Annotated in this window: 52 protein-coding genes, 1 tRNA gene and 5 pseudogenes (1 of these 58 running past the window's edge); 20 read left to right on the top strand and 38 right to left on the bottom strand. The window is 39.5% G+C overall.

Translation table 11 applies throughout. From position 1 onward, the window contains the following. Both IC572_RS02335 and IC572_RS02330 read right to left on the bottom strand, forming a co-directional pair. Positions 1 to 641 carry the 5' portion of a spermidine synthase gene (locus IC572_RS02335; RefSeq protein WP_187854939.1) on the bottom strand. It extends 148 nt beyond the left edge of the window, so 641 of the gene's 789 nt are visible here — the first part of the coding sequence; it begins with the start codon at positions 639 to 641; its stop codon lies off the left edge, out of view. A gap of 86 nt (positions 642 to 727) precedes the next feature. Continuing rightward, entirely contained in the window at positions 728 to 1,612 is an 885-nt protein-coding gene (locus IC572_RS02330; RefSeq protein ID WP_187854938.1) for a hypothetical protein, read from the bottom strand. A 76-nt stretch (positions 1,613 to 1,688) separates the two neighbouring features. On the opposite strand from IC572_RS02330, the gene der reads away from it, so the two are divergent. The 9 genes from der to IC572_RS02285 all read left to right on the top strand — a co-directional run bounded on the left by der (position 1,689) and on the right by IC572_RS02285 (position 10,199). Next, positions 1,689 to 3,074 (top strand): ribosome biogenesis GTPase Der, encoded by a 1,386-nt coding sequence (gene der, locus IC572_RS02325; protein WP_187854937.1) that lies wholly within the window; start codon positions 1,689 to 1,691, stop codon positions 3,072 to 3,074. 140 nt (positions 3,075 to 3,214) lie between these two features. Next, positions 3,215 to 3,499, top strand: coding sequence for an HU family DNA-binding protein (locus IC572_RS02320; protein WP_001029080.1), 285 nt, complete (start codon positions 3,215 to 3,217; stop codon positions 3,497 to 3,499). A gap of 56 nt (positions 3,500 to 3,555) precedes the next feature. After that, positions 3,556 to 3,632 (top strand) — tRNA-Arg (locus IC572_RS02315). Between the two features lie 548 nt (positions 3,633 to 4,180). Next, positions 4,181 to 4,786: an LPP20 family lipoprotein gene (locus tag IC572_RS02310; RefSeq protein WP_001236594.1), complete on the top strand. Its 606-nt coding sequence runs from the start codon at positions 4,181 to 4,183 to the stop codon at positions 4,784 to 4,786. 19 nt (positions 4,787 to 4,805) lie between these two features. Beyond that, the gene (locus IC572_RS02305; RefSeq protein WP_187854936.1) at positions 4,806 to 5,423 is read left to right on the top strand and encodes an HP0838 family lipoprotein; all 618 of its coding nucleotides are present in this window, start codon (positions 4,806 to 4,808) and stop codon (positions 5,421 to 5,423) included. Then, a complete protein-coding gene (locus tag IC572_RS02300) occupies positions 5,420 to 7,183 on the top strand; it encodes an OmpP1/FadL family transporter (protein ID WP_187854935.1) in 1,764 nt (587 codons plus the stop codon). The genes IC572_RS02305 and IC572_RS02300 overlap by 4 nt, the downstream gene beginning before the upstream one ends. 21 nt (positions 7,184 to 7,204) lie before the next feature. Then, the gene (pseB, locus tag IC572_RS02295; protein ID WP_025453876.1) at positions 7,205 to 8,188 is read left to right on the top strand and encodes a UDP-N-acetylglucosamine 4,6-dehydratase (inverting); all 984 of its coding nucleotides are present in this window, start codon (positions 7,205 to 7,207) and stop codon (positions 8,186 to 8,188) included. Continuing rightward, entirely contained in the window at positions 8,185 to 9,462 is a 1,278-nt protein-coding gene (gene coaBC / locus IC572_RS02290; RefSeq protein ID WP_187854934.1) for a bifunctional phosphopantothenoylcysteine decarboxylase/phosphopantothenate--cysteine ligase CoaBC, read from the top strand. The genes pseB and coaBC overlap by 4 nt, the downstream gene beginning before the upstream one ends. Then, positions 9,462 to 10,199 (top strand): hypothetical protein, encoded by a 738-nt coding sequence (locus IC572_RS02285; RefSeq protein ID WP_187854933.1) that lies wholly within the window; start codon positions 9,462 to 9,464, stop codon positions 10,197 to 10,199. The genes coaBC and IC572_RS02285 overlap by 1 nt, the downstream gene beginning before the upstream one ends. A gap of 108 nt (positions 10,200 to 10,307) precedes the next feature. Here the strand turns inward: IC572_RS02285 and thiE are convergent, their stop codons facing one another. From thiE to IC572_RS07715, 4 genes and pseudogenes are all read right to left on the bottom strand, one after another. After that, positions 10,308 to 10,961, bottom strand: coding sequence for a thiamine phosphate synthase (gene thiE / locus IC572_RS02280; protein WP_187854932.1), 654 nt, complete (start codon positions 10,959 to 10,961; stop codon positions 10,308 to 10,310). Beyond that, entirely contained in the window at positions 10,954 to 11,763 is an 810-nt protein-coding gene (gene thiD, locus IC572_RS02275) for a bifunctional hydroxymethylpyrimidine kinase/phosphomethylpyrimidine kinase (RefSeq protein ID WP_187854931.1), read from the bottom strand. Before thiD ends, thiE begins: the two co-directional genes overlap by 8 nt. After that, on the bottom strand, positions 11,760 to 12,539 hold the full coding sequence (gene thiM, locus IC572_RS02270; protein ID WP_187854930.1) for a hydroxyethylthiazole kinase: 780 nt from the start codon (positions 12,537 to 12,539) through the stop codon (positions 11,760 to 11,762). The genes thiD and thiM overlap by 4 nt, the downstream gene beginning before the upstream one ends. Positions 12,540 to 12,716: 177 nt before the next feature. Next, positions 12,717 to 12,806, bottom strand: a pseudogene (locus IC572_RS07715) (type I restriction endonuclease); the annotation flags it as partial. A gap of 24 nt (positions 12,807 to 12,830) precedes the next feature. Here IC572_RS07715 and IC572_RS02265 point away from each other — a divergent pair. Next, entirely contained in the window at positions 12,831 to 13,514 is a 684-nt protein-coding gene (locus tag IC572_RS02265; protein WP_187854929.1) for a phosphatase PAP2 family protein, read from the top strand. Between the two features lie 229 nt (positions 13,515 to 13,743). Here the strand turns inward: IC572_RS02265 and IC572_RS02260 are convergent, their stop codons facing one another. Both IC572_RS02260 and IC572_RS02255 read right to left on the bottom strand, forming a co-directional pair. Next, complete coding sequence (locus IC572_RS02260) at positions 13,744 to 14,703, bottom strand: COG2958 family protein (protein ID WP_187854928.1); 960 nt, start codon at positions 14,701 to 14,703, stop codon at positions 13,744 to 13,746. After that, entirely contained in the window at positions 14,700 to 16,301 is a 1,602-nt protein-coding gene (locus IC572_RS02255; RefSeq protein ID WP_187854927.1) for an ABC-F family ATP-binding cassette domain-containing protein, read from the bottom strand. Before IC572_RS02255 ends, IC572_RS02260 begins: the two co-directional genes overlap by 4 nt. Before the next feature lie 201 nt (positions 16,302 to 16,502). On the opposite strand from IC572_RS02255, the gene IC572_RS02250 reads away from it, so the two are divergent. The 3 genes and pseudogenes from IC572_RS02250 (at position 16,503) to IC572_RS02240 (ending at position 20,260) form a co-directional block, all read left to right on the top strand. Further along, on the top strand, positions 16,503 to 17,480 hold the full coding sequence (locus tag IC572_RS02250; protein WP_187854926.1) for a GMP reductase: 978 nt from the start codon (positions 16,503 to 16,505) through the stop codon (positions 17,478 to 17,480). A 183-nt stretch (positions 17,481 to 17,663) separates the two neighbouring features. Then, positions 17,664 to 19,211 carry an MBOAT family peptidoglycan O-acetyltransferase PatA gene (gene patA / locus IC572_RS02245; protein ID WP_187854925.1) on the top strand — a complete coding sequence of 516 codons (1,548 nt, stop codon included), beginning with the start codon at positions 17,664 to 17,666 and terminating at the stop codon, positions 19,209 to 19,211. 9 nt (positions 19,212 to 19,220) lie between these two features. After that, positions 19,221 to 20,260 (top strand): annotated as a pseudogene (locus IC572_RS02240) (hypothetical protein). A 2-nt stretch (positions 20,261 to 20,262) separates the two neighbouring features. Here IC572_RS02240 and gmhA read toward each other — a convergent pair. The 15 genes and pseudogenes from gmhA to cdh all read right to left on the bottom strand — a co-directional run bounded on the left by gmhA (position 20,263) and on the right by cdh (position 33,608). Beyond that, positions 20,263 to 20,841, bottom strand: coding sequence for a D-sedoheptulose 7-phosphate isomerase (gene gmhA / locus IC572_RS02235; RefSeq protein ID WP_187854924.1), 579 nt, complete (start codon positions 20,839 to 20,841; stop codon positions 20,263 to 20,265). Then, entirely contained in the window at positions 20,834 to 22,219 is a 1,386-nt protein-coding gene (gene rfaE1 / locus IC572_RS02230; protein WP_187854923.1) for a D-glycero-beta-D-manno-heptose-7-phosphate kinase, read from the bottom strand. The genes gmhA and rfaE1 overlap by 8 nt, the downstream gene beginning before the upstream one ends. Next, a complete protein-coding gene (rfaD, locus tag IC572_RS02225; RefSeq protein ID WP_187854922.1) occupies positions 22,216 to 23,208 on the bottom strand; it encodes an ADP-glyceromanno-heptose 6-epimerase in 993 nt (330 codons plus the stop codon). Before rfaD ends, rfaE1 begins: the two co-directional genes overlap by 4 nt. A gap of 8 nt (positions 23,209 to 23,216) precedes the next feature. After that, positions 23,217 to 23,738: a D-glycero-beta-D-manno-heptose 1,7-bisphosphate 7-phosphatase gene (gene gmhB, locus IC572_RS02220; RefSeq protein WP_187854921.1), complete on the bottom strand. Its 522-nt coding sequence runs from the start codon at positions 23,736 to 23,738 to the stop codon at positions 23,217 to 23,219. Next, complete coding sequence (locus IC572_RS02215; protein WP_187854920.1) at positions 23,728 to 24,468, bottom strand: sulfite exporter TauE/SafE family protein; 741 nt, start codon at positions 24,466 to 24,468, stop codon at positions 23,728 to 23,730. Before IC572_RS02215 ends, gmhB begins: the two co-directional genes overlap by 11 nt. Continuing rightward, entirely contained in the window at positions 24,459 to 25,130 is a 672-nt protein-coding gene (locus tag IC572_RS02210) for a type III pantothenate kinase (protein WP_187854919.1), read from the bottom strand. The genes IC572_RS02215 and IC572_RS02210 overlap by 10 nt, the downstream gene beginning before the upstream one ends. Positions 25,131 to 25,134: 4 nt before the next feature. Next, positions 25,135 to 26,802: a plasminogen-binding protein PgbB gene (pgbB, locus tag IC572_RS02205; protein ID WP_187854918.1), complete on the bottom strand. Its 1,668-nt coding sequence runs from the start codon at positions 26,800 to 26,802 to the stop codon at positions 25,135 to 25,137. 4 nt (positions 26,803 to 26,806) lie between these two features. Then, entirely contained in the window at positions 26,807 to 27,463 is a 657-nt protein-coding gene (locus IC572_RS02200) for a hypothetical protein (protein ID WP_187854917.1), read from the bottom strand. Next, entirely contained in the window at positions 27,460 to 27,897 is a 438-nt protein-coding gene (dut, locus tag IC572_RS02195; protein WP_000694141.1) for a dUTP diphosphatase, read from the bottom strand. The genes IC572_RS02200 and dut overlap by 4 nt, the downstream gene beginning before the upstream one ends. Next, positions 27,887 to 28,381 (bottom strand): transcription elongation factor GreA, encoded by a 495-nt coding sequence (gene greA / locus IC572_RS02190; protein ID WP_001031343.1) that lies wholly within the window; start codon positions 28,379 to 28,381, stop codon positions 27,887 to 27,889. The genes dut and greA overlap by 11 nt, the downstream gene beginning before the upstream one ends. Positions 28,382 to 28,421: 40 nt before the next feature. Further along, positions 28,422 to 29,504, bottom strand: a complete 1,083-nt coding sequence (lpxB, locus tag IC572_RS02185; RefSeq protein WP_187854916.1) for a lipid-A-disaccharide synthase — start codon at positions 29,502 to 29,504, stop codon at positions 28,422 to 28,424. Continuing rightward, complete coding sequence (mua, locus tag IC572_RS02180) at positions 29,504 to 29,965, bottom strand: nickel-binding protein Mua (RefSeq protein WP_187854915.1); 462 nt, start codon at positions 29,963 to 29,965, stop codon at positions 29,504 to 29,506. The genes lpxB and mua overlap by 1 nt, the downstream gene beginning before the upstream one ends. A gap of 6 nt (positions 29,966 to 29,971) precedes the next feature. Then, entirely contained in the window at positions 29,972 to 30,325 is a 354-nt protein-coding gene (hypA, locus tag IC572_RS02175) for a hydrogenase/urease nickel incorporation protein HypA (RefSeq protein WP_000545287.1), read from the bottom strand. A gap of 58 nt (positions 30,326 to 30,383) precedes the next feature. Next, entirely contained in the window at positions 30,384 to 32,540 is a 2,157-nt protein-coding gene (gene flgE, locus IC572_RS02170) for a flagellar hook protein FlgE (protein ID WP_000946402.1), read from the bottom strand. A gap of 174 nt (positions 32,541 to 32,714) precedes the next feature. Continuing rightward, positions 32,715 to 33,608 (bottom strand): annotated as a pseudogene (cdh, locus tag IC572_RS02165) (CDP-diacylglycerol diphosphatase). Positions 33,609 to 33,798: 190 nt separating this feature from the next. On the opposite strand from cdh, the gene IC572_RS02160 reads away from it, so the two are divergent. After that, positions 33,799 to 34,128 carry a zinc ribbon domain-containing protein YjdM gene (locus IC572_RS02160; protein ID WP_187854914.1) on the top strand — a complete coding sequence of 110 codons (330 nt, stop codon included), beginning with the start codon at positions 33,799 to 33,801 and terminating at the stop codon, positions 34,126 to 34,128. A gap of 52 nt (positions 34,129 to 34,180) precedes the next feature. Here the strand turns inward: IC572_RS02160 and IC572_RS02155 are convergent, their stop codons facing one another. The 3 genes from IC572_RS02155 to IC572_RS02145 all read right to left on the bottom strand — a co-directional run bounded on the left by IC572_RS02155 (position 34,181) and on the right by IC572_RS02145 (position 37,021). Further along, entirely contained in the window at positions 34,181 to 34,396 is a 216-nt protein-coding gene (locus IC572_RS02155; RefSeq protein ID WP_001206518.1) for a hypothetical protein, read from the bottom strand. 84 nt (positions 34,397 to 34,480) lie between these two features. Then, positions 34,481 to 35,359, bottom strand: a complete 879-nt coding sequence (locus IC572_RS02150) for a twin-arginine translocation signal domain-containing protein (protein ID WP_187854913.1) — start codon at positions 35,357 to 35,359, stop codon at positions 34,481 to 34,483. A gap of 144 nt (positions 35,360 to 35,503) precedes the next feature. Then, positions 35,504 to 37,021: a catalase gene (locus IC572_RS02145; RefSeq protein ID WP_187854912.1), complete on the bottom strand. Its 1,518-nt coding sequence runs from the start codon at positions 37,019 to 37,021 to the stop codon at positions 35,504 to 35,506. A 320-nt stretch (positions 37,022 to 37,341) separates the two neighbouring features. Here IC572_RS02145 and IC572_RS02140 point away from each other — a divergent pair, with 320 nt between their 5' ends. Continuing rightward, positions 37,342 to 39,717 (top strand): TonB-dependent receptor, encoded by a 2,376-nt coding sequence (locus IC572_RS02140; RefSeq protein ID WP_187854911.1) that lies wholly within the window; start codon positions 37,342 to 37,344, stop codon positions 39,715 to 39,717. Here the strand turns inward: IC572_RS02140 and ruvC are convergent, their stop codons facing one another. Next, positions 39,718 to 40,191, bottom strand: a complete 474-nt coding sequence (gene ruvC / locus IC572_RS02135; RefSeq protein ID WP_001221173.1) for a crossover junction endodeoxyribonuclease RuvC — start codon at positions 40,189 to 40,191, stop codon at positions 39,718 to 39,720. A 132-nt stretch (positions 40,192 to 40,323) separates the two neighbouring features. On the opposite strand from ruvC, the gene IC572_RS02130 reads away from it, so the two are divergent. Next, positions 40,324 to 41,055, top strand: a complete 732-nt coding sequence (locus tag IC572_RS02130; protein ID WP_000646774.1) for an NYN domain-containing protein — start codon at positions 40,324 to 40,326, stop codon at positions 41,053 to 41,055. A 743-nt stretch (positions 41,056 to 41,798) separates the two neighbouring features. On the opposite strand, the gene IC572_RS02125 is transcribed toward IC572_RS02130, so the two are convergent. The 4 genes and pseudogenes from IC572_RS02125 to IC572_RS02110 form a co-directional block, all read right to left on the bottom strand. Beyond that, complete coding sequence (locus IC572_RS02125) at positions 41,799 to 42,113, bottom strand: DUF3519 domain-containing protein (protein WP_187854910.1); 315 nt, start codon at positions 42,111 to 42,113, stop codon at positions 41,799 to 41,801. A gap of 207 nt (positions 42,114 to 42,320) precedes the next feature. Further along, positions 42,321 to 43,076: pseudogene (locus IC572_RS02120) on the bottom strand (DUF3519 domain-containing protein); the annotation flags it as partial. A gap of 57 nt (positions 43,077 to 43,133) precedes the next feature. Next, entirely contained in the window at positions 43,134 to 43,685 is a 552-nt protein-coding gene (ruvA, locus tag IC572_RS02115) for a Holliday junction branch migration protein RuvA (RefSeq protein WP_000635106.1), read from the bottom strand. A gap of 25 nt (positions 43,686 to 43,710) precedes the next feature. After that, complete coding sequence (locus tag IC572_RS02110; protein ID WP_187854908.1) at positions 43,711 to 45,555, bottom strand: FapA family protein; 1,845 nt, start codon at positions 45,553 to 45,555, stop codon at positions 43,711 to 43,713. Between the two features lie 93 nt (positions 45,556 to 45,648). On the opposite strand from IC572_RS02110, the gene murJ reads away from it, so the two are divergent. The 3 genes from murJ (at position 45,649) to IC572_RS02095 (ending at position 52,671) form a co-directional block, all read left to right on the top strand. Continuing rightward, positions 45,649 to 47,109, top strand: a complete 1,461-nt coding sequence (gene murJ, locus IC572_RS02105; protein WP_187854907.1) for a murein biosynthesis integral membrane protein MurJ — start codon at positions 45,649 to 45,651, stop codon at positions 47,107 to 47,109. Continuing rightward, on the top strand, positions 47,110 to 48,507 hold the full coding sequence (gene cysS / locus IC572_RS02100) for a cysteine--tRNA ligase (RefSeq protein ID WP_187854906.1): 1,398 nt from the start codon (positions 47,110 to 47,112) through the stop codon (positions 48,505 to 48,507). 222 nt (positions 48,508 to 48,729) lie between these two features. Further along, positions 48,730 to 52,671 carry a vacuolating cytotoxin autotransporter gene (locus tag IC572_RS02095; protein WP_187854905.1) on the top strand — a complete coding sequence of 1,314 codons (3,942 nt, stop codon included), beginning with the start codon at positions 48,730 to 48,732 and terminating at the stop codon, positions 52,669 to 52,671. Positions 52,672 to 52,731: 60 nt separating this feature from the next. Here IC572_RS02095 and IC572_RS02090 read toward each other — a convergent pair whose 3' ends face one another. From IC572_RS02090 to IC572_RS02080, 3 genes are read right to left on the bottom strand one after another with little or no spacing between them, the layout of a single operon-like run. Then, positions 52,732 to 53,499: an ABC transporter ATP-binding protein gene (locus IC572_RS02090; protein ID WP_000242349.1), complete on the bottom strand. Its 768-nt coding sequence runs from the start codon at positions 53,497 to 53,499 to the stop codon at positions 52,732 to 52,734. Then, entirely contained in the window at positions 53,499 to 54,479 is a 981-nt protein-coding gene (locus tag IC572_RS02085) for a FecCD family ABC transporter permease (RefSeq protein ID WP_000921436.1), read from the bottom strand. The genes IC572_RS02090 and IC572_RS02085 overlap by 1 nt, the downstream gene beginning before the upstream one ends. After that, the gene (locus IC572_RS02080) at positions 54,472 to 55,335 is read right to left on the bottom strand and encodes an SDR family oxidoreductase (protein WP_187854904.1); all 864 of its coding nucleotides are present in this window, start codon (positions 55,333 to 55,335) and stop codon (positions 54,472 to 54,474) included. The genes IC572_RS02085 and IC572_RS02080 overlap by 8 nt, the downstream gene beginning before the upstream one ends. A gap of 139 nt (positions 55,336 to 55,474) precedes the next feature. Between IC572_RS02080 and IC572_RS02075 the strand changes: the two genes are divergently transcribed. Next, positions 55,475 to 55,999, top strand: coding sequence for an acyl-CoA thioesterase (locus IC572_RS02075; RefSeq protein ID WP_001135603.1), 525 nt, complete (start codon positions 55,475 to 55,477; stop codon positions 55,997 to 55,999). A 106-nt stretch (positions 56,000 to 56,105) separates the two neighbouring features. On the opposite strand, the pseudogene IC572_RS02070 reads toward IC572_RS02075, so the two are convergent. From IC572_RS02070 to IC572_RS02055, 4 genes and pseudogenes are all read right to left on the bottom strand, one after another. Continuing rightward, positions 56,106 to 56,378 (bottom strand): annotated as a pseudogene (locus IC572_RS02070) (HP0892 family type II toxin-antitoxin system mRNA interferase toxin). Continuing rightward, positions 56,365 to 56,676, bottom strand: a complete 312-nt coding sequence (locus IC572_RS02065; protein ID WP_187854903.1) for a type II toxin-antitoxin system antitoxin — start codon at positions 56,674 to 56,676, stop codon at positions 56,365 to 56,367. Before IC572_RS02065 ends, IC572_RS02070 begins: the two are co-directional and overlap by 14 nt. Positions 56,677 to 56,754: 78 nt before the next feature. Further along, positions 56,755 to 57,021, bottom strand: a complete 267-nt coding sequence (locus IC572_RS02060) for a type II toxin-antitoxin system RelE/ParE family toxin (RefSeq protein ID WP_000912775.1) — start codon at positions 57,019 to 57,021, stop codon at positions 56,755 to 56,757. Next, complete coding sequence (locus IC572_RS02055) at positions 57,008 to 57,376, bottom strand: type II toxin-antitoxin system HP0895 family antitoxin (RefSeq protein ID WP_187854902.1); 369 nt, start codon at positions 57,374 to 57,376, stop codon at positions 57,008 to 57,010. Before IC572_RS02055 ends, IC572_RS02060 begins: the two co-directional genes overlap by 14 nt. Positions 57,377 to 57,671 lie beyond the last annotated feature (295 nt).

Genomic DNA, 57,671 nt, shown 5'->3' with positions numbered 1-57,671 from the left:
GAAGCGTAAATATAACCCTTATTGCTCAAAATCCTTAAAGGCGCTACAAAAGGCATGGCAACAGCAAAAAAGTCGCCCATGTTTTTAAGGGCGTTTTGCATGCTCACATGCTCTAATAACGGGTGTTTGGCCACCGAAATAAACACCCCATCTTCTTTAAGCATTCTTTTTAAACCATCCACTTTATGAATATCTGGCTCTTGCAAGCAAAGGATCAAATCGTATTTTTTAATGTCTAAATCTAAGAGTTGTTTAGCGTGCGTGAAATTCTTATTATTTTTCACTTCATGGAAATGGGGGAAAAAACTAATGAAGCTATCTAAAATCTTTTCATCCGCTTGCACAAAATCTATACGCGTGTCGTATTTAAAAAGCTGGTGGGCTAATTCCAAATCAAACCCATCCACAATCAAAACTTCTTTAAGCTCTTTCTTGGTACAACCCCCCATATGAGCGAGCAATTCGCTTTCAATATGCAAAAAGTTCTTGAATAACAACTGGCGGTTGAGCATCGCAATTTCACCAAAATCCTTAGATTTAAAAATCTCTAAGATATTATGCTCGCTTCTAACATCTAATAATTTCGCTTCTATGGTGTATTCTTTACGCAAATACGGCGTGATTTCTTGGGTGATCCACATAAACATTCCTTACTTTTTAACAATATCCATGCCTTTGAAACGCTAACATGCTACCCAAAAAAATCTAAATTGTCGTAATAAACGCCCTAACTTTGGCATTCTAAAAAGAGTTCCGTATCGCTCTTAAAGCGCTCTTTTTTAAAATCCAAATCAATGCTAATGGCTTTATGCTGGCTGTCTAATTTATCGGTTGAATGCTTTTTTAACACCATTTGACACTTTGAAATCTCTATGGTATCTAAAGCCTTATTCTCTATCGTATAAACATTATCGCTCTTTTTTTCTAACAAAAAGGATTCATAAAAAGGCCTTAAACTCAAATCGCTGTTATTGGTGGTATAAACATACGAAGAAATTTTGCCCTTAAATTGCGCGATTTGCGTTTTAGTGTCATTAAAAGTGAAAGTTTGGATCTGGCGATCTTTATCGTTTTGATCTTTTAAAAAACGCTTCAAGGCTTTGGATTGGATTTCTACCAACCATTGATCCCCTTCTTTACTCATCACAATATCCCCATTTTTTAGGGGGTAGAAATCTTGTTGGGAATATTCAATGAGTTTTGGGTTTTTTGTTTTTCTTTTAGGCTTGTAAAGGAACGGGTTTTTTTGACTATTATTAGCGTTGTCATCATTATTATTGGGATCGTTTTGGTATAGGGGCGGGTTTTTTTCATTATTATCGCTTGGCTCATTCAACAAAATCACAGAAGTTTCAGGGTTAAAAGAATCATCTTCATCTTTAGTCAGTTGGAAAAAAGCGTTTCTTTCATTTGTAGGCTGATACACCATGTTTTGTAAAAAAATCGTTTCGCTAAAGACTTCATAATCCGAATCCACATAGCTGGGGCGTTTAGAGCCGTCATTTTCTTGCTCTTGGGCTTTTTTTTGCAACTTAATAAACCTTTCTTGCGAGCAAGCTAAAAAGCATATTAAAACCACTACTACCACGCTTATTTTTTTGACTAAAAACAATGCCAGACCCTTATTTAAGCTTTAAATAACTATAATATTGTAATCTAATTTTGATTAAATTGAAGCGATAAAAAAGATGAATACAAGCCATAAAACTTTAAAAACCATTGCGATTTTAGGCCAGCCTAATGTGGGGAAAAGCTCACTATTTAACCGCTTAGCTAGAGAAAGGATCGCTATCACTTCAGATTTTGCAGGCACTACACGAGACATCAACAAACGAAAAATCGCATTGAATGGTCATGAAGTGGAATTGCTAGATACAGGGGGCATGGCTAAAGACGCTCTTTTGTCTAAAGAAATCAAAGCCCTCAATTTAAAAGCCGCTCAAATGAGCGATTTGATTTTATACGTTGTGGATGGCAAGTCTATCCCTAGCGATGAAGATCTTAAGCTTTTTAGAGAGGTTTTTAAGATCAACCCTAACTGCTTTTTAGTGATCAATAAAATTGATAACGACAAAGAAAAAGAGCGATCTTATGCGTTTTCTTCTTTTGGCATTCCCAAGAGTTTTAACATCTCCGTTTCGCACAATAGAGGTATTAGCGCATTGATTGATGCGGTGTTGAACGCACTGAATTTAAATCAAATCATAGAGCAGGATTTGGATGCGGATATTTTAGAAAGCTTAGAAAATAACGCATCAGAAGAAGAAACTAAGGAAGAAGAAATCATTCAAGTAGGCATCATTGGGAGGGTGAATGTGGGCAAAAGCTCACTCTTAAACGCGCTCACAAAAAAAGAAAGGAGTCTTGTCTCTAGCGTGGCTGGAACGACCATTGACCCCATAGATGAAACTATTCTCATAGGCGATCAAAAAATCTGCTTCGTGGATACCGCTGGCATCAGGCATAGGGGTAAAATCTTAGGCATTGAAAAATACGCGCTAGAACGCACGCAAAAAGCCTTAGAAAAATCCCACATCGTGCTTTTAGTTTTAGACGTGAGCGCTCCTTTTGTGGAATTAGACGAAAAAATTAGCTCTTTAGCGGATAAACACTCTTTAGGCATCATTCTCATTTTAAACAAATGGGACATCCGCTACGCCCCTTATGAAGAAATCATGGCAACCTTAAAAAGGAAATTCCGTTTTTTAGAATACGCCCCCGTGATCACAACCAGCTGCTTAAAAGCGCGCCATATAGATGAAATCAAGCATAAAATCATAGAAGTCTATGAGTGTTTTTCCAAACGCATTCCCACGAGCTTGCTCAATAGCGTGATCAATCAAGCCACCCAAAAACACCCCTTGCCAAGCGATGGCGGGAAATTAGTGAAAGTGTATTACGCCACGCAATTTGCCACCAAACCCCCTCAAATCTCTCTTGTAATGAATCGCCCTAAAGCCTTGCATTTCAGTTACAAACGCTATTTGATCAACACCTTAAGGAAAGAATTTAATTTTTTAGGCACGCCTTTAATCCTTAACGCTAAAGATAAAAAGAGAACCCAACAAAATTAAATTTTTTATGCGTTAAACCCCCTTAAAAAAGCGTTTTTGCTTGATTTATCTTTAGGATTTGATTATAATTACCGCTCAATCAGTCAGGCTAAGCACTAAATCGCTTGGTTTTAGCATCTATTAGAAAAGGGGTTATCCACATGAACAAAGCGGAATTTATTGATTTGGTTAAAGAAGCGGGTAAATACAACAGCAAAAGAGAAGCTGAAGAAGCGATCAGCGCCTTTACTCTAGCGGTAGAAACAGCTTTAAGCAAGGGTGAGAGCGTGGAGTTGATTGGTTTTGGCAAATTTGAAACCGCAGAGCAAAAAGGCAAAGAGGGTAAAGTTCCAGGAAGCGATAAAACTTATAAAACCGAAGACAAACGAGTACCTAAATTCAAACCCGGTAAAATCCTTAAACAAAAAGTTGGAGAAGGCAAGTAAATTTGATCCACTCAGCAAGGGGCTTATCAATAGAGTTTCTTGCTTTCTTATAAAATGTCCTTGTAGCTCAGCTGGATAGAGCGTATGATTCCTAATCGTAAGGTCGTGGGTTCGAATCCCGCCAAGGACACCATTCGCACTATTTTTACTACCATAAGGATTTAAAATAGTCGTTGTTTGTGTTGTTGATGAAAAAGGTAATTAAAAGAAATTAAAAATTTAACCTTATCCTTAAAAAGCACTCAAAAAAATATTTTATTTCTCATCTTATTTAAAAAATATTCAAAGCATTTTTTACAATTAAAAAGATCTTTCAAAAAACAAGCGATAACCTCTTAAAAAAGCGCTCTTTAAAGGGTTTTTAGTTGTGGGTTGTAGGGGAGAATTTTTCAAAATGCCTCCTATCTATTAAGAAAATGGGTTTAAAAATCAAAATTAAAAAATGAGTTTTATCATCAAATAAAATCTTAAAACGATACAATCAAGCCATGAAAATCCCCTTTTTTAAAAAATTGAGTGATCCCTATTAAAAATTTAGGAAAGCCAAAAAATAAATCATAACCCCCTAGACTTTAAACTTAAAGCTCACTAGCCTTATAAGCTTAATAAGAATATCCGCATGACAAATCCATTCAAAAATGATATAATAGACTTGATGAACTCATTTTAAGGAAAATGCCCATGCGTTTGCACACTGCCTTTTTTGGTATTAATTCATTGCTTGTTGCCGCTCTTTTGATAAGCGGTTGCAGTCTCTTTAAAAAGCGTAACACTAACGCTCAACTAATCCCCCCTTCAGCTAACGGCTTGCAAGCCCCCATTTATCCCCCAACCAATTTCACCCCTAGAAAGAGCATTCAGCCTCTCCCAAGCCCTCGCCTTGAGAATAACGATCAGCCCATCATTAGCTCTAATCCCACTAACGCTATCCCTAACACCCCTATTCTCACGCCTAATAATGTTATTGAATTGAACGCAGTGGGCATGGGCGTGGCTCCAGAATCCACCATTTCGCCCTCTCAAGCCCTAGCTCTAGCCAAGCGAGCCGCTATCGTTGATGGCTACCGCCAATTGGGTGAAAAAATGTATGGTATTAGGGTGAACGCTCAAGACACCGTCAAAGACATGGTTTTACAAAATTCCGTGATTAAAACGAGAGTCAACGCTCTCATTCGTAACGCTGAAATCACTGAGACCATCTATAAAGACGGCTTGTGTCAAGTGAGCATGGAGCTTAAATTAGACGGCAGGATTTGGTATCGTATTTTGAGCGGAGCGAGAGGATAAACCCTCTTACTCTATAATCATGCGGTATTTTAAAAACGCTTTTTTATTATTTTTCATGACGCTTTTTCTTGTCTCTTGCTCCAAGCACCCTTTTTCTAAGCAAACCCCCAAAACTAGGGAGCAAATCAGACAAGAAGAAGCCAATAAAAAAAGAGAAGAGACTTTGAATGCCTTGCGCCAATTCAGGCTCATTTATATTAACACGCCGGTTTTTCGCTTTTATGATTACGGCACGATTAAAACCGATAAAGACCATAATATTGAAGTAACCCTTTACAAGCTCAGCCAAAGAGTGGGCGATATTTACATGACTAAACGAAACATTTGTTTTAGCCAAAAATGTTCGGCTAAATGGATTGCTGCAAGGGATTTGTTTGGTAAGGTGAGCTATGGGGATTTGTTTGATGACATTGTTTTAGGGAGGGATATTTTTAAAGGTTTAGGGAAACGCCACCTAACCCCTGAATATGTGATCCAAAGGTTTCAAAAAAGCGGGGAAATTATCCTTTATGAAAGAAAAAATGGCCTGATTTCTTTCCAAAATTTGACGCAAAAAATTGCTATTAGGATTGAACCCTATGAGCCTTCTTTACAAGATTTAGAAGATAATGAAAACGCTGATAGCGAGCTCCAATGAAAAACTTTTCCCCATTCTGTTATTTTAAAAAGCTCAAAAAACGCCATTTAATCGCTCTGAGCCTGCCTTTGCTTTCTTATGCCAATGGCTTTAAAATCCAAGAGCAAAGCCTAAATGGCACGGCTTTAGGCTCGGCGTATGTCGCTGGGGCTAGGGGGGCTGACGCTTCCTTTTATAACCCGGCGAATATGGGCTTTACTAACGATTGGGGCGAAAACAGAAGCGAATTTGAAATAACCACCACCGTGATTAATATCCCGGCCTTTAGCTTTAAAGTCCCCACGACTAATCAAGGCTTGTATTCAGTTACGAGTTTAGAAATTGATAAAAGCCAACAAAATATTTTAGGCATCATCAACACTATAGGATTAGGCAATATCCTTAAAGCGCTTGGCAATACGGCCGCTACCAATGGCTTATCACAAGCAATCAATCGTGTTCAAGGGCTTATGAATCTAACCAATCAAAAAGTCGTAACCCTCGCTTCAAATCCTGATTCTCAAATCGTGAATGGCTGGACGGGCACGACTAATTTTGTTTTACCCAAATTCTTTTATAAAACGCGCACGCATAATGGCTTCACTTTTGGGGGGAGTTTCACCGCTCCTAGCGGACTAGGCATGAAATGGAATGGTAAGGGGGGGGAATTTTTGCATGATGTGTTTATCATGATGGTAGAGCTTGCCCCTAGCATGAGCTACACTATCAATAAACGCTTTTCAGTGGGCGTGGGCTTAAGGGGGCTTTATGCGACCGGGAGCTTTAATAACACCGTTTATGTGCCTTTAGAGGGCGCTTCGGTTTTGAGCGCGGAACAGATTTTAAATTTACCCAACAATGTTTTTGCCGATCAAGTGCCAAGTAATATGATGACTTTATTAGGCAATATTGGCTATCAGCCAGCGCTTAATTGCCAAAAAGCCGGTGGGGATATGAGCGATCAGAGCTGTCAAGAGTTTTATAACGGCTTGAAAAAAATCATGGGTTATAGCGGTTTAATCAAAGCGAGTGCGAATCTTTATGGCACGACTCAAGTCGTGCAAAAATCTAACGGGCAAGGCGTATCGGGGGGCTATAGAGTGGGTTCGAGTTTGCGTGTGTTTGATCATGGCATGTTTTCGGTGGTGTATAATTCTTCAGTTACATTCAACATGAAAGGCGGTTTAGTGGCTATCACAGAGCTTGGCCCTTCTTTAGGGAGCGTTTTGACTAAAGGCAGCTTGAATATCAATGTTTCACTCCCCCAAACCCTAAGCCTAGCCTACGCCCACCAATTTTTTAAAGACCATTTAAGAATAGAGGGGGTGTTTGAGCGCACTTTTTGGAGTCAAGGGAATAAATTTTTAGTAACCCCTGATTTTGCGAACGCCACTTACAAGGGCTTAAGCGGAACGGTGGCTTCACTAGACTCTGAAACGCTTAAAAAAATGGTAGGCTTAGCGAATTTTAAAAGCGTGATGAACATGGGGGCTGGCTGGAGGGACACCAACACCTTTAGATTAGGGGTAACTTACATGGGTAAAAGCTTGCGTCTAATGGGCGCTATTGATTATGATCAAGCCCCAAGCCCTCAAGATGCGATAGGTATCCCGGACTCTAATGGCTATACCGTGGCTTTTGGGACTAAATACAATTTTAGGGGCTTTGATTTGGGCGTAGCGGGAAGTTTCACTTTTAAGAGCAACCGCTCCAGTTTGTATCAATCCCCAAGTATTGGGCAATTGAGAATCTTTAGTGCCTCTTTGGGCTATCGCTGGTAAAACATGCCAAATCATCAAAACATGCTAGATAACCAAACGATTTTAATCACCGGAGGCACTGGGAGTTTTGGCAAACGCTTTGTTCGTAAGGTCTTAGACACCACCAACGCTAAAAAAATCATCGTTTATAGCCGAGATGAATTAAAGCAAAGCGAAATGGCCATGGAATTTAACGATCCCAGGATGCGTTTTTTTATCGGCGATGTCAGGGATTTAGAGCGCTTGAATTACGCTTTAGAGGGCGTGGATATTTGTATCCATGCGGCCGCGCTCAAGCATGTGCCTATCGCTGAATACAACCCCCTAGAATGCATTAAAACCAATATCATGGGGGCGAGCAATGTGATTAACGCATGCTTAAAAAATGAAATCAGCCAAGTCATCGCCCTAAGCACCGATAAAGCCGCTAACCCCATTAACCTCTACGGTGCAACCAAATTGTGCAGCGATAAGCTCTTTGTGAGCGCGAATAACTTTAAAGGCTCTTCTCAAACGCAATTTAGCGTGGTGCGTTATGGTAATGTGGTGGGGAGTCGTGGGAGCGTGGTGCCGTTTTTTAAAAAATTAGTCCAAAACAAAGCGAGTGAAATCCCCATTACCGATATTCGCATGACACGATTTTGGATCACCTTAGATGAGGGGGTTTCTTTTGTGCTTAAAAGCTTGAAAAGAATGCATGGGGGGGAAATTTTTGTGCCTAAAATCCCCAGCATGAAAATGACTGATCTCGCTAAAGCCCTAGCTCCTAATATCCCTACTAAAATCATAGGGATTCGCCCGGGTGAAAAACTCCATGAAGTGATGATCCCTAAAGATGAAAGCCATTTGGCCCTAGAATTTGAAGACTTTTTTATCATTCAGCCCACCATAAGCTTCCAAACGCCTAAAGATTACACGCTCACCAGACTCCACGAAAAGGGTCAAAAAGTCGCCCCTGATTTTGAATACAGCAGCCACAATAATAACCAATGGCTAGAGCCTGATGATTTGTTAAAATTATTATGAATTTTTTAGAAGATTTGTTTTACCCCTTAAGATTGTTAGAAAACAAGCGCGTTTTATTGCTCGTGAGTGGCTCTATTGCGGCGTATAAATCCCTAGAATTAACGCGCTTGTTGTTTAAAAGCGGGGCTAGTATCCAAGTGGTGATGAGTGAGGGAGCGAAAAAATTCATCAAACCCTTAAGCTTTGAAGCTTTGAGCCACCATAAAGTCTTGCATGATTGTAATGAAAAATGGTATTACAACCACCAAAACAAATTGCACCACAACCACATCGCATGCGCTGCTAATTCTGATTTACTCATCTTTGCCCCTTTAAGCGCTAACAGCTTGTCTAAAATCGCTCACGCTTTAGCGGATAATATCGTAAGCTCAACTTTTTTAGCTTGCCCTTCCCCTAAAATCCTAGCCCCTAGCATGAACACTAACATGCTCAATTCCCCTATCACTCAAAGTAATTTAAAACGCTTGAAAGATTCCAACCACATTATTTTAGACACCCAAAACGCCCTTTTAGCATGCGACACTAAAGGCGATGGGGCGATGGCTGAGCCTTTAGAAATCCTTTTTAAAGCCGTTCAAACGCTTTTAAAAGACGCTTATTTTGAAAACAGAGAAGTCATAATCATGGGCGGTGCGAGCGTGGAAAAGATTGACAGCGTTCGAGTTATTAGCAATCTTTCTAGCGGGATTCAAGCGAGCGCGTTAGCTTTGGCGTTATATTTTAAGGGAGCCAAAGTAACTTTGATTGCATCAAGCTTCCCTACCCCTTTGCCTAAAGAAATCACAAGCGTTTTAGTCAGCGACACCGCTTCTTATGAAAACGCCTTAAATAACGCCGCTAAAAACTTGCAAAAACATGCCTTAAAACCCCTACTTTTCAATTTAGCCGCCATTAGCGATTATGTGCCTAAAACTTCTTTTAACCATAAGCTTAAAAAAAGCGAAATCGGCGAAACCCTAAACATTGAATGCGTTCAAAATAAGGATTTACTGGCTTCTGTCAATCCTAACCAATTCGTTAAAATCGGCTTTAAAGCTGAAGACGATCAACAAAACGCCATGCAAAATGCACAAAATCTTTTAAAACCTTCTCAAAATAACGGTAAGGATTGCTCTGTGGTCGCTTTAAACCTCATTAAAGATTTGCGCCCTTTTGGCTCATTAGAGAATGAATTGTGGCTTTTTAGCCATAAAAAAACCCAAAAAATCCCTTCTATGAACAAATTAGAAGCGAGCTTTAAAATCCTTGATTTCATCAAAGACAACGCCCTTTAATGCTAGAAGCTCTAAACGCCCTAAACCAGCTTAACGCCCTTCATTCCAAAAACGCCGCGCACCATTTTAACGCCACTTTACCCATTCTTTTAAAAGTGCTAGAAAAACAAGATAAAGATCTTTTTCTTTTGCAAGTGGGCAATAAAATTATCCCCACTAAAAGCGAACAGGAATTGAAAATCAATCAGCCTTATTTTGCGACTATGCAAAGAAATCAGCTGGGCGATATTGTGCTTAAAAATTTAGTGCCTGCCCCAAAAATCTTAGACGCATTAAACGATTTGCCCACCCTTGAAATGAAACAAATCAAAGAAATATTGAGCGCCAAAGACAATACCCCTTTAAAAGAATACAAAGAACTTTTGAGCGAAAAATTAGTCCATGCTAAAAATCCGCAAGAGTTTTTGAATACAGCCAACATGCTTTTAAGCTTGCAATCGCAGGTTTTAAGCTTTGTAATTGAAAACGAACGCAAAAAAGCCTTTTTGCAAATGAAAGCCAAAAAACAAAGCGTTGATTTTTACGCTCTGTATCCTAACTTGGGCGAAATTGGCGGCGTTATTTATCTAAAAGAAAAAGAGAAACAACTTTTTTTAAAAACCACCCTCCAAAGGACCAAAGAGGTTTTAAAAGAGGCTCAAAACACCCTTTTAGGCTTTTCTTTTGTGGAAATTGTGTGCGAAAAAACCCCTATGCTTTTTGCCTTTGAAGAGCGCTTATTGGATACGATAGGATAAAACTTTTAGCGTTTTAAAACGCCTTTATGATGGATTTAAGCGCTTTTAAATCCAATAAAAAAGCGATACCCTTTTTTTACTTTAATCCATGCAAAATTTTAGAATTCCTCACGCATTGTTTAAAAGTTTTCCAACCGCTAAGGCTTTATCTTTGGCTTGTGTGATCGCACTAATGACGGCGATACCCCCATATTCGTGCAATTTTGAAGCGTTATCTGTCGTGATGCCCCCAATCGCTATAAGGGGTTTTTCTACCCCGCTGTCTCGTATTTTTTTTAAAAGCTCTACGCCTACAACTTCTTTAGCGTCTTTTTTAGATGGTGTGGGGAAAATAGGGCCTACCCCTAAATAGGCTACGCCGTCTAAATGGCGCACTTTTAGGGCTTGCTCTAAAGTATTGACGCTCAAACCGATAAAAAGGCGCTTTTGGCATAAAGTTATTACCTCTTCTATAGCCATGTCTTCTTGCCCCACATGCACGCCATCAGCCTTTAATTCTAGCGCGAGTCGCACCTCATCATTAATAATAAAAGGCACGCCGTATTTTTTGCATAATTTTTGACACTCTAGGGCTAATTGTTTGATTTCAACAGGATCTTGTAAGGCTAAATCGCCTTTTTGGCGGAATTGAAACGCTGTGATTTGAGATTCTAAAGCTAATTCTAAAGTCTCTAAAAGCGCGTTTGTCCTATCGCCTTTTATATGGTAGAAATCTTGCGAACCAGCCACAAACATGAGTTTCAAACAATTCGCATCAAACATGCTTTTTGATGCTCCACAAATTCAAAGGCCCATGCCCATGCCCAATGTTTAAGGGGTTTTGAATGATGATAGTTAAAAGCTCTTTAGCCTTTGTGATAGCGTTTTTTAAATCCAGCCCTTGAGCGAGTAAGCCCACAATCAAGCTAGATAAAACACAGCCCGTGCCATGCGTGTTTTTGGTGTTAAAGCGCTTGGCGTTTAGGATAAATTCAATATCTTCTAAAAACACCCAATCGTTGCTAAATTCCCCTTGAAAATGCTCTGTATGCCCCCCTTTAATCACGGCGTTTTTAACGCCTAAATCCCTTAAAACGCCCATCGCTTTTGAAGCGCTTTCATCGTCTCGCACTTGAACGCCTGTGAGCGCATAGACTTCAGGGAGGTTAGGGGTTAGTAAATGGGTTTTAGGTAAAAGGCGTTTTTTTAAGCTTAAAATCGCATCTTCTTCTAAAAGCAAAGCCCCATTCTTTGCCACCATCACCGGATCTAAAACGCACAACCCAAAATCGCAAGTTTCTAAAGCGTCTGCCACGCATTCAATGATTTGATTATTGCATAACGCCCCTATTTTGAACGCTTTGATAGAAAAATCATCTCTAATGGCTAAGATTTGCGCTTCCACGCTCTCAACGCTCAACGGATAAACCCCATGCACGCCCTGTGTGTTTTGCGCGGTGATGCAAGTGATCACGCTTGTCCCAAACACGCCCAAAGTTTGGAACGCTTTCAAATCGGCTTGTATCCCAGCACCCCCACCGCTATCGCTGCCAGCAATGCTTAAAACTTGCGGATAAATTTTCACCACTCTTCCTTAATAAGGCTGTTTTCTAACTCTATGGGCAAGCTTAGAGCGTCTAAAAAATAAAACAAGAACGAACCATTGGAGCCGTTATTTTCCAACACTTTTTTTTGTGCATTAAAAGCGGCTTGTTTATAGAGCGCGCAAAGTTGCGCCATAGAATCTAAGGGGTCTTTTTTCAAACCTAAAAAGCTCGCGCACGCTGCTGTGTGCAAACACCCAGCCCCAGTAATGAGTGCTAAATACTCGCTCCCCCCACTGATGCTAAAAACTTTTTTCCCATCGCTCACGTAATCTATTTTACCCGTCATTACCGCTATCACAGAATACTTTTGAGCCGCTCGTTTGATTATTTCTACAGGCGTGTTGGCATAGTGAGAGTCTAGCCCCTTACTTTCGCAAGAAATACCCACTAAAGAGCCTAATTCTGCAGCATTACCCCTAAGCGCGCTAATCCCACCACTTTTTAAAAGCTCTAAACTTGTGTCATGGCGCAAAGCACTCGCGCAACACCCCACAGGATCTAACACGATGGGTTTATTCAAAGCCTTGTAACGTTTGATAGCCTCTTTAGTGCATAAAATGGTGCGTTCATTGAGAGTGCCAATATTGATAGCGAGCGCGTCAGAAATTTTCGCTAAATCTTGCATCTCAGCAATGGCATCGCTCATTAAAGGCGATGCCCCTAAGGCTAACAAACCATTAGCCACAAATTGCGCCACCACATAATTGGTGATATTATGCACTAAAGGGCGTTTTTGGCGTAATTCTTTTAACATCACAAGCCTCCTTAAATTTTCTTTTATTTTATACAAAAAATCCATTGAGCGACGCTTTTTTTGAGTTTTAATATAAAAGCGTTCATGAACTATTTTTCATTCACCTCATCTTTTTTGATCTCATTTTTCTTAAATATAGCGCTAGTGAGATCACAAAAGCGGTGGAAAAAACGAGAAAGGTTTCATTATATCAAAGAATATTATTTTTTTATTCCTTGCGTTTTGTGTGCGTTTGTGGGATAAATAAGCTATAATCCCATTTTTCAAAAGACATTTTTAAAAGGGGTTTGAATGGTATTTGACAGAACGATAAGCGTGAGAGAGAAAAAAGCGGCTAAGGCGCTTGGGGTCGTTGGGGTGGTCTTTTTTATATTGTTTGGCATTGTAATAAGCGGGGTGGCTTTTCAAAAAGAGTGGGTGCAACAATTGGATTTATTTTTTATAGACTTGATCCGCAACCCTGCCCCCATTCAAGGGAGCGCGTGGCTTTCTTTCGTGTTTTTTAGCACATGGTTTGCGCAAAGCAAGCTCACCACTCCTATAGCCTTACTCATTGGCTTGTGGTTTGGGTTTCAAAAACGCATCGCTTTGGGGGTGTGGTTTTTCTTTAGCATCTTATTAGGTGAATTCACCTTAAAATCCCTTAAGCTTTTAGTGGCGCGCCCACGGCCTGTAACCAATGGCGAATTGGTTTTCGCGCATGGCTTTAGTTTCCCCAGCGGGCATGCTTTAGCTTCAGCGCTTTTTTATGGCTCTTTGGCGTTGTTGTTATGCTATTCTAACGCAAACAATCGCATTAAAACTATCGGTGCTATCATCTTACTTTTTTGGATTGTTTTAATGTCGTATGATAGGGTTTATTTAGGGGTGCATTACCCTAGCGATGTTTTAGGAGGGTTTTTATTAGGGATTGCTTGGTCGTGTTGCTCTTTAGCGCTTTATTTGGGGTTTTTGAAACGCCCTTATAATCAATAAAGGCTTTATTTAACCAAACACTGACAACTAAAATTTTTAGAATTCTATTTTTTGATAAAACTCATTCTCTTAAGGGGATAGGGGGTATTTTGCGATAATACCCCCTTAACCCCCTTAAGAAACCCCCTAACCCCCAAGACCGCTTTTTCAATAAGCTATCGCTTGATTAAAATCAAGCTCTTTGTTATTTTTTACAAAAACGCTTGAAGCGTTTTTAAAATCTCGTTTTTTAAAAAGAAAGTGATGGGTTGGGGTATAACTCCTCTTTCTTTTTAACCTCATCAAATTCATCTTTATAGCGGTATGAGTGAGCCGGGTCATAATCCACAACGCTCTTTAAAAAACCGCTGAATTTTTCATTTTTGCCGCTAAGCTCCAAAGCCACGGTGTAATCAATCTTTTCTTTGTATTTAGCGTTCAATAAAATAGCGCTTTTATCCTCATCAGTTCTCAAATCAATCACGCCAATCCCAAAACTCGCATGCAAACGCTTCAATAAATCCATGAGTTGGGGATTATGCGTATCAATATGACGGCCCACTAAATACCCCTCATTAGCCCACGAGCTGTTAGAAATCGCTTGAAAATAACATTCCCTGCAATTATGCACGCTGATTTCTTTTTTCAATTCAAAGCTCACCAGTTTAACGGGCAAAGTGTCAAATTTCTTAGAAAAAGCGATTAAATTTTCATTAGACAATTCAGCGTGCAAAAACCTAACCCCCACCATGTCCGGATAAAGCCACCTGTCCATGCCCTTTGGCGATTTCACACTCTCTTCGTGAAAAATGGTTTTCGTGTAGCATTTCAAATTTTCATTATAAAAAGCCATGTAATTTAAAAAGGGGTGCAAATCTCTTTCATGCGCGATTTTATTATGCACGATTTTAACGCTTGGAGCACTTGGCTTTTGAGTATTCAAAACCGGCTCATTCATCGCACTTTTTAAAGCGATTAAGGTTGGTTTTTCTTGCACTTTTTTAAAAGGCAGTTCTTCGCCCTTGTTTAAGGCTGTATAAATATAAGAACTAACGCTCTGGTGTGGGGTTTCGCCCCCACAATCAAACATTTTTGTAATCTCGCCTTTTTCAAAAAGCTCTTGGGCTTTATGATAAATCTCAGTAACCTTAATAGGCTCTTTAATCGCTTCTAAAACGCTTTGAATGATTTCAATGTCTCGTGGTTTCATTTTTTGCTCGCCAAATACTCTTCATAACTGCCTTTAAAATCAATGATTGAAGCGCCTTTAGGGCTTGGGACTAATTCAATAATCCGGTTAGCATACGCATCAATGAGCTCTCTGTCGTGGCTTATGCAAATCACTGCCCCATCAAATTTAAAGAGCGCTTCGCCCAAAGCGATAATGGCTTCTAAATCCAGGTGGTTGGTTGGCTCATCTAAGACTAAGAAATTCCCCCCCTCTAGCATGAGCTTGGATAAAACCATTCGGTGTTTTTCGCCCCCGCTTAAAGCGTTCACGCATTTTTCTTGCTCTTCGCCATTAAAAAGCATCCTCCCTAAAGCGTTCCTCACCTCTGCGCTTTCAATCTTTTTATTGAAATTGAAAAGCCATTGATACAAGGTCTCTTCCCCACTAATTTCTTCGCTCACGTTTTGAGGAAAATACCCTCTTGAAACCGTCGCTCCCCATTTCACCACGCCCTTATCCGGCTTTAACTCTTCTACTAAAATTTTACAAAGCGTGGATTTACCCACGCCGTTTGGCCCTATGAGGGCGATCTTGTCTTTAGGCATCACTTTCAAGCTCACTTGATTTAAGATAATTTGGTCGTCATAACTTTTAGAGATGTTTTCGCATTCTAAAGCTTCATTACCAATGGTGCGTTTGGGTTTAAAGATAATGCTAGGATCCCTCCTGCTAGATACCGCTAAACTTTGAATGTCTAATTTATCCAGTTGTTTTTGGCGGCTGGTGGCTTGCTTGGCTTTAGAAGCGTTAGCGCTAAAACGAGCGATGAATTTTTCTAGCTCTTCTTTTTCTTTGAGTTTTTTATTGCGTTCGGCCTCTTGCTGTTTAGCGATCAGAGTAGAAGCGATATACCAATCGTCATAATTCCCGCTAAATTCGCGCACGCTGTGGAAATCCAAATCCAAAATATGCGTGCATACCGCATTTAAAAAATGCCTGTCATGGCTAATGACTACCATCGTGCCTTCATGGCGTTTGAGGTTGTTTTCTAACCATTCAATGGCGTTTAAATCCAGGTTGTTAGTCGGCTCATCTAAAAGCAAAATATCCGGTTTAGGGAATAAGACTTGAGCGAGAAGGATTTTAAATTTATCGCTGCTTGGCAAGGTTTTCATCAAATCATTGTGCCTAGAGCTAGGAATGCCTAAATCTTCTAAGATTTTTTCAATCACCACTTCGCATTCATACATGGGATCTTCTTCCACGCAAATGGTTTCTAACTCCCCTAATCTCGCATTCACTTTATCATCGCTCAAATCGCCTTCGGTGTATAAGCGCTCTTTTTCTTTGATAGCGTCATACAAACGCTTATTGCCTATCAAAACCGCATCTTTAAGGCTCAAATCTTCAAAAGCGTATTGATCCTGCCCTAAAACCCCCATTCTCATCCCGCTTGTGATGATGACTTCCCCACTACTGCAATCAATGCTCTTGCTTAAAATCTTTAAAAAAGTGGACTTTCCTGCCCCATTAGCCCCAACCAGCCCGTAGCGCTTGTTTTTATCCAGCTTGATATTCACGTTTTCAAACAATTTTTTAGTCGCATAGCGTTGCGTTAAGTTGATGGTTTGCAGCATCTTATGATTTCCTTATTTTTGGGATTAGATTATAGAAAGTTTATTGTAGCGTTTTCTTTGCAATATTGTAACCCTTGCTCATTACGGTTATTCATAAGGCCTTTGACGCCCAAAATTTGATCGAGCCTATATCATTTCCTCTTGATTTTTTATTCAATTTAAGGTAAAAATAATGTTTTAAAGCAAAAAAGGATCATGTCATTGAAAGTGTTTGATTACGAAGATGTCCAACTCATTCCTAATAAATGCATCGTGAATAGCCGTTCAGAGTGCGATACGACCGTTATTCTAGGCAAACACGCGTTTAAAATGCCCATAGTCCCGGCCAACATGCAAACAATCATCAACGAATCGATCGCAGAATTCCTAGCAGAAAATGGCTATTTCTACATCATGCACCGCTTTAATGGATCGGCAAGAATCCCGTTTGTCAAAAAAATGAAAGAACGCCAATGGATCAGTTCCATCAGCGTTGGGGTGAAAAAGGAAGAATATCTTTTGATAGAAGAGTTAGCCAAGCAAGGATTAACGCCAGACTATATCACAATCGATATTGCGCATGGCCATTCAAATTCTGTCATTGAAATGATCCAACGCATCAAAACGCGTTTTCCCGAAACTTTTGTGATTGCCGGGAATGTGGGCACGCCAGAAGCAGTCCGTGAATTAGAGAACGCCGGTGCTGACGCTACAAAAGTTGGCATCGGGCCTGGGAAAGTGTGTATCACTAAAATCAAAACAGGCTTTGGCACGGGTGGTTGGCAACTAGCGGCTCTTAGGTGGTGCGCTAAAGCAGCAAGAAAGCCCATTATTGCAGATGGCGGCATTCGCACGCATGGCGATATCGCAAAATCCATACGCTTTGGCGCGACAATGGTAATGATTGGCTCGCTTTTTGCAGGGCATGAAGAATCATCTGGAGAAACAAAAATAGAAAATGGTATCGCATACAAAGAATATTTCGGTTCGGCATCAGAGTTCCAAAAAGGTGAAAGGAAAAATGTTGAAGGTAAGAAAATTTGGATCCAACATAAAGGCTCGTTAAAAGACACGCTGATTGAAATGCATCAAGATTTGCAATCTTCAATCTCCTATGCAGGCGGGAGAGACCTTGAAGCGATTCGAAAAGTGGATTATGTGATTGTGAAAAATTCAATTTTCAATGGGGACACAATCTAAAAAGATTGATAAAACGAAAGCAAAAGACAGAAAAAAGGGTTTTCAACCTCTTTTTCAAGCGATTTGCTTTGACTTGGGTTTTTGTTGTTTTTTGATCCTTTCTTTATTTTCATCGCATCTTGTTGGATCATTTTTTTTTTATATAATGCTAGCTTCCATCATCTCAATCTTAAGGGTTTTTGTTTGTTATTCAACACGCCGTTATTCATCTTTGCTTTTTTGCCTGTTGTCTTTTTAGGGTATTTTATCTTGCAAGCTTATGCTAAAAATCCCCTGTTCCCTAAACTATGGCTCGTATTGGCTAGTTTGTTTTTTTATGCTTTTTGGAATGTGAAGTATTTGCCCTTATTGGTTGGCTCTATTATTTTTAATTATTTTGTGGCTTTGAAAATCACCCAGCCAAATGCCTATAAAAGATTATGGCTTATTTTGGGCTTGATCGCTAATGTTTCACTTTTAGGATTTTTCAAATACACTGATTTTTTCTTAACCAATTTCAATCTGATATTGAAGAGCCATTTTGAAACCTTGCATTTAATCTTGCCTTTAGCGATCAGCTTTTTCACTTTGCAACAAATCGCTTACTTGATGGACACTTACAAGCAAAATCAAACGCATGCAGCCCAAAACGAGAGAGAGAGAGAGAGAGAGAGTGAAAACGCTCCTATTTTATTAAATCCCTCTACTTCATTTTTTTCATTTTCGCATTTTTTAGATTACGCTTTATTTGTGAGTTTCTTCCCTCAACTCATTGCAGGACCCATTGTGCATCATAGTGAGATGATGCCTCAATTTAAAGATAAAAACAATCAATTTTTGAATTACAGAAATATCGCTTTAGGCTTGTTTATCTTTTCTATCGGTTTGTTTAAAAAGGTCGTGATTGCGGATAATACCGCTCATTTTGCTGATTTTGGATTTGATAAGGCGACCAGCTTGAGTTTTATTCAAGCATGGATGGCGTCTTTATCTTATTCGTTCCAGCTGTATTTTGATTTTAGCGGTTATTGCGATATGGCTATAGGCATTGCCCTCTTTTTTAATATCAAACTCCCTATCAATTTCAATAGCCCCTATAAGGCTTTGAATATCCAAGATTTTTGGAGGAGGTGGCATATCACTTTAAGCCGCTTCTTAAAAGAGTATTTGTATATCCCTTTAGGGGGTAATAGGGTGAAAGAATTAATCGTGTATAGGAATTTAATTTTAGTGTTTTTGATTGGGGGGTTTTGGCATGGGGCTGGTTGGACTTTTATCATTTGGGGGCTATTGCATGGGATTGCTTTGAGCGTTCATAGAGCGTATTCTCATACCGCTATAAAATTTCATTTCACTATGCCAAAGATTTTAGCATGGCTCATCACTTTTAATTTCATCAATCTTGCATGGGTGTTTTTTAGAGCCAAAAATTTAGAAAGCGCTTTGAAGGTTTTAAAGGGGATGGTTGGTTTGAATGGCGTTTCGCTTTGCCATCTTTCACAAGAGGCATCAGAGTTTTTAAATCGTGTCAATGATAACATGATCATGCACACCATGATGTATGCATCCCCCACATTTAAAATGTGTGTTTTGATGGTAATCATCTCTTTTTGTTTAAAAAATAGTTCCCATTTATACCAATCCAATCAAATGGATTGGATTAAAACGACAAGCGCTTGTTTGTTGCTCTCTGTAGGTTTTTTATTTATTTTTGCCAGTTCTCAATCGGTATTTTTGTATTTTAATTTTTAGGACACTAGCATGGAGTTTTATAAAAAACAGACTTTAATCATTGTTTCTTTTTGTCTCTCTCTTCTTATAGGTGTTGGATTGTTTAATTATCTAATCGATCCTTTTGAGTATTTCAGGAAAGCAAAATACCCCATTGATTGGCATGAAAGAGTTGGGGCGAATTTATCGCATTTTGAAGGAGTGATCAAGCATTACCCTTATAACAGCTTGTTAATAGGAACAAGCATCAGTTTGAATTTTAGCCTTAAAGATATTCATAACTTATTAGGGTTGGAAAAACCCATCAAACTCACCGTCTCTGGTATGAATATTGGAGAAATATTATCATTGCTTCCTTTTGCTTTCAAGCACCAACCAGTCAATACCGTTGCCATGGATTTGGCTTTTTTTGAATTTATTTTGAACAAGGAATCCAAATACTTTTTTGAATACCCCTATTTTACTGGAGGTTTTGTGTATTCATACAACTTTAGAGTCTTTAAAAACGCATTGTTCTACTTTTCTAAAGATTACCTCAAAATTAAAGAAAAATCTTTTTGCAAATTCAATTCTTGGTTCCAATTATATGATTTTTGCAATAGCGTTTTAAATCGTTATGATTATAATTTCATGTTTGGTCATAATAACCCCTATGACTATACGCTGGATAATGTGAAAAGATCCTATTTATCAGCGTTAAAAAATCCTAATCAATTAGCCATAGATGAAGAAAATGCTTATAAAATCACCAAACAGCTAGGGGATTTTATTCAAAAACACAGCGATAAACATTTTATTTTATGGACAAGAACGGACTCGCTTTTAAAATATAAGGTTTATAACCATACCATTTTAACACGCAATCTAAACACCATCCACAACGCCTTAAAAGCGCTTTTAAAATACCCTAATGCAGAAATCCATGACCTACGCACCATGCCATTAGCTAGAGAGATAAAACACTATAAGGATATAGGGCATTACTCACTCCCAATAACATTGATTCATTCAAGCAAAAACTCATCCAAACGATAGAAAACTATCAAATCCCTAAAGAAATTCAAAATTAGGGCTAATTTTTACGAGCGAAATGCCTTTCAATGCAATCGCATAAGATATGGATCATAAGAATGTGCATTTCTTGGATTCGTGGGGTATCATCGCTAGGGACAACCAAAGCCATATCGCTTAAAGGCTTCATTTTCCCCCCATCACGCCCCGCTAAACTAAGCGTTTTCATCCCTAAATCTTTGGCTTTTTCATAAGCTTTTAGGACATTTTTGGAATTACCGCTTGTAGAAATCCCTATCAAAACATCGTTTTTTACCCCCAACGCTTCCACTTGTCTGGCAAACACTTCTTCATAACCATAATCGTTCGCAATGGCGGTAAGGGCTGAGGTATCGGTGCTTAAACTTATTGCACTCAAGCCTTTCCTTTCTAGTTTATAGCGCCCGGTCAATTCAGCGGCAAAATGCTGCGCATCGCTCGCGCTCCCCCCGTTACCGCAAATAAGGATTTTCCCTTGATTTTCTAAAGTTTCTATCAAAAGATAAACGCTTTGTTTTAACGCTTCTTGCAAACTTTCTAAACTTTTTTCTAACGCTTCCTTATGGGCTAAAAATTCTTTTTTAATTAAACCATCAATCATTGCATGTCCTTTTAATTTTTTCTATGATAGCGCTTGTGGAATAACCTTCTTCAAACTCCATCAAGCGGGTTTCTTTAGCAAACTCGCTCCCTATGATTTCTTTATTGAGATAGTCCGCTCCCTTGACTAAAATATCAGGCCTTAGGGCTTGAATTAATTTGATTGGCGTGTCTTCTTCAAACACCACGACATAATCCACGCAAGACAGACTCGCTAAAAGAAACGCTCTGTCTTTTTCGCTCACTATGGGGCGTTTATCCCCCTTAAGCCTTTTAACGGAATTATCGCTATTTAACCCAACAATGAGAATATCCCCTAAAGCTTTAGCCTTTTGCAAATAACTCGCATGCCCTTTATGGAGGAGATCAAAACAGCCATTGGTGAAAACGATTTTTTGCTGATCTAAAGTTTCTAACAGCTTTTCTAAAGGGAGGATTTTAGGGTGCGTTTGGTTTAAAATCAAAGCGATTTCTTCTAAACTCGCTAACGCGCTCCCCATTTTACCCACCACCACCGCCGCAGCCGCATTGGCAAACTCGCAAGCATCTTTCAGGCTTTTTGATTCTAATAAAGAAAGCGTTAAAGACGCTATCACCGTATCGCCTGCCCCCGTTACATCATAAACTTCTTTAGCGATAGTGGGGCAATTGACTAGCTCGCCTTTTTCTAAAAAAGCGATGCCTTGTTCGCTCAAAGTTACTAAAGGCATAGCGATTTGATAAGTTTCTTTTAAGATTTGGAGCGCTTTTGATAAATTCGCATGGCTGTCTAATTTCAAATGGAGCGCATGCTCTAATTCAGCGCGATTAGGCGTGATCAAACTCGCATGGGAATATTTGCTATAATCTTTCCCTTTAGGGTCGCATAAAATGAGCTTGTGGTGTTGGTTGGCTAGAGCGATCATTTTTTGAGTGAGTTCAAAATCCAACACGCCCTTATTGTAATCTGAAAGGATCACGCCATCTATTTCTTGGATCTTTTCTGTGAAAAAATCTAAAAGTTTTTTTCTTAAATCAGCGTTTAAGGGGTCTTTGATTTCCTTATCCACGCGCGCGATTTGCTGGTTTTGCGCGATAATGCGCGTCTTAAGCGTGGTGCAACGGGTTTTATCTATTAAGACGCCTGAAGTGTCAATCCCTCTTGTTTTTAAAGCGCTAATGAAATGCTTGCCTTCTAAATCATCGCCCACTACCCCACATAAAAAGACTTTAGCTTTTAAAGAGATAAGATTATTAGCCACATTGGCCGCTCCGCCTAAATTCTTGCTCTCTTTTTTGACTTCTAAAACAGGCGCAGGGGCTTCAGGAGAAAGGCGTTCGCTCTTCCCCCACAAATAATAATCAGCGATTAGATCGCCTACGACTAGGATTTTTTTCATGCGTGTTGTCCTTTAAAAATCGCATGGATATGGGGCAAATAATCTTTAATGCCACTTTCTAAATCGTATAAAGGGGTGTAATCCAAATCCAAAATAGTAGGTTCAATGTGCGCTTGGGTGTGCTTTTGGAAAAAAGCGTAAGGGTTTTTAATATAGCTCACTTTAAAATCCCCTAAATGCTCTTTTAAAATGCTAACGATTTCATTATAACTTCTGGCTTGCGAATAGCCCACATTATAAACCCCGCTTTTTTGAGCCTTCATCGCTTTCACATTCGCTTGGATCACATCTTCAATATAGACAAAATCCCTTAATTGCTCGCCAAATTCAAAAAGCTTGACTTCCTTAAACGCCATCGCGCCTAAGGCGAGCTGTAAGATCATAGAGGCGGTTTTTTCTTTATAAAATTCCCTAGGCCCATAGACATTAAAATACCTTAAGCCCACTTGAATGTTATCGCTTGAATGCGAAAGAATAAATTCGTCCATGCAAAGCTTGGAAAAGCCATAAACATTTTCAGGGCTTTCGTTTGAGCCTACCACATTGGGGGCTTTGGTGTTGCCATAAACGCCCGCTGAAGAAGCGTAAATCACTTTAGCTTTTTTTGATCGAGCGATTTCTGAAAGGTTTAAAAAAGCCTGATAGTTGGTCTTCATCACTAATTCTTGATCCAGCATGGTCGTATCAGAAACAGCCGCTTGGTGGAACAAATAATCAAAATGCAACTTTTCTAAATGCCTTAAATCTAAGGGGTTATTAATATCAGCTACAATCACTTCACCCTTAAAACCGATCAAATTCTTAAAATGCCCTAAAGAACTCGGGCGGTTATTACTGAAAAGCGTGTTACTGCGGAATTTATCCAAAATGATTACTTTAGCTTTAGGGTGGTTCTCTTGAAAATAAAAGGCCAAATTACTGCCTACAAAGCCAGCCCCACCGGTGATTAAAATCGTTTGATTTTCTAATCCATCATCAATATAACGCATTCTTATCCTTATTTGATTAGTTCCATCATCTCTTTAAGATCTTTACATTGTATCCAAGAATGAGAAGTTTTTAAAAAATTTGCACTCAATAAAAGGTTATTTTTAACTTTAGCGTTCAAGCCGGCTAACATGTCGCTCTCCTTATCGCCTATCATAAAAGATTGCTCCAAGCAAATTTGATGCTCTTTAGCGGCTTGCAAAATCAAAGAGGGTTTTGGCTTCCTGCAAGTGCAATTTTCTTCTGGGGCGTGCCTGCAAAAATAGATGCCATCCAGATTAAAACCTAATTCTTTAAGCAAGCTTTCTTGGAGGTATTCAGTGAGATTTTCAAAATCTTTAAGGGTGTAATAGCCCCGGTTGATCCCAGATTGGTTGGTGATTAAAAGCAGTTTGTAGCCTAAAGATTTCGCATGCTTTAGCAATTCAAAAATCCCTTTTTGAAACTCAAAATCTTCTTTTTGACTCACATAGCCTTTATCAATATTGATAATGCCGTCTCTGTCCAAAAAAAGGGCTTTGTTAGTGGTCATGCGAATGCATTCCTTTATGATCATGCTGAGTGGTGCTGTTTTGATGATGCATAACATGAGGCATTTTGTGGTTAATGAGCATGATCCCCATATAAAAGACATAAAGCCCAAAAACCCCCATTAAACCTTTAGACAAAAGATTGAAAAATTTCCTGTAAGAAACGGAAATTTTGCTTAAAAAAATCCCCATTAAAAACAACGGCACGCTAGTGCCAAGCCCAAAAGAAAGGCCTAGCATCGCTCCCATAAACGCGCTATGACTGAGAATCACGCTCGCTAAAAACGAATACACCATCATGCAAGGTAAAAACCCATTCAACACGCCTAAAAAATACAGCCCTAGAATGTTTTGAGATTGCAAGGTTTTTTTCATCAAAAAAGAGATGAAAGGGATTTGAAAGCTTAATTTTTCCGCTTTAGATCCCAAGAGCGCTAAAAGGATTAAAATAATCCCCATGCTCATCAATAAAACGCCCCTAAAACCCATGTTCACGCTAAGACTACGCCCTAAACCTGCCGTTATAGCCCCTAAGAGCATGTAGGTGCTGATCCTTCCTACATTATAAAGGGCATGGCAAGTGAGCTGGTAAGAAAAGCTTGTAACTTTAGAAAATCTTATTTGACTGAACGCGCTCACAATCCCCCCACACATGCCCACACAATGCCCTAAAGACATGCTCAAAGCGGCTAAAAACATGCCCAAAAAACTCAAATTGTGCATCATTTGCATTCTAGTATCCCTGCTTTTTTAAGAGCGATTTCCATCCCGTCAAAAACCAAGCGCTCCTTGCAAACAGAATGAGGTAAAAACGCACTCAAATACTTCGCATCGCCCCCACAAAGATAGATTTTTTGATCTTTGGCTAAATGCTGGATACAAGCAATGACGCTCAAAACCATGCCGTAATTCACAGCGTCTCTGGTGTTTTTAGGTAAAACTTCTAAAGAATCTAATGCTTTGAAAGGTTGCTCTAAAATTTTAGCGCTTTTTTTATACGCATGAATATATTGGGCTAAACCGGGTAAAATACACCCTCCCAAATGCTTGCCCTCTTTAATTAAATCAATCGTAATCGCGCTCCCCGCATCCACCACCACGCCATTATTTACCGCCAAACACGCCATTTGCCGGTCTATCCCAAGCCCTACATAGTCGGTTTCTAAATGAAAAAACCCTGCAATATTTTTAGCGTTAGGGTAACAATTTAAAAGGGCTTTTTCATTTTCTTCATTCACGCTAATGTAAAAAATTTCCTTTTGAATACCCAAACGCTTTAAATCTTCTTTAGCGCTTGAAAAGAGCTGATAATTTTGCGCGAAATGGATACGCGTGTTGCCTATATCGCATAAAATTAGGTTTTTCAAATCTTTAAAAGATTGCCTAGCTGGCATAGGCCTACTTCTTATTCATTTCTAAAGCTTTTCTTCTTTCTTCAAGCTCTTTTTCATCTCTTTCTTGATGCTCTCTCGCTCTTTGTTCAAATTCCCTCGCTCTTTGTTCGGCTTTGGCTTTTTTCTTTTCTTCTTTCAAGCGGCGTTTTTCTTCTTTAGAGCTTGGTTTTAGCACTTCTTTTTTAGCGTTATCCTCTTTTGAAGTAGGAGCGTTTTCTGCGTCTTTTTCGTTACTCTCTTTTGAAGCAGGAGCGTTTCTATTTTCTTGATTTTCTTTCATGCCTTTTTGGATAGCGTTATTTTGATTGTTAATAGGCTCAGGCCTTCTGGTTTTAACTTCTTCTTCTTCAAACCCGCTATTTCTTGGCTTAACTTTGTTTTCTTCTAAAGGCTTTTCTTTAGCTTTATGCCTTTCTTGCAAATAAATAGGAGCGTTCCCTTTTTCGCCTTTTTGAGATTTTTTAGATGCCGGTTTTTCTACAACGGGATAAAGTTTTGGTTTAAAATCGTTATAATCTAAATAGTAGCGATCGTAATACACCCGATTTTTATCATAAAACACCCCTTTATCCAAACGATTAGATGAAAAAAACTTAAAACTGCCTATAGACGGCGTTTTATAGACATTATACGAATCAAAATCATTCAAATCCACCTCTATCACATACCCACGTTTTTCTAAAGAATACAATTTATTATGGTTTAATACAATGGTATTGAGCGAAGCAAAGGGCAGTTTCACGCTGTTTAATTCCCTCAAACTCTTATCCATTTGCAAAATCTGCCCATCTAGCGTGAGCACGTATAAAGTCCCCTTATCATAGAGCAAATCCACAATATCCCCATCATAGTTGAACTCTTGACCGCTCACGACTGAGAGTATCCTTTTCCCTGTAGAAGCGATCATGTTATTGCCATCTACAATAAGGTAGGTGATATTGTTAAAAAACTTATCGCTGCTGATAACAATGTTTCTAATAGGCGTAGGGTTTCCATGCACATAATCCACGACTAACAAGCGCCCATCTAGCATGGGGAACACCACGACCGTATCCATAAAAATAGGCATCGCCATTAAAGAATTGATCGTGGTGCTTGGGGAACCTTTCTCGCTAAAAAGCAATTTTTGAGAAGTGATGTCGTATAAATTCGCTGAATTGTCCGCTAACACCACCGCTAAAAAATTCCCTTTAACGCTCGCGCTCAAAGCAAAAGTCTCCAAAGGAATAACGATAGATTGTTGGCTGGCGTTAGGGTTATTGCTAATCAATTCCACTTGATGACAGACTTTATCTTGGACTTCCGCTTCAACGCCCTTTAATTTCAATTCCGTTTCTTCAGTCTTAGCCACCTTGTTTTTGCTTGTTTTTTTATCAATCTTGTTCAAACAATCTTGTGCAAGGATGAAAAACCCTTGACTCTCATTTAAAAAACTGCTTTCGTAATTGAAGTTCTTACCGATTCTTAGCTGCGTTAAACCTTTATCGCCTATAACCGCTCCATTTTTCAAAATGGCTCCATAACGATTAGATGAAACGATACTTTCTTGCAAATGGTTAGGGAAATACGCTTCGCCTTTAACTTGGTGTTTAGCGGGTTTGAAATATTTTCTCATGTTACAGCCGCTAAAAGCAATTAGGGCTATGAGTAAGATTAAAAATGGTTTATTCATCAAATCAATGCGTCCCTTGAATGGTTTCTTTTTTTAGATTGGTTGGTTTGGAAAGGTTTTGCTGAATTTCTTCTGATATTCCATAGTGTTTTAAAACAGAAATTATAGCATAGAGTGAAGAACTTAGAGGGATAGTGGATAAAATTTGATGCGCTTTTTTGATCGCGTCTTTAGAATTTTCTCCATACAACAAATTCACTTCTTGTAAAGCACTCATTTCTTTAAGAATGGGGCTTTTTTCAAGCAAGTTTTTATCTCTAGAGAGCGATGCGTAAGAATATTGTGCGAAAATTTTAACGATTTCATTAGAAGATTGCGAAAGCTTTTTAAACGCGTTCGCATCGTTTCTTTCGCTCGCTCTAGCGAATTGATACAAGTCATACAACTCTGGGGCGACTTCTTTCAATCTTTTTTGCAAAGCTATATTATTAGGACTCTCTAGAACTTCGTTATAAATTTGAGTGATCCGCTCTTTAGTTTGCTCGCGTTTATAATCTTGTAATTTTGTATCCCCTAAATAAGCGATAAAAGCCACGATAATAAACAATAACACCCATTTGTAGCGTTTGAAAAATTTTTCTAATCTAAACGCCCCCTCTAAAAGCTTTTCATCGCTTTTAAATTCGCTTTTAACCTGCTCTAAATTTTCCTTAATACTCATGCCTTGCTCACTCCCGTGCTGCCAAACCCCCCGCTCCCCCTTGAAGTTTCATCTAATTGCTCGCATTCTATAAATTCGGCTTTATAAGTTTTTTGAACCACCCCTTGAGCGATCCTATCCCCTACCTGGACTTTAAAATCTTTATCGCTCAAATTCGCTAAAATCACCTTAATTTCGCCCCTATAATCATTATCCACCGTGCCAGGGGAATTTAACACCATCACCTGATGATTCAAAGCCAAGCCGCTACGGGTGCGCACCTGCAATTCATACCCCACTTCTAAAGACAAACAAATCCCAATCCTTACCAACCCTACGCCATGAGGTTTGATCACTACTTCTTCTACAGCGTGCAAATCAAAGCCTGAAGAGCCTTCGGTTTGGTATTCAGGGATAAGGGCGTTTGGGTGGATTTTTTGGATTTTAATTTTCATCAAAACAAATCTCTTTATAATAAATGTCTAAAATTTCAAAATCGCTCTCGCCATTGGGTAATTGAATGCTCACCGCATCGCCCTTGCTCTTACCGATCAAACTCTTAGCGATCGGCGAACCAAAAGAGATCAACCCTTTAGCCGGATCGCTCTCCACGCTCCCTACTATCGTGTAAGAAAACTCTTTATCGTTGTCTAAATTAAGGATTTTAATCGTGCTCCCAAAACTCACTTTATTATGAGCCAAAACGCTCGGATCAATCACTTGAGCGTTAGCGACAATTTCGCTTAAATCCACGATCCTCGCTTCAATGAAGCGTTGTTTTTCCTTAGCGGCATGGTATTCAGCGTTTTCTTTCAAGTCCCCATGCCCTCTAGCAATATCAATTTCTTTCACAATATTAGGCCGTTCCACCTCTTTTAATTGCTTTAATTCCGCACAAATCTTATTGTATCCATGCATACTCATAGGTTCTTTATTCATTTAATCTCCTAAGCTTATTCAGTAGAGATTATAGTAAAAATTAAGTTAAATTCAGCAAAAAAGCCATTTCATTAGCGATTTTTCTCGCGCTCCCATGTTTTAAATATTCCCTTAATCTCAAACTTTCTTTAAAATAGCGCTCTCTGTCCATTTCTTTATACGCTTTTAACAAACCCTCTACACTCAAAAAATGCTGGATCAATTCCGGGTGCAATTGGCTCTCCCCAAGCCCTGGAGTTTCATCATTTAAGGCGTTATAAAAAATATTCGCTAAACCTATATAATGCAAATTGACCAACATTCTAGCGATCAAAAAATCCATCGTTTTAGCCCTATACGCTAACACAAAAGGCGTGCCAATCAAAGTGGCCTCTAAAGTCGCTGTGCCGCTGCAAATGAACGCAAACTCCGCTTCAAATAAACTTTTATGTGCATCATAAGAAATTTCAAATAATTGAATGTCTTCCCCATAAAGAGCTTTCAAATCCAACCCCTTAAAGAAACTCGGCACCACTAACACACGCCTTTTAAACCCTTCGTTTTGTTCTAAAATTTGAGCCACTTTGACAAACAAAGGGAACATTTTAGCGATTTCGCTTTTTCGGCTTCCTGGCATAAACACCAGAGTTTCGCCCTTAATATCTTTTTTATAATATTTAATTTCATCTAATAAAGGGTGTCCCACATATTGGGCTTTTTTTTGGTAATAGCCCACTTCAAAAGGCAAAATCGCCCCCAAAAAGTCGCAGTATTTTTCAAGGCTTTTAGCGCGCCATTTTTTCCATGCCCAAACTTGCGGTAAAATATAATACATGATTTTTTTATGCGGATCTTGTTTTTTGATTTTTTTGGCTAGGGGGATATTGAAAGAAGAAGAATCCATTAAAAGCACCATATCCGCTTGTTTGGCCAATTGGACCATTTCTTTATGGGCTTTGAGTAAAAACCCCAAACGGCCTATCACATCTCTAAAACCCATGACAGAAAATTCCCTAGGGCTATAGAGCGCCTCTTTGCTTTCAAACACTCCAATGAAACGATAATCTTTGGGCAAATTGCGCCGTAACTCCTCTAAATGAATATTAGAGCTCGCTTCTAAAGCGCTCACTAAAATCGTGGGCATTATTTGTCTTTCAAAAGGTTTTGGGCTTGATAGAGCTTGATTTCTTTATGCAAATCCCTTAATTCAATTTTGAGCAACGAATTTTCAAAATCTTTTTTAGAAAGATGGTTTTTTAAAAGCCTGTTTTCGCGCAAAACGCTGCGGTATTGCAAGTAAATCCCTTCATCAAACACGCGCTTGCTTGGTTTTGCCATGATAACCTGATTATCACTAGTGAAAACCTCCACTTCTTCAAGGGCTTTAGGGAAAATCCATTCTTCTCCTGTATTTTGCGTTTCTTTGTTTAAGCGGGAGTTTTCTTTTTCTGATTTTTTTTGATAGTTTTCTTGTTTCAAACCTTTTAAAACGCTCTTTTTCTTACGCAAGATTTCTTGGACTTGCTTCAATTCCAAACGGATTTTTTTTAAAACCTCTCTAGTGTCTTCAATTTCTTGCTGGTAAGCGTTCAATTCTTCTTGCATCGATTTTTATTCCGCTAACATTTCTAAAGACAACAAACGCATTTCATTGCCTTGAGTGATAATGACATTCTTGCTGTGGCATTTCTCACACACCCCATAATCTAATGCGTTAGGCTTAAAAACATGCGAACAATCCTTACATTCCAATTCAACCTTTTCATCCACAATGTCTAAAACAGCGTCCTTACACACCAAAGATTCTTCTCTAAAAGTCTCAAACGCGCTCACGAACAAGCTCTTATCCATAGCGCTTCTTTCACCAATACCGACCACGACTCTTTCAATCTTATGGGCTTGATTCTTCTTCGCATGCTCTTCGCAAAGAGCGATTAAAGAAGAAACGACCGAGTATTCATGCATACTAAACCTTAATCTTTAAATTAGCCCCTATTATATTGTATTAGAGTAATCCTTTGGTTTATTGCTTGAGATTCAATAGGGTGTTAAGGATTTGATCGGATGTGGTTACCGCTTTAGAGTTCGCTTGAAACCCCCTTTGAACCACAATCAAATTCGTTAAACTCCGGCTCAAATCCACATTACTAGACTCCAGTTTAGATCCTGAAATTGAACCCCTACGCCCCGTATTAGCCGCGCCGATTAAGGCTTGCCCAGAGTTTCCGGTTTGAGAAAAGACATTCCCACCCAAAGCCTGTAAGCCCGCATCGTTAGCGAAATTCGCTAAAGCCACTTGAGCGAGCGCTAAAGTCCTGCCATTACTGAACGCTCCTAAAAGCACCCCGTCTGAATCAAAGCGGACATCCATCAAATCGCCCGCCTGATAGCCGTTTTGCTCAATCGCATAAGTTTCAGAAATCTTATCCACGCTTGTCAATCCGTCAAAACTCCCTGAGGAACCAAAGGCTAAATTGATGCGTTGGGGGGCATCAGCGCCATTTTTAGGATCAAATTGCAAAAGAGGCGGGTTCATGCCTGCAAGCGATCCGTCGTTATTAAAATGCAAACGGCCTCCCTCAAACACATTAGGCCTAGCCGCTGACCCCCCTACTAATTCCCCAGGCTCAGGCACGATCACTCTAAAATTCCATTCCGCTCCCCCACTCCTATAAAACTCAATGCGCATGGCGTGTTTGGTGCCTAAGCTGTCTATCACATCAATGCTTGTCGCATGGGTAGCGTGGGTGAATTTAGAACTGCTCGCTGACGCTCCCCCTTCAATTAAAGAAGCGGTATTAAGCCCTTTCATGGCGTTTTTAAACAAAACATTGTTCGTTACGCTGTCTGAAGAATACCCGCTCACAAAGATATTGAGATTTTCTTTAATGACATTTTTATTGTCTTTATTATTGATTTCAAACATGCCGTATTGGTTGATTGTAACCCCTATAGAAGCCGCTGAGTCCTGGTAATTGTCCGCTAAACTAGGATCTTTAACGATATTAGCGTCATGCTGGATTAAGGCGCGCAAATCTTCAGTGGTCCTAAACTGCCCAATATCCGCATTAGGGCTAATAGAATGTGTGTAGCTGTATTTGAAAGCCGTTACATCTTTATCGCCATCTAAAAAGTTAGCGAACGCCCCGGTTCCGGCTTGAGTAACCACAATGTTTTTAAGCTTTTCATCGCCGTCTAATTCATTGGTGTTTTCCAAACGCAATTGCTTGCCGTCCAAATAAGCTTCAATCCCTGTTTGGCTTTTGACTGCATTGATCGCATTTTTAGCCGCCACTAAGCTTGAAGTCCGGCTCACCGCTGAATCGTTCGTGAAAGAAATCTTAACCCCATTCAACTCAAGCGTGCTGTTTTCTGCAGAAGGGAGGATGTCTTTGACCATTTTTGCGCTCTTATAGCTCACCCAAATTCCTTGGTTTTCATTCAATAAAAGAGCGTCGCCATCTTCATTGTATAAAGATCCCATGTCTTCGGCGACTTGAGCAAGATTCGTGCCTGAATCATACACCGGATTAATGCCATCTGAAGGGGTTTTGGCTGAAGAATCCAAAGCGAATATCGCCGCTGTTTGATCCGCATGCCTTCCAGCGTTTAAATTCGCCCTCATAGAAATGCGGTTACTCGCTCTGGCTGGCATCACCATTCCTGGATCAATTCTGATGTTTTCTAAAGGGCCTGTGTTATCCACTTTTAAAGCGTCTGTATCGCTCCCTTTATTGCCGGTATCGCTCCCGTTTCTCACCCACCCTTGCACCACAAGCCCGCCGGTGGTAACCAAACTCCCTTGCGAGTCAAAAAGGAATTCCCCATCTCTAGTGAAATTGCGCGTGATCCCCCTATCAGGGCTAATAATAAAAAAGCCATCGCCTTGAATCGCTAGATCGGTTTTGACATCTGTGTTTTGGATATTGCCTTGTGAAAAGATTTTAGTCGTCGCATCCACGCCTACCCCAAGCCCCACAGAAAAGTCATTCTGCCCTGCCAACCCGTTTTTATAGGGCGCAGTAGCGATGAGTTTGACTTGAGAGAGCATATCCACAAAAGAAGCCCTAGAATATTTAAACCCAGTGGTATTCACGTTCGCAATATTGTTACTCTCAATATCCAAAGCGATTTGGTGGGCTTGCATCCCATTGACACCAGACCATAAAGACCTAAGCATGGTTATCCTTTAATTTAAAGAAATTCAATCTATGCAAAATAAAGCAAAAGTTGTTCCTAAATAGCTTTTTAGAATGATTGGTTGCGGATTTTAAAGTCTTGTTAATCAAAAAGATCGGTCAAATTCATAAGAAAATAGGGAGTTTTGTAACACTACCCCCATAACGCTTTTTACTTAACGCAAAATCGCGCATTCATGATCTTGAATCTCTTCGGCTGAAGCGCGATTTAAAGTCAATGGGTTAAATTGTGTCGCTAATAAGACAAAGGAGTTATCGCTCTGTTGCACAACCGCCAAGCCATAGTCCCCCATGCGTTTGTGTGCATTAGGCACTTCTTTATTAAGCATGACAAACGGGCTTTTTTGCGCCAATTCGCTCTCTGTTACCCGACGCGCCAAGTATTTATGCCCATTCAAGCCGCCCGGTAATGGCGACCAACGGCTGTTGATTTTTTTTAGATGATTATCTAGCTGTTTGCGCGCATCAAGGCTAATGCAAGAGATATGGATATGAAAATGGTTTTGCGATCGCCCTTTTTTAGAGTTGATCGTCAAAGAAATTGCGCTATCAGGAATGGGTTTGCCGTATTTTTTACTCATAAAATCACGCGCTTGCCATGATAAATAAAAAAAGTTAGGCGTAGAAGGATCAAGCAACAAAGGGCTTTCAATACCGCTAATGTGAGTCGTTGGCATCAACAAATATTGCAACGGGCCGTTAATATCTTTTAAAACCACATAGCCGGCATCGGGTTTGACTTCTATGCATGGCGAAGGATTTTGATTTTTCTCATAATTGGGCAAACATTTCTCAAAAACAATCTTACGCAACACATTTGGATCTTTAGCGTTTAAACTCATAACAGCGATAGCTACCACCGCTAAAAAAAGAAAGCCCGCTTTTTTCATCTTTTTTGCTCCTTGTTTTTAATGGGAGTTTTTGCAAACTCTCTTGTTATTTTTCTACAATAGCGGTTAAAATCTTTAATCATTATGATTATTTTAACGAATTTTAACTTATTAGTAACATTTAGTAACCTATTTTAAAAAGAGCTTTTTGAATACCAACGAGAAAAACTTAAATTGATAACATTAAAAAAGCTAAAAGATTTTTTTAAAAAATTAAATAGCTTGCACTAAGCAGGCAATAATTTTTCACCATGCGATCTTAGGGGGTTGATACTTATCAAAATAAAGCGTTTTATAACCTTGATTTAGGTAATATCATCGCACTAATACCACAATAAGGATAATTATCATGCAAGATTTACCCCCATGCCCTAAATGCAACGACGCTTACACCTACCATGATGGCACGCAACTGGTTTGCCCTAGCTGTTTGTATGAGTGGAATGAAAATGAATCTAATGATGAAGAATTGATCGTTAAAGATTGCCACAATAATCTTTTACAAAATGGGGACTCAGTCATTCTCATTAAGGATTTAAAGGTTAAAGGCTCATCTTTAGTGCTTAAAAAAGGCACTAAAATCAAAAACATCAAACTTGTCAATAACGATCACAATGTGGATTGTAAAATAGAAGGGCAGAGTTTGTCTTTAAAATCTGAATTCCTCAAAAAAGCTTAGGAAAATACAAAAGCTTAAGAAAAAGCTTAGTGGCTTTTTGAGCTTGTAAAAATCATTTTTTAGAAAAAATCAACTTGTCTAGCTTGAAAAAAATCACCGCTCCAATGGTTTGTCCCAAGAAAAGATTGAGCCACAACGGAAAATTGAAATAATAAAAAACCTCCATAAAAGGCAGCATCACCAACGCGCTCAACATCCACCTAAGCCAATAAATTAAAAACAGCTTGGAAGCGTATTCTGTGCCAAGTTTCTTAAAAAATTCTCGCATAAAGACAACCCTTTAAACCCTTTTTGCAAACTCTCCCTAAAAAGGAAAGCCCGCTATCAAGGAATATTCCTAAATCTCATGCCTTTAGACAATCGTATAGGACACTCTTTTTTCAAAAAGTTTGCTCTCGTAATTGCCTAAATCCCTACCATCCACAAGGGCAAAAGCATCGCCAAAAGTCGCCAATAAGGCAGAATCTAACTGCATGTCTTTATGACGATTCAACGGGATAAAGACTTCCTTGTGGTTATTTTGAAAATCAAACGCTAGAAATGAATCTTTCAAATACACTTCTACTCTAGGGGCGTTTTTCACCACGCTATTTTGACCCAGTTTCAAGCCTTGCACTTCAGCGCTTTTAATCCCACACGCATGGCATAAGGACACAAACATGCTCTCTTGTGAAATGGTTGCAAACCAAGGCAAACTCTCACGCTTAGGCAAATTTTCTTTACCCTCTAAAGCCTTCTGTCTCTTAGGCATGTCATGCTTGATGAACGCATAAAAGTTACGGACGCTTTCTTTAGGGGTTGTTCCCTTGAGCTGGTTGGCAATGTTAGCCACGCTCGCATCGTCTCTTTCATAACGCCCCATTGCTACAAAATCGCTCGTTTCAAACAAACGCTCATTCAATTGATAGCTAGCGATCTCATAAGACAAATGGACTTGCTTTTTTTGAGCGCTTTTTAAAAAATCCACTTGCAAATAAGGCACTCCAAAATTAAGCATGCTTTCATAGCTAGCATGGTTGCCTTGTAAATGCACATTGCTCGCTACAACACTTGGCATGGGAATGAAAAGTGAAGTGTGTTCTGCAGAATCAAAATCAATGCTGTACTCAGCCTCTATTTTATATTTTTTTGCAACACTCCCTTTGCTTTCTTCTGCCTGCAAAATCTGTGCTCCCAAAACAACACCTGTAGCACCTAAAGCAGTCGTTTTAATAAAATCCCTTCGTTTCATAACTATAACTCTTTATTGTAATTTTTAAATTCGTTGAATGAATGAAAAAGTAGGACACACCACCAAAGGATTGATGAGTATCCAAAAACCTAAATTTTGAAAGACAAAGCGTTCCTAAAAAATAAGAACGCTTAAAGAAAAGGGTTACTTTTTCTTTTTTGTGTGGTGCATGTCTTTTCCATGCATGTCTTTCATCATTTTTTGGTGTTTTTCAAGAGCTTTTTTAACTCCCTCAGCGTATTTGGGGTCAGCTTTCTTGAAATGCTCCAATTGTTTATCCACAATTTCCTTATGGGTAACATGAGCTAAAGACTCTCCAATAGTGTCATGCAACCTTTCTTTTTCATCAGCTGGCAATGAGCGGTAGTAATCACCTGGTTGGGTGTAGTAATCGCTATCCTCAGCTCTGTAATCCCAATTCCACACTTCAAACTCTTTCTCAATATGAGCTAAGTTGAATTTAGGATCTCTCGCACTCTTATCTTCTTTATAGCCAGGCAATGAGCTAGGCGTATAGTTTTGTAAAGAGCCGTAATACCCGTTTTGCATGTAACCATCTCTGCTAGAAGAGTGGAACGGGCATCTTGGTTTATTGACCGGTATCTGAGGATAATTAACCCCTAAGCGGTAGCGGTGTGTGTCCCCGTAAGAGAACAAGCGCCCTTGTAACATCCTATCAGGGCTATAGCCAATTCCAGGAACGACATTAGCTGGAGTGAATGCCGCTTGCTCCACTTCTGCGAAATAGTTTTCAGGATTTTTATTCAACTCTACAATGCCCACTTCCATTAATGGATAATCTTGGAGGTACCAGATTTTAGTGACATCAAACGGATGGAATCGATACTTCTTAGCATCCTCTTCTGGCATCACTTGAATGCTCAATTTCCATTTTGGGTAATCCCCTCTAGCGATCGCATCGAATAAATCCCTTTGATTGGAATCAGGATCATGCTTTCTGATTTCTGCGGCTTCTTCATTAGTCAAGTGCTTAACGCCTTGCATGGTGTGAAAGTGGAATTTCACCCAAAAGCGTTCGCCTTTAGCGTTGATGAGACTGAAAGTGTGGCTGCCAAAACCATCCATGTGGCGGAAAGATTTAGGGATACCTCTATCGCTCATAACCCATGTTACTTGATACAAGCTTTCAGGAACATTGCTCCAAAAATCCCATACCATGTCATGGTTAGGCAAATTGGTTTGAGGATCTCGTTTTTGAGTGTGGATGAAATCAGGGAATTTGATCGCATCACGGATAAAGAAAACAGGCGTGTTGTTCCCTACTAAATCCCAGTTACCTTCTTCAGTGTAATACTTCATCGCAAAACCTCTAGGGTCTCTTACCGCATCCGCGCTGCCTCTTTCACCAGCCACAGTGGAAAATCTGAAAAAGCATTCTGTTTTTTTGCCCACTTTAGAGAAAATTTTCGCTTTAGTGTATTTAGTGATGTCTTTAGTCACGGTGAAAGTGCCATAAGCCCCGCTTCCTTTAGCATGCACTACCCTTTCAGGGATCCTTTCTCTGTCAAACGCCGCTAACTTTTCCAAAAACCAAGTGCTTTGTAATAAAACAGGACCTCTAGGGCCGGCCGTAATCACATTGTTGTCATCCCAAACGGGAACGCCAAAAGCAGTGGTTTGTTTCACATCTTTATTAACCATCTTTTTTCCTTTTATGATCTTAAATCTTCGTAATATGACACTAAGCCAATTACTTGTGGTGATTATTACATAATTTGTTATACAAAGACTAACAAGATTCAATTTCCTTAAAAAATCTTTTTTTTAAGAATAAAAAACCCCCTTAAGTATTTCTATTCGTAACAATTAATAAAAATAAGAAAGATTAAAAACAAAATTTTATTTTTAATCTGGTTTTAATAATAATTATCATACTATTCTATCTCAATCTTTTAGTGGATTTTGTTTTTTTTTTTTTTGATTTTTATTTTTTAAATTTTTAAATTAAGGAGAATTGTTGGATGTTTTTAAGATCATACCCAAAGCTTAGATACGCTTTATGTTTACCCCTACTCACTGAGACTTGCTATAGCGAGGAGCGCACTTTAAATAAGGTTACCACCCAAGCTAAAAGGATTTTCACTTATAATAATGAGTTTAAAGTCACTTCTAAAGAATTGGATCAACGCCAAAGCAATGAAGTCAAAGACCTGTTTAGGACTAACCCTGATGTGAATGTGGGCGGAGGGAGCGTGATGGGGCAGAAAATCTATGTGAGAGGCATTGAAGACAGGCTTTTAAGGGTTACGGTGGATGGGGCTGCGCAAAATGGCAATATCTACCACCACCAAGGCAATACCGTGATTGACCCTGGCATGCTCAAAAGCGTGGAAGTGACTAAAGGCGCAGCGAATGCGAGCGCGGGGCCAGGAGCGATTGCGGGAGTGATTAAAATGGAGACTAAAGGAGCGGCTGATTTTATCCCTAGGGGGAAAAATTATGCAGCGAGTGGGGCGGTGAGTTTTTATACCAATTTTGGCGATCGAGAGACTTTTAGATCGGCTTACAAAAGCACGCATTTTGATATTATCGCTTACTACACGCACCAAAACATCTTCTATTATAGAAGCGGCGCTACAGCGATGAAAAACCTATTCCATCCCACACAAGCCGATAAAGAGCCAGGAACTCCTAGCGAGCAAAACAACGCTTTGATTAAAATGAATGGTTATTTGAGCGACAGAGACACGCTCACTTTCAGTTGGAACATGACACGAGATAACGCTACACGCCCTTTAAGGAGCAACGCTATAGGGTTAGCCTATCCTTGTGAAGTCCCCTTTAGCCCTGATGGCGCTCAAGGGTGTCCTAATGTGTTAGATAGTTTCACAAGGTATTTGTATCACTCTATTAATAGCGCTAACAATCTTTCCTTACAATACAAAAGGGAAGCGGGAAATTCTTTTGGCGACCCACGATTAGATTTTACCCTCTATACAAGCATCAGGAACGCTCAGTTTGATCCCCTATTTGATCCTAATGGCGTTTATGCCAAATTCCCCACTTCTTTAGCGAGCGCATGGGAAAGAGAAAATTACCCATGCGTTGAAGGCGGGTATTGCACCCCAAGCTTTTTGGATGTGGATAAACCAAGCTCACAGCCTAGGGATTTGTTTTTAAACAACACCGGCTTAAACCTTAAAGTCGCGCATGTGATTGATGAAGCCACAGACAGCCTTTTTGAATACGGATTCAACTACCAAAATTTGAGCGTTTTTGACGCTCGTATCCCTAAATCAGAATTATACAGACCTAATCAAGTTTATACTGATGATAAAGGGCAAAAACAAATCGCTTGTTCTCTTGTGGATAATAACCCCAATGACCCTACTTTATGCCAAAGAGGGAAAGCGAACGGGAATATTTATGGAGGCTATGTGCAAGCGAATTACTCGCCTCATAAAATCATCACTTTTGGAGCCGGGGTAAGGTGGGACGCATACACGCTTTATGATAAAGACTGGAACCACCGCTACACTCAAGGCTTTAGCCCTAGTGCAGCTCTTGTGTTAAGCCCCATTGAGCCTTTATCTTTAAAAATCACTTATTCTCAAGTTACAAGGGGGGTTATGCCAGGAGATGGCGTGTATATGCGCCAAAACGATTTGCGATACGCTAAAAACATCAAGCCTGAAGTGGGCTCTAACGCTGAATTTAATATTGATTATTCAAGCCAGTATTTTAGCGGGAGGGCTGCAGCGTTTTATCAGGCTTTGGATAATTTCATCTCCCAATACGCGCAAAGTTTGATTGTAACCAATTTAAATCAAGCGATTAGGATTTATGGCTATGAGGTGGGTGGGACTTTTAGATACAAGGGCGTGAGTTTGAATGTGGGGATCTCGCGCACTTGGCCCACCACTAGGGGGTATTTAATGGCGGATAGCTATGAGCTTGCCGCAAGCACCGGTAATGTTTTTATCATTAAATTGGATTACACCATTCCAAAAACAGGGATCAATCTTGCTTGGCTTAGCCGTTTTGTCACCGGTTTAGATTATTGCGGGTTTGATATTTACTTGCCTGATTACGGGACGGCTGAGAAACCCAAAACCCCTACCGATTTAGCCAAATGCGGTTTTCAATTAGGGTTAGTGCATATGCACAAACCGGGCTATGGCGTGAGTAATTTTTATATCAATTGGAGTCCTAAAACCAAAAGCCGCTGGAAAGGTTTGTTGCTTTCTGCCGTGTTCAATAATGTTTTCAACAAATTCTATGTGGATCAAACAAGCCCTTATGTCATGAGCCCGGATATGCCAGGCACTGACGCTATTAAAAGAGCGATCGCTGAGCCTGGGTTTAACGCGCGTTTTGAAGTGGCTTACAAATGGTGATTAGTGGAGCTTTAAGCGTTGCGCATGCGTGATAGCAACGGCTATCGCATCGCTAATATCCAAAGGCTTGATTTCGCTTGTGATGTTAAGCAGGCGTTTGACCATAAAGGCCACTTGCTCTTTAGCGGCTTTCCCGTTACCGGTCAGGGCTTTTTTGACCTGTAGGGGCGTGTATTCGCTGAAATTACCGATCCTTTCTAAAATCTTTAAGGACAACGCCCCCCTGAATTGCGCGAGCTTGATCACGCTTTTAGGGTTATACGCAAAGAAAATATCTTCAATCGCCACTTCATTAACTTCGTAACGATCCAATAAGCAATCTAAGGCTTCTATCAAATCTAAAATCTGTTCTTGCAAGCGTGTCGTGGTGATATTAATGAACCCGGCCGTGATTAAAGAAAGCTTGTTAGAAGTGTGAGAAATGATAGCATACCCGCATTTCCTGCTGCCTGGGTCTATTCCTAAAATACGCATCAATCATTCCTATTATTTAATTGCAAGGTTTAAAAAAACGCTATTATTATATCCATGTTTCTTGTTGGCGCAAAATACAAGATTGCATTAAGAATTTTTAAAAAATTTAGCGTATAAATAAGGGAGCAATAAATGAAAGCAAACACAATCATACTAGTGGATTGGGAGAATTTCAGGCGCGATATTAAACAAACAAAGTGCGTTAATTACAATATTGCTTTAGATGTGATCGTTACTATCAGAGCTTTTTTACTAGATGATGAATGGATCAGCCGTATTTACTTTTATACCACCCCACCCTTTGATTTTGAACATGCGTTATGGGATAAAAGGAATGACACTCTCCAAAATGAAAAAAATCCGGGAACAGAAATGAAAATCTTCACGAGCAGCGACATTGAAGAGATCTTACAAAGCAGTGAAGCGACTAAATGGGAGAAGATTTATAGCGATGTGGAAAATTTCCAACATGATCTGGCTTCATTGGATCAAGTGGAATTGAGGTTAGGGAGGACTAAGTTAAACGCAATAAGAGTGGAGTTTGATGGGAGTTATAGGGCGTTATTAGAACAAAAGCAGGTGGATATGCTCATGGGTCTTGACATTCAAAGAATAGCCTTTAAAAAAATAGCTGATAGGATTTTGATATTTTCAAAAGATACGGATCTAATCCCAGCGCTCAAATTAGCCAGAGATGAGGGGTTAAGGGTGGATATTGCCGATTTGTCTAACAGATTGTCTCTTCTTAGCCAGGATTTGAAATACAATTCTGATAAAGTGAGGAAATTGAGCAGTAACGAAGTCAAAGACAAGCTGTTTTCAATCAGAGAAAACCTTACTAAAACCAACTGGGCTTTAAACTAAACCCTAAAAAGGGTTATTTCATTTTTATAGAGTTTAAAAAATCGTTTTTTAAAAGCTCAATTATTGGCGTTTAATCACAACGGAGTCAAAATTTTTAAAGGGGTTTTTAGGCTTATTTTTCTCATACTGACTGGGTAAGCTCGGGTAGTTCGTTACTTCTTGCTTATTTTTTTGTGGTAGGATTGGGGTTATTAGAGTTTAAAGAAGAAGCTAAACGCTCTCCATCTTTTGTAATTAAGCTAGGGTCTATAAACTTAGCTTGCTCTCTAAGATTTCCTACTTTTTTTCAAACCCTATAATAACCCACTCACTCTTTAATCATTCGCCTTATCCATTATCCTTCTCGCTTCCTCTATGATTTGATTGTAGCTATACTCTTCGTTAGTTTTCATTTCCTGACTTCCTTGACTTTTTAAAGTTTTTGTTTTATAGTTTCAATGCAAGCCCACTCCATCGGCTTATTCTTTAAGCGTTCTTGCCTACGGAATGAAAGAGTGGATAATGTCCGCCTCGTCAATCTCTGCTTTAACATCGTTTTTTGTTTTTCATTCATTCTCCTTGAAAAGATTTAGGTCGTTATTTGGCTTTGTTGGGGTTTTTATGGTAGCATTCTTACAGACATCGCTATAGGAACTCGACCTATGGTTGCCCCTTAGAGGGTTTGGTGTCTTGCATTAAAGCTTTGATTGATGCATCATTTTTAAGATTAATTCATTTTTCACCCATTGACTCATTAAAGTTTTTTAAGTATTATTCTCTGTAGCACCACTATAGGAACTCAACCTATGGTGCACCTTCGCATCAGCGTCGAGTGAGGTGCTTGAAAATTCTTTATAAACTTCATTATCCTTATAACTCCCATTGTTCTTATACATTGTTTTTAAAGCTAATTCACTCTTTCTATTATTTAATATTTTTGCGCTAATATTGTCAAGGCATGGGTTGGAGAATAACTTTCTAACCCATACTAAAAACACTTTGAGTATGCCAATAGACCCTGACACATAAGACGCAAGGGCTTGTGTATGGTCAAGGTGAGGCTTTTTAATGCTTTTCATTGCTTACTCCTTGTGTTTAATTTTTTATTGTTAAAGTTTCAAAACGCATTAGCTTTTTCAAGTATGTCTAGCACTCAACTCATAACTGATGTTTAATCGCCATTCTGAGATTTTGCTAATGTTTTTCTATGGGCTACACTATCCTTATAATTTCGTTTTATGCTTCGTTTTATGCATTTTTTGCATTGTTTTTAGCGTTAACTCATGTTTTTCGGCGTTGGCTTGCTCTAAGGGGCTTAAATTGGTAGGTTTGGGTGTGGTTTGGTTATCTAATTCTGTATTTTTTAATAAATCCTCTTGATCTGTTAGCGGTTTTTGGGTAGGATTAGGTTCATAGGGGTGGTTTCCAGAGTGTAGACTGGCATCCCTAAAATCTATAAAATTCCTATCGCTATAAAAATCAAAAATCTTATTTCCATTATTTAAATCATCTACGACTAACCTAAGCTTTACGCCGTTATTCTCCCATTCGTAAGCGTATCTAAATCCGTTTTTAAGCCTTTCAAAACTCTCTAATAACACGCTTCCGTTCTTGATAACTTCGCTCATGTTGATTAGCTCGTCGTTCGTTAGTCCGCCTGTGTTCTCTACTCCGTAATGTTTAACTAAAATCTTTTTAGCACCTGCATGCCTTGTGCCTTGATCTAAAATGTAAAGGTCGTTTAAATCTATGCCTTTAATTTCTGCTTGGTCTAGCTCGCCCTTAAACACTTTTAAAACCTGTTGCTGTTCTTTAGTCAGCTTGCCTTCATCAATCTTTTGCAATTCTTGTAAGGCTTTTTCGTATTTAGTAGCCTTTTCTTTGATCTCTTCGCTCGCTTGTTTGACGCCGTTAGTAAGCTCTTCAATGATTTTAAGCGTGTTGTTGCTAAATTTAGCGTTTTTCACACTTAATTCTAAATTCTTACTAAAGTCGCTTATTGTGTGGCTTCTTTCTAACGCTCTTTTTAAATGATACTTCAAGGCTGCGCCTGCGGTGGCTTCGTTTAAAAGCGTAGCCGCTAAACTAAAAAACTTTTTTTAAGAGCGCAGTTGTTGCAAGGCTTCTTTAATCGCTGCTTCTATGCTGAGATTGGGTTTTAGGGTTTTTAAGACTTGGTTGATTTCGGTGCTTTTAAATCCCAAACTCTCTAGGGCTAAAAAAACCTCATTGCGTGCGGGTCTGTTTTCATCTTGAATGAAAAAGCCAATCAAATCCACCATGATCTTATCAGCGAGCTTTTTGCCAATGCCTGGGACTTGCTGGAGTCTTTTGACTTCTTTGGTGGCGATAATGTTTTCAAATTCATTCGGCGAAAAGCTTGAAAGAATGGCTAAAGCGATACGCCCCCCTACCCCATTGATTTTTAAAAGCCTTTCAAAGAGGATTTTTTCGCTCTCTTCTAAAAACCCGTATAAAAGATGCGCGTCTTCTTTGATCACTTGTAAGATTTTCAAACGCGCTTTTTGGCCCGCTTGGAGTAAAGCAGCCGTTCGCATAGAAACTTGCACCCCATAAACAACCCCTTGCACTTCTATATGCGCTTCTAAAGCGGAGATTTTTTCCACAACCCCTATCAAACCCACTATCATTTTTATCCCTTTCTTATTTCTTGTTCTAGCCTTTTATCGCGCTTTTAGGGATTTTTTTGATTTTATGATCTTCATAGATCACATTCACGCTTTCATTATGGCTTAACATAGCGCTCAAGTTACTCACTTTGGGGTAATTGCGATGATAAATCACGATATTTTCTTGCTTGAAAGGGTTTTTAGTCATAACGCTTGCATGCTGGAAGCTGTTTTCTATGCTAATGAGTTTAGCGTAACATTCGTTATTGATTTTTTGCAATTCTAGCATTTGAGCTTTTAAGATTTTCAAACGCTTCAAAGCAAACATAAACTCGCTATAAGCGTCTTTCACGCTTTCTTGTTGCATTAAAGAGCGTTTGATTTCTTCAGTGGCGTTTTTAAGCTTTTCCATAATCGTTTGATTGTTTTTGACCAAGTGGTTTAAGGACTGGTGCTGAGCGATGATTTTTTTGGATTTTACCCCTAAGGCATTGAGTTTTTGTTTAGCGGCTTTCAATTCTTCTTGGTTTTCTCGCCCCCCAAAAGCGTAAAAAATAAAGCGGTTGCCATTGCCATCCACCTCATCAATCAAACATTGCTTGGAAAAATACAGCTTGTTATCGCTTTTAAGCTTTTCTAAAGCGATTTCTTTCGCATAGACCACGCTCCCCGCGCTCGCTTCCACTTTAACGCTATTGGCATACACTTTAGCACGCTCCAAATACTTGCACTCAAACTCTTTAGCGTAACACACGCCCTTATGGTTAGTGATGCGCGCTTGATTGGCATAGACATAGCTTTCAGGGTGGATTTGCCCCTCTATAGTGATTTCTTTGGCCACTAAGATCACATTCTTGCCCACATTGCCCTTAATGTTAATTACGCTCGCTTCTAAAATGAGATTAGAATCAATCGCATCGCTCAATTCGTCTTTAGCTTGGATCTCTAAAGCTAACCCGCTCTCCACTCCCCCTAAAAGATTAGGCACTTCAATGGATTTGATCCCATTTTTAAATATAAAATTTTGCTTAGAAACCAAACGCCCTTTTTCCATTTTAACCCCTTGTAAGGCTTTGGAGTAATACACTAAAGCGTTATTTTCTTCTCTTTCTTCAAAAGCGTTTTTGTCATGCCCTATGGGGGTGGGCGAATGGGCAACTTTAGGCAATTCAATATAAAGGCCTTTAAGGTTACGGCCGTCTCTGCCTTGCTTGGGGTAATTCACGCAAGCGACTTTTTGATTTTCTTTAGCGATATAGTAATTTTCTTTAACAAGCGATTCTTCTTGATCGCTTAAAAAAATGGTATGCGTTGGAAGGTATTCTTCTTCTAGTAAAAAATGGGATTGTTCTTCTGTATTAGGGATAAAGGTTGAAGAAGCGTATAAAATAAAGCGCTTATTTTGGGATTCTTTTTGATATTTTCTTAACTCTGTTTTTAAATTTTCATACATTTGTGAAAAATGCCTAAACACCACGCCTTCAAAAGCCAAACGCTCCTTAATATACGCAAACATTTCTTGGTAATATTCTTCAGTGTCTAGGACAATAAAACACTCATCTAAAATAATTTCTATTTTGCTTAAATCTTCATCCACTTGCACTTCAAAAAAGCGCTTATAAGCATTTGATTTGATTTTAATGTCGTGGGTTTGATAAAGGGTTAGCTCTTTTTTTTCATAGTATTCCTCTTCTTCTAATTGTTGCAATTCCCCACCAAAAGCCTCGCTAAAATCGTCTTTAGCGCTGTTTTTGATAAAAATAGAAGTTTTTAAAATCTCAAACCATAGATCTTCTGTTTGTAATTTATTTTCAGCGGCCGCTTTTTTTAATTCTTTTTGAATGTCTTTGCACCGCTCAACTTTTATAGGGGCAAAACGCTCCAAGCTCATTTTTTAATCCTTAAAATGGTATAATATAAGAATTTGAAAAAAGAAATATGCTAACAAAAAAACACTGAAAATTAGGTAATAACTGCGACTGATATGCTAAAAAAAATATTTTTAACCAACAGCTTAGGGATTTTATGCTCTAGGATTTTTGGCTTTTTGCGGGATTTGATGATGGCTAATATTCTAGGGGCTGGGGTGTATAGCGATATTTTCTTTGTGGCTTTCAAATTGCCTAATTTATTCAGGCGTATTTTTGCGGAGGGCTCTTTTTCTCAAAGCTTTTTACCAAGCTTCATACGAAGCTCCATTAAAGGGAGTTTTGCGGGTTTGGTGGGGCTTATTTTTTGCGGCGTTTTATTCATGTGGTGCTTATTAGTAGCGCTCAATCCCTTATGGCTAACCAAACTCCTAGCTTACGGCTTTGATGAAGAAACACTCAAACTATGCGCCCCTATTGTAGCGATCAATTTTTGGTATCTTTTATTGGTGTTTATCACCACTTTTTTAGGCGCGCTTTTACAATACAAACACAGCTTTTTTGCCAGCGCTTATAGCGCAAGCTTACTCAATTTATGCATGATTTTAGCCCTTTTTATTTCTAAAGAAAAAACGCATTTAGAAGCGTTGTATTATTTGAGCTATGGCGTGCTTTTAGGGGGCGTGGCTCAAATCTTATTGCACTTTTATCCTTTAGTGAAATTAGGCTTATGGGATTTATTGTTTAAAGGGTTGGTGGGTTTTAAGACTAAAAACGCGCTCAAAAAAGAATACCGCTCTAAAAGGGCTAAAAGGGATTTGAAAGGGTTTTTCAAGCAATTCCTCCCCAGCGTTTTAGGCAATTCTAGCGCTCAAATCGCTTCTTTTTTAGACACCACGATCGCCTCTTTTCTATCGAGTGGGAGCGTGTCTTATTTGTATTACGCTAATAGAGTCTTCCAGCTCCCTTTAGCGTTATTTGCTATCGCTATCTCTAGCGCCCTTTTCCCTAGCATTGCGATCGCGCTTAAAAACAATCAGCAGGATTTAATCTTACAGCGCTTGCAAAAGGCGTGGTTTTTTTTGGTGGGGGTTTTGCTTCTTTGCAGCATTGGGGGGATCATGTTAAGCAAAGAAATCACCGAGCTTTTATTTGAAAGGGGGCAATTTAGCCCTAAAGACACCTTAATCACTTCGCAAGTCTTTTCGCTCTATCTTTTAGGCTTGCTCCCTTTTGGGCTAACTAAACTCTTTTCTTTGTGGCTTTATGCGAAATTAGAGCAAAAAAAAGCGGCTAAAATCTCTTTAATTTCGCTTTTTTTAGGTTTAGCGGCTTCTTTGAGTTTAATGCCTTTGTTAGGGGTTTTGGGTTTAGCGTTAGCGAATAGTTTGAGCGGGTTGTTTTTATTTGTTTTAACAATAAAAGCGTTTGGCTTTCAATTATTCTTGGGTATAATCAAGAATTTAAAATCATGGCTTGTAATCCTTTTCCTCGCTTGCGTGGAAATCTTATTACTCTTAGCGTTCAAATCGTGGGTTACACATTTATATTTATTTTATTATTTTCAAGGTTTTTAAATGTTTATTTATGATACCAAATCAAAACAAAAAGTCCCTTTTGAGCCTTTAATCCAAAATAAGGCGAATATTTATGTGTGCGGGCCTACGGTGTATGATGACGCTCATTTAGGGCATGCCAGGAGCGCGATTGCCTTTGATTTGTTAAGACGAACGCTTGAGTTGAGCGGCTATGAAGTGGTGTTAGTAAGGAATTTCACGGATATTGACGATAAGATCATCAACAAAGCCTTAAAAGAAAGCAAAAGCATTCAAGAATTAAGCAGCATTTACATTGAATCTTACACGAGGGATTTAAACGCTTTGAACGTGAAAAAACCCAGCCTAGAGCCTAAAGCGAGCGAGTATTTAGACGCTATGGTGCGCATGATTGAAACGCTTTTAGAAAAAAATTTCGCTTATAGAGTCTCTAATGGGGATATTTATTTAGACACGAGCAAGGATAAAGATTACGGCTCTTTGAGCGTGCATAATAGCAGTATGGAATTTAGCCGTATCGGTTTGGTGCAAGAAAAACGGCTTGAGCAAGATTTTGTATTGTGGAAAAGCTATAAGGGGGATAATGATGTGGGCTTTGATAGCCCTTTAGGCAAAGGGCGCCCTGGCTGGCATATAGAATGCTCTAGCATGGTTTTTGAAACTTTAGCGCTCGCTAACGCCCCTTATCAAATTGATATTCATGCAGGCGGAGCGGATTTGTTATTCCCCCATCATGAAAATGAAGCGTGCCAAACCCGTTGCGCCTTTGGTGTGGAGATCGCTAAATACTGGATGCATAATGGCTTTGTGAATATCAATAATGAAAAAATGTCTAAAAGTTTAGGGAATAGCTTTTTTGTTAAAGACGCTCTCAAAAACTATGATGGCGAAATTTTGCGCAATTACTTACTAGGGGTGCATTATCGCTCTGTTTTGAATTTCAATGAAGAAGACTTGTTAGTGAGTAAAAAACGCTTGGATAAAATCTATCGCTTAAAACAGCGCGTTTTAGGGACTTTAGGAGGAATAAACCCAAATTTTAAAAAAGAAATTTTAGAGTGCATGCAAGATGATTTAAACGTTTCTAAAGCGTTGAGCGTTTTAGAAAGCATGCTTTCTTCCACGAATGAAAAACTGGATCAAAACCCCAAAAACAAGGCTTTGAAGGGCGAAATTTTAGCGAATTTGAAATTCATAGAAGAACTGCTTGGCATCGGGTTTAAAGACCCTAGCGCGTATTTCCAATTAGGCGTGAGCGAGAGCGAAAAACAAGAAATTGAAAGCAAAATAGAAGAAAGAAAACGCGCCAAAGAACAAAAAGATTTTTTAAAAGCCGATAGCATCAGAGAAGAGCTTTTAAACCGCAAAATCGCTTTGATGGACACCCCACAAGGCACGATTTGGGAGAAGCTTTTTTAAACGCCTCCCATTTTACCTTTTTACACATTCTAGCCCAAAATTTCAGCCATTTTACTTTTTAATCCTATGGGTTTTATATTCATTTATCTTAACTTAATAAAAATTGAACATTGGTTGTAGATACCACATATTTATAGCCTTAATCGTAAATGCAACAGAAATTTTCTAGTCTAAAGTCGCACCCTTTGTGCAAAAATCGTTTTACAAAAAGAAAGGAAGAAAATGGAAATACAACAAACACACCGCAAAATCAATCGCCCTATTATCTCTCTCGCTTTAGTGGGGGTGTTAATGGGTACTGAACTAGGGGCTAACACGCCAAATGATCCCATACACAGCGAGAGTCGCGCCTTTTTTACAACCGTGATCATTCCAGCCATTGTTGGGGGTATCGCTACAGGTGCTGCTGTAGGAACGGTTTCAGGGCTTCTTAGCTGGGGGCTCAAACAAGCCGAACAAGCCAATAAAGCCCCGGACAAACCCGATAAAGTTTGGCGCATTCAAGCAGGAAGAGGCTTTGATAATTTCCCCCACAAGCAATACGACTTATATAAATCCCTACTATCTAGCAAGATTGATGGAGGTTGGGACTGGGGGAATGCCGCTAGGCATTATTGGGTCAAAGACGGGCAATGGAACAAGCTTGAAGTGGATATGCAAAACGCTGTAGGGACTTATAACCTTTCAGGCCTTATCAACTTTACTGGTGGGGATTTAGACGTCAATATGCAAAAAGCCACTTTACGCTTGGGCCAATTCAATGGCAATTCTTTCACAAGCTTTAAAGATAGCGCCGATCGCACCACGAGAGTGAATTTTGACGCTAAAAATATCTTAATTGATAATTTTGTAGAAATCAACAATCGTGTGGGTTCTGGAGCCGGTAGAAAAGCCAGCTCTACGGTTTTGACTTTAAAAAGTTCAGAAAAAATTACAAGCCGTGAAAACGCGGAAATCTCTCTTTATGATGGCGCCACGCTCAATTTGGTTTCAAGCTCAAATCAGAGCGTTGATCTATATGGTAAGGTGTGGATGGGCCGTTTGCAATACGTGGGAGCGTATTTAGCCCCTTCATACAGCACGATAGACACTTCAAAAGTAACAGGGGAAATGAATTTTCGCCATCTCGCTGTGGGCGATCAAAACGCCGCTCAAGCGGGCATTATCGCTAATAAAAAGACCAATATTGGCGTGCTGGATTTGTGGCAAAGCGCTGGGTTAAGCATTATCACCCCTCCAGAAGGCGGTTATGAGAGTAAAACTAAAGACACCCCTTCTCAAAATAACCCTAAAAATGACACGCAAAAAACAGAAATTCAACCCACGCAAGTCATTGATGGGCCTTTTGCTGGCGGCAAAGACACGGTTGTGAATATTTTCCACTTAAACACTAAAGCCGATGGCACGCTTAGAGCGGGAGGGTTTAAGGCTTCTCTTAGCACGAATGCGGCTCATTTGCATATCGGCGAAGGCGGTGTCAATCTGTCCAATCAAGCGAGCGGGCGCTCTCTTTTAGTGGAAAATCTAACCGGGAATATCACCGTTGAGGGGACTTTAAGGGTGAATAATCAAGTGGGCGGTGCTGCTGTGGCAGGCTCAAGCGCAAATTTTGAGTTTAAGGCTGGTGAAGACACCAACAACGCCACAGCCACTTTCAAAAACGATATCCATCTGGGAAAAGCGGTGAATTTAAGAGTGGATGCTCATACAGCTTATTTTAATGGCAATATTTATCTGGGAAAATCCACGAATTTAAGGGTGAATGGCCATAGCGCTCATTTTAAAAATATTGATGCCAGCAAGAGCGATAATGGTCTAAACACTAGCGCTTTGGATTTGAGCGGCGTTACCAACAAGGTCAATATCAACAAGCTCACTACATCTGCCACTAATGTGAACGTTAAAAACTTTGACATTAAGGAATTGGTGGTTACAACCCGAGTTCAAAGTTTTGGGCAATACACTATTTTTGGCGAAAATATAGGCGATAAGTCGCGCATTGGTGTCGTGAGTTTGCAAACAGGATATAGCCCGGCCTATTCTGGGGGCGTTACTTTTAAAAGCGGTAAAAAACTGGTTATAGATGAAATTTACCATGCCCCTTGGAATTATTTTGACGCTAGGAATATCACCGATGTTGAAGTCAATAAGAGGATTCTTTTTGGAGCCCCAGGAAACATTGCCGGAAAAACAGGGCTTATGTTTAATAACCTAACCCTAAACAGCAACGCGAGCATGGATTATGGCAAAGATTTAGATCTAACCATTCAAGGGCATTTCACCAACAATCAAGGCACGATGAATCTTTTTGTCCAAGATGGGCGTGTAGCAACTTTAAATGCAGGCCATCAAGCAAGCATGATATTTAATAATTTAGTGGATAGCGCGACCGGGTTTTACAAACCACTCATTAAGATCAATAACGCTCAAAATCTCACTAAAAATAAAGAGCATGTTTTAGTGAGAGCGCGAAACATTGATTATAATTTAGTGGGAGTGCAAGGCGCTAGTTATGACAATATTTCTGCAAGCAACACCAATCTGCAAGAGTCATTCAAAGAGCGCCTAGCCCTTTATAACAACAACAACCGCATGGATATTTGTGTGGTGCGAAAAGATAATCTCAATGACATTAAAGCATGCGGGATGGCTATCGGCAATCAAAGCATGGTGAATAACCCTGAAAATTACAAGTATCTTGAAGGTAAGGCATGGAAAAATACAGGGATTAATAAAACGGCTAACAACACCACAATCGCTGTTAATTTAGGCAACAATTCTACGCCTACTAGTTCTGAGAGCAATACCACAAATTTACCCACCAACACCACTAACAAGGCGCGTTTCGCTAGCTACGCTCTCATCAAGAACGCTCCTTTCGCTCATTATAACGCTACCCCTAATTTAGTCGCTATCAATCAGCATGATTTTGGCACCATTGAAAGCGTGTTTGAATTGGCTGATCGCTCTAAAGATATTGACACGCTCTATACTCATTCAGGCGCGCAAGGCAGAGATCTCTTACAAACCTTATTGATTGATAGCCATGATGCGGGTTATGCCAGAACCATGATTGATGCTACAAGCGCTAATGAAATCACCCAGCAATTGAATGCGGCCACTACCACTTTAAACAACATAGCCAGTTTAGAGCATAAAACCAGCGGCTTGCAAACTTTGAGCTTGAGTAACGCGATGATTTTAAATTCTCGTTTAGTCAATCTCTCCAGAAGGCACACCAACCATATTGACTCGTTCGCTAAGCGCTTACAAGCTTTAAAAGACCAAAGATTCGCTTCTTTAGAAAGCGCGGCGGAAGTGTTGTATCAATTTGCCCCTAAATATGAAAAACCCACCAATGTTTGGGCTAACGCTATTGGGGGAACGAGCTTGAATAGTGGCGGTAACGCTTCATTGTATGGCACAAGCGCCGGCGTGGATGCTTACCTTAATGGGGAAGTGGAAGCCATTGTGGGCGGGTTTGGAAGCTATGGTTATAGCTCTTTCAGTAATCAAGCGAACTCTCTTAACTCTGGGGCCAATAACACTAATTTTGGCGTGTATAGCCGTATTTTTGCCAACCAGCATGAATTTGATTTTGAAGCTCAAGGGGCGCTAGGGAGTGATCAATCAAGCTTGAATTTCAAAAGCGCTCTATTGCAAGATTTGAATCAAAGCTATAATTACTTAGCCTATAGCGCTGCAACAAGAGCGAGCTATGGTTATGACTTTGCGTTTTTTAGGAATGCTTTAGTGTTAAAACCAAGCGTGGGCGTGAGCTATAACCATTTAGGTTCAACCAACTTTAAAAGCAACAGCACCAATCAAGTGGCTTTGAAAAATGGCTCTAGCAGTCAGCATTTATTCAACGCTAGCGCCAATGTGGAAGCGCGCTATTATTATGGGAACACTTCATACTTCTATATGAACGCTGGAGTTTTACAAGAGTTCGCTCACTTTGGATCGAATGATGTGGCGTCTTTAAACACCTTTAAAATCAATGCTACTCGCAACCCTTTAAATACCCATGCCAGAGTGATGATGGGTGGGGAATTGCAATTGGCTAAAGAAGTATTTTTGAATTTGGGCGTTGTTTATTTGCACAATTTGATTTCCAACGCAAGCCATTTCGCTTCCAATTTAGGAATGAGGTATAGTTTCTAATACCAATCTAAAAACCCATGCTCAAAGCATGGGTTTGAAATCTTACAAAACATTTAACCCCTACAACGCATACACGACAAGCTTGTTATCATGCCAGATCGCTTCTAAGGGCGTGTCATAAAGCGCGCTTAAATTGTGCGAAGTCATAGCGATTGGCGTGGAAGCTTGTAAAAAAAGTTTTTTATCTTTGAGCATGACCACATGCGTGGAGTGCCTGGCAACCAAGTTGGGATCATGGATATTGACTAAAACGCTCAATTCTCGTTTTTTCATCTCATCTTTAATCGCATCAAAAAAAAGGGCTTGGTTTTTTAAATCTAACGCGCTCGTAGGCTCATCTAGTAACAACAAGGGCGTTCTTTGCAACAAGCTTCTGGCTAAAAGCACCATTTGCCTCTGACCGCCGGACAAATCGTTGATGCCTTGATCTTTTAAGGACTCTAAATCCAAGCGCTCTAAAACGCTAGTCGCTTCTTTAATGTGCTTGGCTTTAGGCATAGCGAATAGATTCAAATGCGTCGCTTTCCCCATTAAAACAAAATCCAACACGCTGAAATTAAACGCATAATATTCCACTTGGGGGATATAAGCGATCAATTTGGCTTTTTCATAAGGCTTTAAGGGTAAAATATCTTTGTTACACGCCTTGATTTCGGTTTCTTCTAAAGGCTTTAAAAGCCCTAAAAGGCATTTTAAAAGCGTGGTTTTACCGGATCCATTAGGCGCTAAAATGCTTGTGATGCTGTTTTTTGGCACGCTAAAACTCAACTTGTCTAAAATGAGTTTTTGAGAATATTTAAAGGACAGGTTTTTAACTTCTAAGACCATCACACCCCCCTAGTCCTGAATAAAAGCCATAGGAAAAAAGGCGCTCCTAAAACGCTTGTCGCAATGCCTACCGGTAAATCATAGGGGGTAATGGTTTTAGCCACCACATCCGCTAAAAGCAAGAAAAACGCTCCCATTAACAAAGAGCTTAAAAGCAGTTTTTGTAAATTCGCCCCAAAAAACAACCTCGCCACATGCGGAATGACCAACCCAATCCAGCCAATCGTGCCGGACACGCTCACCGCTAAAGCACTCGCCACGCTCACGCACACCAAACAAAGCGATCGCAATAACACCGGGTTAATCCCCAAGCTCAAACTTTGCGCATCGCTCAAGCTCAATAAATTGATGCGCCACCTTAACAAAAAAAGCGGGATAAAGCCTAAAGATAGCCCTATGAAAGCGATCAAGCAATCCTTATAACTGCTTAAAGACAAGCTCCCTAAAAGCCACACGACAATCGCTTGCGCTTTTTGGGGGATCACAAAGAATTTTATCGCTCCAGCGAGCGCGCTTAAAAACGCGCTCAACACCACCCCTGAAAGCACCAACGAAAGGACGGAATTGCCTAAAACCCTATTCATCGCTAAGACAGCAAGGCTGGCTAAAATCGCCCCAAAAAACGCTAAAATCGCAATGTTAGACTCCACTACCGCTATCGCCATCGCCACGCCTAGCATCGCCCCGCTAGAAATCCCTAGTAAAAAAGGATCCACTAAGGGGTTTCTAAAAATCGTTTGCATCACCACCCCACTCCCGGACAAACTCGCTCCCACTAAAAGCGCTAAGATCACTCGTGGTAGTCGTATTTCTAAAATAATAACACTTAAAGAGCTCAGCTCTTCATTGTGTAAAAAGTGGTTTTTCACATTAAGGCACACTTCTTGCCATTCTTCCAAACTCAAGGACTCCCCTCCAAACAACAGCACCAACACCGCTAAAATCACGCAAGCTAATGCAATATGATAGGTTTTAAGCATCGCGCTTCCTTTTAAGAACAACTAATCTGAACAAAGAATCATACCAACTACTCGGGAGGATTCTATACAACGCCAACAACAATTGGGTTTTTAAGCCGATCAAATAGCGGGCCTTGATCTTTTGACTCATGCTAAGAAAAACGATTTTTTGCGCCACTTCTTTAGCGTTTAAGGCTTTTTGATACACGCCAGAATAAAAGCTTTTAGCCGCATTCACTTCTAACGCATAAACGCTATCTTCGCTCTCAAAATTCTCAACTGAAAAAGCGGTTTTTTCCCAATTGCTTTTCACCGGGCCTGGCTCAATCAAACACACTTGAACGTTAAAGGGTTTAAGCTCTAAACGCAAGGCATCGCTATAAGCTTCTAAAGCATGCTTACTCGCGCTATAATGGCCTAAAAAGAGCATGCTCACACGCCCTGCTATGGAAGAAAGATTGAAAATCTTAGAATAAGGCTTGTTTTTTAATAAGGGCAAACAGAGTTGCACCACTTCACAAAGAGCGAAAAAATTCACGCTAAATTGCTTTTTAACCTCTTCAATGGGCGTGTCTTCCACGCTCCCAAACACCCCATAACCGGCAGAATTGATCAAAACATCGCAATGATCTTCTTTAGCGCTGATGTTTGAAAACACTTCTTTTAAAGCGTTAGAATCGCTCACATCAATATCAATACTCTCGCATAACGCATGGTTTAACGCTACGCACAAAGTCGCATGCCTAGAGAGCGTATAGACCTTATAGCCTTGATCTAACAGCATTAACGCACACTCCAACCCAATCCCAGAACTCGCCCCAGTGATAACCGCCACCTTTTGGCTTTCTTTTTTCTCTTCTTTCTCTCCAACGCCCATTATCTAACGCTAACCCTCTTATTATTTTTCTAATGCCTCTAATATTCACTTAATATTACTTAATTTTTACTAATATATAGTTCTTGGAATGTTTTTTACAAAAAACGTTTTTAACACCAATTTTAATTAAGGAGAAGCAATGCCTCAAATACAATCATCGCATTCCAATCATTTTGATTTCACCATAGACACAGCGGATCGCACTAAATTATTGATGAGCTATTTAGTCGTGCCTACAACCGCTAATTTCAATAACGTCATGCATGGGGGGGAATTATTGAATTTATTGGATAAAGTGGCTTATGTGTGTTCGACTCGTTATTGCGCTAAAGGAACGGTCACTTTAAGCGTGGATGGGGTTACTTTTAAATACCCCATTCCTGTAGGGAATTTGCTCACTTTTTTAGCCAGCATCAATTATGTGGGCAACACTTCGTGCGAGGTGGGGATTAAGGTTTTGAGCGAAGATATTAAAACTCGTGAAATCACGCACACCAATTCATGCTATTTCACTATGGTGGCTGTGGAAAATGGCAAACCCACCCCCATGCCCAAATACGAGCCTAAAACAGAGGTTGAAATCCGCCGTTATGAAGGGGCTTTGAAGCGTAAGGAAATGCGCACACGAGGGTATTTAAAAAGCGGCAAACACGAGGGTGTTTAAAAAGCCAAAAAGCGTGAGCGGTGTTTTAACTCTAAATTTTACCCCTAAAAAGGGGGGGTAGTTGGTTTGAGCGGTTGGTTTAAGCGTTATAAGAGATGTGGGCGGTTCAAAACAACTCGCTATGACTGCCTAGCCTTACTAAAAAAAGAGTGTTTTCTTGTTTTTTAATTTGACAGACAAGCAATAAATCCGGTTTTAGGTGGCATTCCCTAAAGTCTTTTAAAGCGCCTTTGAGCGGGTGATCTCTATACTTGGGAGCTAGGGGTTGCTCTGTGGCTCAATTTCCAACCACTTTATACAAAAGCCTTAAATCAAACCCATTTTTAACAAGAATTTTAAGATCCTTATCAAATTTTTTACTGGTTTCAATTGTCAGCATTTTTAAATCTTAAGTCTTCACAATGCTTCTTAAAACTCTCTATGCTTTTAAAACAAAGGCGATTCTTAGTATCCTTAGCCCTTGCTAAGATTTCTCGCTCTTCTTCTATGGTGTATCCATTTTCGGTTAAATGGAGCGCTTTAAATTGGAGCGCTTTTTTAATCCTTTGTTTTTGAATTTGGATTTCTTTCAATTTTTCTAACGCTCTTTTTTGTTTGGTCTTGATAGAATTTAAAAAGTTAAAAAGCTGTTTTTCGCTGTATTTTGTGTAGTCTTTTTCTGCGGTGGTGTTAGGCATGCTTATTCCTTTTTTAAAAATATCAGCTCATTATAGCGCAAGCGATTTGGTTTAAGCGTTATAAGTTGTGCGGATAATTTAAAACAGCTCGCTATGACTGCCTAACCTTAACAAAATCAGTTCATCATCTTGCACTAAATACACAAGCAAAATATCGGCTTTAATATGGCATTCCCTAAAAGGTTTCCACTTTCCCTTTAAAGCATGATCTTTAAATTGGGGATCTAGCGGTTCTTTTTTTCTTAAGGTTAGAATGACTTTGTTCAAAACGCTATCATCAAACCCATTTTTAACAAGTTTTTTAAAATCTTTTTTGTAAAGGATATGGTGCTTAATTTTCAGCATTCACTTCCTTTTTCACTTCATTTGCCCATGCAGAAAAGTCTTCAATAGTTTCTAAGTTTTCGCCATTTAACGCATCTCTCATGGCTTGTTGCGTTTGAATGTTTGGGATCTTGCACCCCAAACAGCAATCTCTTTTATCATCAAAAGCTTGGCTGATTTTTTGCAAGAGTTCATTTAATGCGTCTATTTTATCCTTAAAGTTTTGATCCCTCTTTTCCAATTCTTTAGCCATTTTTTCTTTAAAAGAAACTCTATCATTTTGCATCTTTTTGATTTTTCGCTCTAATTGATGGATTAAATTAAAAAGCTGTCTTTGGCTGTATTGGGTGTAATCTTTGTTGGTGGTGTTTGGCATGCTTTATTCCTTTATTAAAAATACCAGCTCATTATAGCGCAAGCGATAGAGTGGGATTAAAAAGGTTAGAAAAATAAAAACTAAAGATTAAAAAGCGAAAGTAGTGGGGATTGGCAAAAAGAAAAAGATCAAACCCCTACAAAAAAAAGAGTTCAAAAAAAAGAGTTCAAAACAAAGGGTTCAAAAAAAGAAAAAGAAAGTTCAAAAGAAACCCCTTAAAAGAGAGAGTTCCACAAAGGGTTTAATGTGAGCTTTTAGTAAGCGAACACATAATTCAAATACACGCTATAAAGCC

The sequence above is a fragment of the Helicobacter pylori genome (assembly GCF_014496485.1).
GTDB lineage: Bacteria > Campylobacterota > Campylobacteria > Campylobacterales > Helicobacteraceae > Helicobacter > Helicobacter pylori_DD.
This window is presented reverse-complemented; position numbering and strand designations above follow the sequence as displayed.

What these genes read in the sequence shown, in the direction of transcription:
- flgE (WP_000946402.1), bottom strand. Translation starts at nt 32,540, where the DNA reads ATGCTTAGGTCTTTATGGTCTGGTGTCAATGGGATGCAAGCCCACCAA.
- pseB (WP_025453876.1), top strand. Translation starts at nt 7,205, where the DNA reads ATGCTAGATAACCAAACGATTTTAATCACCGGAGGCACTGGGAGTTTT.
- ruvC (WP_001221173.1), bottom strand. Translation starts at nt 40,191, where the DNA reads ATGCGTATTTTAGGAATAGACCCAGGCAGCAGGAAATGCGGGTATGCT.
- rfaD (WP_187854922.1), bottom strand. Translation starts at nt 23,208, where the DNA reads ATGCGTTATATTGATGATGGATTAGAAAATCAAACGATTTTAATCACC.
- IC572_RS02085 (WP_000921436.1), bottom strand. Translation starts at nt 54,479, where the DNA reads ATGCTTAAAACCTATCATATTGCATTAGCTTGCGTGATTTTAGCGGTG.
- mua (WP_187854915.1), bottom strand. Translation starts at nt 29,965, where the DNA reads ATGCAAGAAGAATTGAACGCTTACCAGCAAGAAATTGAAGACACTAGA.
- IC572_RS02200 (WP_187854917.1), bottom strand. Translation starts at nt 27,463, where the DNA reads ATGAGTATTAAGGAAAATTTAGAGCAGGTTAAAAGCGAATTTAAAAGC.
- murJ (WP_187854907.1), top strand. Translation starts at nt 45,649, where the DNA reads ATGCTAAAAAAAATATTTTTAACCAACAGCTTAGGGATTTTATGCTCT.
- IC572_RS02265 (WP_187854929.1), top strand. Translation starts at nt 12,831, where the DNA reads ATGGTATTTGACAGAACGATAAGCGTGAGAGAGAAAAAAGCGGCTAAG.
- cysS (WP_187854906.1), top strand. Translation starts at nt 47,110, where the DNA reads ATGTTTATTTATGATACCAAATCAAAACAAAAAGTCCCTTTTGAGCCT.
- IC572_RS02310 (WP_001236594.1), top strand. Translation starts at nt 4,181, where the DNA reads ATGCGTTTGCACACTGCCTTTTTTGGTATTAATTCATTGCTTGTTGCC.
- lpxB (WP_187854916.1), bottom strand. Translation starts at nt 29,504, where the DNA reads ATGCCCACGATTTTAGTGAGCGCTTTAGAAGCGAGCTCTAATATTCAT.
- coaBC (WP_187854934.1), top strand. Translation starts at nt 8,185, where the DNA reads ATGAATTTTTTAGAAGATTTGTTTTACCCCTTAAGATTGTTAGAAAAC.
- pgbB (WP_187854918.1), bottom strand. Translation starts at nt 26,802, where the DNA reads ATGAATAAACCATTTTTAATCTTACTCATAGCCCTAATTGCTTTTAGC.
- IC572_RS02150 (WP_187854913.1), bottom strand. Translation starts at nt 35,359, where the DNA reads ATGAAACGAAGGGATTTTATTAAAACGACTGCTTTAGGTGCTACAGGT.
- IC572_RS02110 (WP_187854908.1), bottom strand. Translation starts at nt 45,555, where the DNA reads ATGAGCTTGGAGCGTTTTGCCCCTATAAAAGTTGAGCGGTGCAAAGAC.
- thiE (WP_187854932.1), bottom strand. Translation starts at nt 10,961, where the DNA reads ATGTTTGATGCGAATTGTTTGAAACTCATGTTTGTGGCTGGTTCGCAA.
- IC572_RS02215 (WP_187854920.1), bottom strand. Translation starts at nt 24,468, where the DNA reads ATGCAAATGATGCACAATTTGAGTTTTTTGGGCATGTTTTTAGCCGCT.
- IC572_RS02065 (WP_187854903.1), bottom strand. Translation starts at nt 56,676, where the DNA reads ATGCCTAACACCACCGCAGAAAAAGACTACACAAAATACAGCGAAAAA.
- gmhA (WP_187854924.1), bottom strand. Translation starts at nt 20,841, where the DNA reads ATGATTGATGGTTTAATTAAAAAAGAATTTTTAGCCCATAAGGAAGCG.
- der (WP_187854937.1), top strand. Translation starts at nt 1,689, where the DNA reads ATGAATACAAGCCATAAAACTTTAAAAACCATTGCGATTTTAGGCCAG.
- IC572_RS02075 (WP_001135603.1), top strand. Translation starts at nt 55,475, where the DNA reads ATGCCTCAAATACAATCATCGCATTCCAATCATTTTGATTTCACCATA.
- IC572_RS02210 (WP_187854919.1), bottom strand. Translation starts at nt 25,130, where the DNA reads ATGCCAGCTAGGCAATCTTTTAAAGATTTGAAAAACCTAATTTTATGC.
- thiM (WP_187854930.1), bottom strand. Translation starts at nt 12,539, where the DNA reads ATGTTAAAAGAATTACGCCAAAAACGCCCTTTAGTGCATAATATCACC.
- IC572_RS02060 (WP_000912775.1), bottom strand. Translation starts at nt 57,021, where the DNA reads ATGCTGAAAATTAAGCACCATATCCTTTACAAAAAAGATTTTAAAAAA.
- IC572_RS02080 (WP_187854904.1), bottom strand. Translation starts at nt 55,335, where the DNA reads ATGGGCGTTGGAGAGAAAGAAGAGAAAAAAGAAAGCCAAAAGGTGGCG.
- gmhB (WP_187854921.1), bottom strand. Translation starts at nt 23,738, where the DNA reads ATGACCACTAACAAAGCCCTTTTTTTGGACAGAGACGGCATTATCAAT.
- IC572_RS02130 (WP_000646774.1), top strand. Translation starts at nt 40,324, where the DNA reads ATGAAAGCAAACACAATCATACTAGTGGATTGGGAGAATTTCAGGCGC.
- hypA (WP_000545287.1), bottom strand. Translation starts at nt 30,325, where the DNA reads ATGCATGAATACTCGGTCGTTTCTTCTTTAATCGCTCTTTGCGAAGAG.
- IC572_RS02090 (WP_000242349.1), bottom strand. Translation starts at nt 53,499, where the DNA reads ATGGTCTTAGAAGTTAAAAACCTGTCCTTTAAATATTCTCAAAAACTC.
- IC572_RS02145 (WP_187854912.1), bottom strand. Translation starts at nt 37,021, where the DNA reads ATGGTTAATAAAGATGTGAAACAAACCACTGCTTTTGGCGTTCCCGTT.
- IC572_RS02320 (WP_001029080.1), top strand. Translation starts at nt 3,215, where the DNA reads ATGAACAAAGCGGAATTTATTGATTTGGTTAAAGAAGCGGGTAAATAC.
- IC572_RS02155 (WP_001206518.1), bottom strand. Translation starts at nt 34,396, where the DNA reads ATGCGAGAATTTTTTAAGAAACTTGGCACAGAATACGCTTCCAAGCTG.
- IC572_RS02255 (WP_187854927.1), bottom strand. Translation starts at nt 16,301, where the DNA reads ATGCTGCAAACCATCAACTTAACGCAACGCTATGCGACTAAAAAATTG.
- rfaE1 (WP_187854923.1), bottom strand. Translation starts at nt 22,219, where the DNA reads ATGAAAAAAATCCTAGTCGTAGGCGATCTAATCGCTGATTATTATTTG.
- IC572_RS02260 (WP_187854928.1), bottom strand. Translation starts at nt 14,703, where the DNA reads ATGAAACCACGAGACATTGAAATCATTCAAAGCGTTTTAGAAGCGATT.
- dut (WP_000694141.1), bottom strand. Translation starts at nt 27,897, where the DNA reads ATGAAAATTAAAATCCAAAAAATCCACCCAAACGCCCTTATCCCTGAA.
- IC572_RS02095 (WP_187854905.1), top strand. Translation starts at nt 48,730, where the DNA reads ATGGAAATACAACAAACACACCGCAAAATCAATCGCCCTATTATCTCT.
- IC572_RS02300 (WP_187854935.1), top strand. Translation starts at nt 5,420, where the DNA reads ATGAAAAACTTTTCCCCATTCTGTTATTTTAAAAAGCTCAAAAAACGC.
- ruvA (WP_000635106.1), bottom strand. Translation starts at nt 43,685, where the DNA reads ATGATAGTGGGTTTGATAGGGGTTGTGGAAAAAATCTCCGCTTTAGAA.
- IC572_RS02055 (WP_187854902.1), bottom strand. Translation starts at nt 57,376, where the DNA reads ATGCCAAACACCACCAACAAAGATTACACCCAATACAGCCAAAGACAG.
- IC572_RS02285 (WP_187854933.1), top strand. Translation starts at nt 9,462, where the DNA reads ATGCTAGAAGCTCTAAACGCCCTAAACCAGCTTAACGCCCTTCATTCC.
- greA (WP_001031343.1), bottom strand. Translation starts at nt 28,381, where the DNA reads ATGAATAAAGAACCTATGAGTATGCATGGATACAATAAGATTTGTGCG.
- IC572_RS02125 (WP_187854910.1), bottom strand. Translation starts at nt 42,113, where the DNA reads ATGAAAAGCATTAAAAAGCCTCACCTTGACCATACACAAGCCCTTGCG.
- IC572_RS02305 (WP_187854936.1), top strand. Translation starts at nt 4,806, where the DNA reads ATGCGGTATTTTAAAAACGCTTTTTTATTATTTTTCATGACGCTTTTT.
- IC572_RS02160 (WP_187854914.1), top strand. Translation starts at nt 33,799, where the DNA reads ATGCAAGATTTACCCCCATGCCCTAAATGCAACGACGCTTACACCTAC.
- IC572_RS02140 (WP_187854911.1), top strand. Translation starts at nt 37,342, where the DNA reads ATGTTTTTAAGATCATACCCAAAGCTTAGATACGCTTTATGTTTACCC.